Source organism: Lysobacter sp. H23M47 (assembly GCF_015209765.1).
GTDB lineage: Bacteria > Pseudomonadota > Gammaproteobacteria > Xanthomonadales > Xanthomonadaceae > Novilysobacter > Novilysobacter avium.
In genome coordinates, this window is the sequence record NZ_CP063658.1 from 172488 (window position 1) to 227500 (window position 55013).

Sequence of the window (55013 nt, forward strand, 5' to 3'; positions counted from 1 at the left end):
AGGTTGTCGCCTGCATACAGGCGGATGGGCAGCTCGCCGGACTGCGCTTCACCCTGCTTGAGGCCGACCGCCTGCAGCGTCTTGCCGAATGCCTGTTTGACGCCAGCGCCCTGGCTCGCGCATCCGCAGACCGCCAGACAGGCGGCTGTGACCAGAAGCAAGCAAAGCCGTCGCGCGGCGCTGATGGGCGGGCGCGACGGCCGTGTGCGCGAAGAGGGTGATTCAAGGGAATCCGTATCGGAACAGCGGTAACCAGCATCCATTGCGTGCCACTCCATTCGTGAATTCGGGCCTCCATGCCTGGATCACCATGCCGGGAATATCCCCGCCACGGCAACCGTGGCTTGCTCCGACGACACGCGACGGCATGTGCCGACTTGGCATCAAGCCATGCATGGTCAACAATACCCGCCGCCAACGAACCGCTTGACGGCCGGTGGCGTAGGCTACTATATCTAGTCGAAGGCGCAGCAAGTGCCTTCGTACTGTTCATGGAGTGACAGGCCGCCGCACCAAGTGCGCGGTTCACAAGGAGAGTGGAGAGATGCAGCGGTTCCCGTATTCCGTCTTCTGCCGTGTGCTGGGTGTTGCCACGCTGGTGCCGATCCTGGCCGCGTGCAGCACGATGCCGGCCAAGACCGGTGGCTACGCGATGGTGCTGGAGAACGCGGAGGCCGCCGTCAAGGCGGGCCGCGTCGAGTCGGCGCTGGTCAGCTTCGACGAAGCGGCCCAGGCCGACCCCACCAGCAAGCAGCCATGGCTGCGGATCGCCCAGTTGCAATTCGATGCCGGGAACTACGGCCGCGCCATCGTCGCTGCTGAAGAAGTCCTGCAACGCGATCCCGCCGACCAGGTCGCCGACAGCGTCTTGACCGTCTCCGGCCTGCGCATCGCGTCGCAATCGCTGGAGCGGCTGCAGGGCAGTGGTGCTCTGGCTTCGCAAACGGCCCGCATCGAAGCCGAGCGTCTGGCTGCGACCATGCGCGCCACCATGGGCGACACCATCCTCGACAGCGGCCCACCGCCAGCCCCTAAGGCCCGCACGCGCACCCCGACACGACGCGCCAGCACGCCACCGCCGAAGCCGGCGACGCCGGCCGCCGAGAAGCCGAAGAGCGCTTCGGATATCGCCAACCCCTTCGGTGGCATGGGCAACTGAGCCTCCGAATTCGCACGTGATCGTCAGGGAGACGATGAAGATGTCCAAGAAGGAAAGCACCCAGAAGCGCCTGCAGAAGGTGCGTCCGCCGCGCGTCCAGCTCACCTACGACGTGGAGAAGGGCGATGCGATCGAGCAGAAGGAAATTCCTTTCGTCGTCGGCGTGCTGGGTGACTTCAGCGGCCTGCCCGAGGCGCCGTTGCCGAAGCTGAAGGACCGCAAGTTCGTCAACGTGGACCTGGACAACTTCGATGAGGTGATCTCCGGCATGGCGCCGCGCGCCGCCTTCCGGGTGCCGAACAAGCTCTCCGACAACGGCGGCGAGTTCGCCGTCGAGCTGATGTTCAACTCGATCGACGACTTCCGCCCCGAGGCGGTGGTCCAGCAGGTCCAACCGCTGCGCAAGCTGCTGGAAGCGCGCTCCAAGCTCGCCGACCTGCGCAACAAGGTGGCCGGAAACGAGAAGCTCGAAGACCTGCTCAACGATGTTCTGGCCAATACCGAGCAGCTCCGGCAGCTCGGCCAGAACGACCCGGCTGACGAGGAGTAACGCGATGAACACCCAGGCAAGCGCGGCGCCCGCCCAGGCCGCGACCACCACGTCCGAGCCGGGTCTGCTCGACCAGATCGTCGAGCAGAGCAAGGTCGCCCGATCCGACGCCGAGCACCAGCGTGCCCGCGACATCATCTCCGAGCTCGCCCGCGAGGTGCTCAAGGGCACCGTGGTGGTCTCTGAAAACCTCAACCTGACCCTGGACGCGCGCGTCGCCGAACTGGACCGGATGATCTCCGAGCAGCTGACCGCGGTGATGCACGCTCCGCAGTTCCAGCAACTGGAGTCCACCTGGCGCGGCCTGCATTATCTGTGCAGCCAGACCTCGACCGGGACGCAGCTGAAGATCAAGGTCCTCAACGCGCCCAAGAAGGACGTGGTCAAGGACTTCAAGTCGGCGATCGACTTCGACCAGAGCGCGTTGTTCAAGAAGGTGTACGAGGAGGAGTTCGGCACCTTCGGTGGCTCGCCGTTCGGCGCCCTGCTGGGCGACTACAACATCGGCCGCCAGCCCGAGGACATGTACTTCATCGAGCAGATGTCGCATGTCGCCGCCGCAGCCCACGCCCCGTTTGTCGCCGCCGCCAGCGAGGACATGTTCGGGCTGGAAAGCTTCACCGAGATGGGCAAGCCGCGCGACCTGGCCAAGGTGTTCGACACCATCGAGTACGCCAAGTGGAAGTCGTTCCGCGATTCCGAGGACAGCCGCTACGTCGGCCTGACCCTGCCGCGCTTCCTTGGCCGACTGCCGTACAACCCCAAGGACGGCACCACGGTGGAGGGCTTCAACTATGTCGAGGATGTCGACGGCAACGACCACTCCAGGTACCTGTGGTGCAACACCGCCTACGCGTTCGGCGCGCGGCTGACCAAGGCCTTCGAGGACTTCGGCTGGTGCGCGGCGATCCGCGGCGTGGAAGGTGGCGGCCTGGTCGAGGACCTGCCGACCCACACCTTCCGTACCGACGATGGCGAGGTGGCCCTGAAGTGCCCGACCGAGGTGGCGATCACCGACCGGCGCGAGAAGGAGCTCTCCGACCTGGGCTTCATTCCCCTGGTGCACTGCAAGAACACCGATTACGCCGCGTTCTTCGGGGCGCAGTCGGCGCAGAAGCCCAGGAAGTACAACACCGACGCGGCCAATGCGAATGCATCGCTGTCGTCGCAACTGCAGTACATGTTTGCCGTCTCCCGCGTCGCCCATTACCTCAAGGCAATGATGCGCGAGAAGATCGGCAGTTTTGCCTCGGCCGGTAACGTCGAGGATTTCCTCAACCGGTGGGTTGCGCAGTACGTGTTGTTGGATGACAACGCGACGCAGGAAGCGAAAGCGCAATACCCGCTGCGAGAGGCTTCGGTGCAGGTGTCGGAAGTGCCCGGAAAACCCGGTGTGTACCGGGCGGTGTCCTTCCTTCGCCCGCATTTCCAGCTCGACGAGCTGTCGGTGTCCTTGCGCCTGGTCGCTGAGCTTCCCGCCAGCGCCAAGGGGTAACCGCCACTCGCGTGCTGAAAGGCGGTTGACATCGCGGGGCAGAGATCCCGCCAGGCTGGCCGCCGTTTTGGTTCCATCAAGTTGGCAGCAACTACTGCGCCGGGTTCGTCCCGGTGCTGACTCTCACGGAAGAACGGAACAAAAGGAAACCAGATCATGCAGCATGCATTCCTCAGCATTGACACCATCAAGGGCGAGTCCAAGGACTCCGAGCACAAGGACTGGATCGAGATCGAGTCCTTCAAACAGGATGTCCTGCAGCCGCGTTCGGCCACTGCATCCAGCGCTGGCGGCACCACCGCGGCACGCGTGGAAATGTCCCCGATCGAGATCAACAAGCGTATCGACCTCGCATCGACGGCCCTGTTCCAGGCGTGCGCCAACGGCACCACGTTCCCCAAGGCCCGCATCGAGTTCATGCGCGCCGACAAGGACGGCAAGGCGATCAACTACTACACGATCGAACTGCTGAACGTCCTGGTACACCGCGTCACCACCGGCATGGGCCATGACGGCATGCCGTCCGAGCAGGTCCAGCTGAGCTTCGGTGCGATCAAGTGGTCCTACACCCAGCAGAAGCAGGGTGGCGGCGTCGGCGGCAAGGCCGTCGCGCAGTGGAGCAACACCGACAACACGCCCAGCTACCGGGTCTGACGGTCGTAAAGCCCTGATGGGTCGGTGCGATGGCGGCCAGCCGGTCGTCATCGCATTGTATTTCCGGGCTGCACTCCGCGTCCGGCCAGTGGCGCGTAGGCAGACAGGGAACCATGAAAGGATTCGAACCCAGCCTTCTGGAAAAGCTGTTCGACGATCAACCGCGCGTCACCGCTGCCAGCGGCATTTTCAAGTCGATCTCGCTGGACCAGTACAAGGAATCGGTCGCCCGTGACCTGGAAGGCCTGCTCAACAGCCGGGCCGCTTTTTCCGAGGACGACCTGAAGGAATTCCCCCATTGCCGCAACTCGCTGGTGACCTACGGGTTGCGCGACTTCTCCACCATGAGCCTGGCCAACGGCCACGACCGTGCCGCGATATGCCGATCCCTGGAGCAGGCGATCGCCCGCCACGAGCCGCGCCTGCACAACGTCCGCGTCACCCTGGAAGGCAACAGCCGCTCGGTGGGTGGCCTGCACTTCTCGATCCACGGTCTCCTGGACGTGCGCCCTGCCCGCGAACCGATCAGTTTCGACGCGATGCTGCAGCCCAGCACCCTGCAGTACTCGGTCAGCAGGTTGCGCCGTGCGGCGGCCTGACCGGAGACGCAGCTGATGGAAGACCTGCTGCCTTTCTACGAACGTGAGCTGGGCTACCTTCGCCGCCACGGCCGCGAGTTCGCCGAGCGCTACCCCAAGATCGCCGGCCGCCTGCTGCTGTCCGCCGATGGCAGCCAGGACCCGCACGTCGAGCGCCTGATCGAATCCTTCGCGCTGCTGAGTGCGCGCACCAACAAGAAGATCGAGGACGATTACCCGGAGTTCACCGAGGCGCTGCTGGAGGTCATGTACCCCCACTACCTGCGCCCGTTCCCGTCGTGTTCGATCGCCCGCTTCGACATGGGGCCCGCGCTCGCCCAGCTCAGTGCACCGGTCCACATTCCGCGCGACACGCTGCTGCACTCGCGCGCGGTACGCGGTGTCAGCTGCCGCTTTCGCTCCACCTTCGACGTGGTGCTGGCACCGATCCGACTGCGCGAAGCGCGCTACCGCGCGATCGCCGAGGTGCCCATGGCGACCAGCCTGCCGCCAGGCTGTGGGGGACAGATATCGCTGAGCTTCGAGTTGCTCGGCGAGCACCAGCAGCTGTCCGCACTGGGTCTGGACACCCTGCGGCTGTTCACCGAAGGCGAGGCCAGCTTCTGCGCTGCATTGCGTGACACCCTGGCTTTTGGCGTGAGGGCCGCCTATCTGGAAGCGGCCGGCAGCGGGCGCTGGAAAGTGCTGGCGGAATCACCGCTAAGACAGGCCGGATTCGGCGCCGACGAGTCGCTGATCGACTATCCCGAACGGTCGCACCCGGCGTACCGGCTGCTGACCGAATTGTTCGGATTTCCGGAGAAGTTCGGCTTCTTCGACCTGGATTTGAGGCCTCTGCACGGCAGTGCCGGCGCAACGTTCACCATTCATCTGGTTTTGGGCGCGCAGGCGGCGGACGCGACCGTGTCCCGGATCCTGGAATCGCTCTCGGCGACCAACATCCTGCTGGGATGCACGCCGGTGGTGAACCTGTTTGCGCAGCACGGTGAGCCCATCCGGGTGACCCATCGCAGCACCTCGTATCCGGTGGTGGCGGATGCGCGGCGCGCGTTTGCCTATGAAGTGGTGTCGATCGACTCGGTCAAGCGGATCCGCCAGACCGCCCAGGGCGAGAAGGTGACCGAGTTCCGCCCGTTCTATTCGTTGCAGCACGGTCAGTTGCCTGACGAGTCCGGCCATTACTGGTTCGCCCATCGTGACGAGCAGGTGGCACGCAGCAGCCCCGGGTTCGAGACCGAACTGTCGTTCGTCGACCTGGATTTCAATCCGGTCCAGCCGCAGACCGACGTGGTCAGCCTCGAGCTGACCTGCAGCAACCGTGACCTTCCCAGCTTTCTCGCCTATGGCGTGCAGGGCGGCGACCTGACCGTGGAGGGCGGCGGTCCCGCGCGCTCGATCGCGTTGCTGCGCAAGCCCAGCCGACCGATGCGCTTCGAGCGGGGCCGCGGTGCGCAGTGGCGACTGGTCTCGCATCTCTCGCTCAACCATCTGTCGCTGAGCCAGGACGGTCTGCCGGCGCTGAAGGAGATGCTGCGGCTGTACGACATCGCGCGCACCAGCACCTCGGGACGGCAGATCGACGGCATTGTCTCCCTGGAGCACCGCAGCGCCAGTGCATGGCTGCCCGGCAAGCATTTCGCCAGCGTGGTGCGCGGGATCGAGATCCGCCTTGGCATCGACGAGGCCGCCTTTGTCGGGCATGGCATTGCGACCTTCGCCCGTGTGCTGGACCACTTCTTTGGGCTGTATGTGCACGCCAACAGCTTCACCCAACTGACCGTGCTGTCTGCCGACAACGGCGAGGAACTGATGCGATGCGAACCGCGAAGCGGCGAATCGATCCTGGGGTAGCCCAGCAGCTGCTCGCCGGACCGCAGCGCTTCGAGTTCTTTCAGGCCCTGCGGATCCTTGAGCGACTGTTCATCAAGCAGGGCCAGCGGCCCGGCGAGGTGGTGTCGCGCAGCCTGCGTTTTCGCACATCAATGTCACTGGGGTTCCCGGCCAGCCAGATCGAATCGGCCCAGGCCTATGCGAGCGACGGAACCGCCCTGGACCGCGACGCCGCGGTCGAACACGCCATCACCATGGAGGAACTGGGCGAGGTCCATCTGACGCCGGCCTTCATGGGCATGCTGGGCAGCCATGGGGTGCTGCCCCTGCACTACACCGAGGCGCTCGCCGAGCGCGAAACCTACCAGCGCGACCGCACCGCCCGCGCCTTCCTGGATATCTTCGGCAACCGCGCAGTGGCCCTGCATTACGCCGCGTGGAAGAAGTACCGCCTGGGCCTGCAGTTCGAAATGGACGGCGACGAGCGCTTCCTGCCGCTGGTGCTGGCACTCGCCGGCATGGGCACGAACGGCCTGCGTGGGCGCCTGCGCGGCGAAGACAGCGACGTGTTCGATCACGCCGTCGCCCACTACGCCGGTGCGATCCGCCAGCGTCCGTTGTCGGCGGTGATGCTGCAGCGGATCCTCGCGGACTACTTCAAGGTGCCGCTGCGCGTGGAGCAGTTCGTAGGCGCCTGGTACCGCGTGCCCGAGGCGCAGCAGACGCGGCTGGGCGTCGGCAACGCGGCGCTGGGCAGCACGGCGCTCGCCGGCAACCGCGTCTGGCAACGTGACCTGAAGCTGCGCCTGTGGATTGGACCGCTGGACCGCACGCAGTTTGACGGCTTCCTGCCCGGACGCAGCGCGGCCAAGGCACTGGCCAAGTGGCTCACCCTGCTGACCGGCAGCACCCTGGAATACGAGGTCCGACTGAGCCTGAAACCGGCGCATCTGCGCGGCATCGCCCTGCGGGCCGGGACAGGTTGCGAGCTGGGCTTCGACAGTTACCTGTGCTCGCGCCCGCCGCCGGCGCCGCGCTCGGATACCCGTTACGGGATCCACACACTGCAATGACGACGGCGCGACAGCGCCGCCCTGGAGACGACACCGCATGGATCGCAACGCATGAATACCAACCTGAAAACCCTGATCGGCAAGCTCAACGACACCTGCCGCCAATCCGCCGAGCGCGCGGCCAACCTGTGCATGGCGCGCGGCAACTACGAGGTCGACCTGGAGCACCTTTTCCTGGCCTTGCTGGAGCATCCGCAGGGCGATGTCGCCCTGATCGCGCAGCGCAGCGGAATCGGCGTGGACAGCCTGCGCAAGGATCTGGAAGCGGAAGTCGGCCGCTTCAAGGCCGGCAACACGCGCACGCCGGTCTTTTCCCCGCACCTGCCCACGCTGTTCCAGCACGCCTGGCTGCTGGCCTCGTTGGACTCCCACACCACGCGCATCCGCGGTGGTCACCTGCTATTGGCCCTGCTGACCGAGCCGGGCCTGTCGCAGCTGGCGTACCGGGGTTCGGGCCAGTTCGTCCGGATCAAGCGCGATGAGCTCAAGCACAATTTCGCCAAGCTCACCGAAGGCTCGATCGAAGCCGGCGATGTCCGCTTTGCCGATGCGGGGGCGGAGTCCAACGGTGAGGACAATGCAGCGGACCCCGGCCTGTCGCGCACACCCGCCCTGGACCAGTACACGACCAACCTGACCCGGCGCGCGCGTGACGGCCACCTGGACCCGGTGATCGGCCGCGATGCCGAGATCCGGCAGATGATCGACATCCTGCTGCGGCGGCGCCAGAACAATCCCATCCTTACCGGCGAGGCGGGGGTCGGCAAGACCGCGGTGGTGGAGGGGCTGGCGCTGCGGATCGCCGCGGCGGACGTGCCGGACGTGTTGCAGGCCGTCGAACTGCACACCCTGGACATGGGCCTGTTGCAGGCCGGGGCGAGCGTCAAGGGCGAGTTCGAGAACCGGCTCAAGAACGTCATCGACGAGGTCAAGAAGAGCCCGCATCCGATCGTGCTGTTCATCGACGAGGCGCACACCATGATCGGTGCCGGCGGCCAGGCCGGGCAGAGCGACGCGGCCAACCTGCTCAAACCCGCGCTGGCACGCGGCGAGTTGCGCACCATCGCCGCGACCACCTGGTCGGAGTACAAGAAGTACTTCGAGAAGGACGCCGCGCTGGCCCGCCGCTTTCAGGTGGTCAAGATCGAGGAGCCGTCCGAGGTGCTGTGTGCCGCCATGCTGCGCGGCATGGTGCCGCTGATGGAGAAGCACTTCGGCATCCGCGTGATGGACGAGGCGATCACCGAGGCGGTGCGTCTGTCGCACCGCTACATCAGTGGCCGCCAGTTGCCCGACAAGGCGGTCAGCGTGCTGGATACCGCGTGCGCGAAGGTTGCGCTGGGCCAGAGCGCGACGCCGGCGATCATCGAGGACACCGTCAAGTATCTGGATCGGCTTGACGCGGAACTGGCTGCATTGCGCCGCGAAACCGTCGCCGGTGCACGCCACCAGGAGCGCGTGGCCGAGTTGACCGCGGAGCACTCCGCGGCCACCGAGGTACTGGAGCGCAGCCGCGAGCGCCTGCAGGTCGAAACCGCCCTGGCGCAGCAGATCCAGCAATTGCGCCATTCACTGGAAGCCGACGCGCACGGGGGGACAGGCGGCAAGCCGGCACTCGCGTCGGGTCGTGGCGATGATGACCGTGACGCATCAGGGGATGATGACGGTGACACCGCAGTCGCGGTCCGCCCCCAAGCGGTCAAAGCCGGCACTACCAGCAAGGCGGCGCCAAAGAAATCGTCTCCTGCGACCAACTCCAGGCTTGCCGAACTCGACCTGCTGCTGGCCGAGCTACGCGCCCTACAGGGCGAGGCCCCGATGGTGCCGCTGCAGGTGGACGGCGGGGTGGTCGCCGAGATCGTCAGCGCCTGGACCGGAGTGCCGTTGGGGCGGATGGTGAAGGACGAGATCCGTACCGTGCGCACTCTCGGGCCGTTGCTGGGCGAGCGGGTGATCGGCCAGGACCACGCCCTGGACGCGGTCGCCCAGCGCGTGCGGACCGCGTCGGCCAAGCTGGAGGATCCCGACAAGCCGCGCGGCGTCTTCATGTTCGTGGGCCCCTCCGGTGTCGGCAAGACCGAAACCGCGCTGGCATTGGCCGACATCCTCTACGGCGGCGAACGCAAGCTGATCACGATCAACATGAGCGAGTACCAGGAGGCGCACAGCGTGTCCGGCCTGAAAGGCTCGCCCCCCGGCTATGTCGGTTACGGCGAGGGCGGCGTGCTGACCGAAGCCGTGCGCCGCAATCCCTACTCGGTGGTCCTGCTGGACGAGGTCGAAAAGGCGCACCCGGACGTGCTGGAGATGTTTTTCCAGGTCTTCGACAAGGGCCAGATGGAGGATGCGGAGGGTCGCGAGATCGACTTCCGCAACACCCTGATCATCCTTACCAGCAACATCGGCTCCAGCCAGATCATGCAGTCCTGCCTGAACGTTCCGGCCGGCGAGCTGCCATCCTCCGATGACCTGGCCGACGCGCTGCGCCCGGTCCTGATGAAGACCTTCAAGCCAGCGTTCCTGGGGCGGATGAAGGTGGTGCCGTTCTTCCCGATCAGTGACGACGTGCTGGCCCGCATCATCGAGCTCAAGCTGGGCCGTATCCGCGAGCGTATCGCAGCCAACCACAAGGCGGTCTTCGAGTGGAACCAGGCGCTGGTGGAGGCGGTATTGCAGCGCTGCACCGAGGTCGACTCGGGCGCACGCAACGTCGACAACATCCTCAACGGGACCCTTCTGCCGGAAATCGCCGAGTCGGTACTGGCGAAAATGGCCGAAGGCGAGCAGATCGCCCGAATCAAGGTATCCGCCGACAGGAAGGGCAACTTCCGTTACCGGATGCAGTGAGCTTCGGCCGCAGCCGTCAGACCCAGCCACGCGCCGCCAGCGACACCGGCGGCCCGTCGGCGATGACGAAGTGGTCCAGCAGGCGCAGGTCGACCAGCGCCAGCGCCTGTTTCAGGCGCGCCGTCACGGCACGGTCGGCCGCACTGGGTTCGGGATTTCCGCTGGGATGGTTGTGGCCCACAACCATTACATGCCGCCTGTTGACAGGCCGCCATTACGAACTAAAGTGGTGACAGGGGGTCTTTCCGCTTTCTTCCTACAGACAACGCTCTGCCTCTGGCTGACAGCAGCCGGCCGTTTTGGTCGCAACTCTTGTCAGCTGAGTCGTTGAGACCAATAGGGCTGGTTCACCGCGCGGGGGGCAAGAGTGCAAATCGTCGTTGAGTCAGATAGGGATCGCCGTGTGCTTGAGTGGTTTGTGGAGCAAGTGGGCGAGAACCCCCTGGCGGCTGCGTGCATCAACCTGGCTGGGCGACGTTGCGCCTTTCCAAGCAGCGGCGCCAAGGCACTTGGGTTGAGCTCGCCGAGGCCACTAGCGCTGACGTCGCCCGAGTCAGCCGCCGTGCATACGGCCACAATCACCAAATTGCTTGGGGTGCCGCATGGCTACCCTTGAAGTCATTCGATTCCAGCGGCACGAGCCAAACGTCCCTGAAGGGGACTCGCCGGATACGGTGGATTGGCGCGCGTCTCGCGCCGATGGCGAGCTGCCTACCATTGTCTGGGCAAGCGGCGAGACCTGGAGCCAAGCCAACCTCTGGGCGCACCATTTGGCTGAGCAGCGCGATCCCCAAACGGTCATGGCATCCATGAAACATTTGGCCAGCTACGCCCGCTGGCTGGAGGCCGAGGGCGTCGAATGGTGGCATTTCCCTGAGAAGAAGTCGGAGCGTTGCCTGTTCAAGTTTCGAAAGGCACTCATCGCCGCGCGAGATGCGCACGAGATCGCCCCTTCAACTGCCAGTGCCCGCATGGCCGCTGTTTTACGCTTCTATCGCTGGACTCGTGCGGCGGACCTTATTTGTCCTGGTGGCTCGATGTGGGAGGACCGGGAGCTGAAGGTCAAGACCATGAATACCTTTGGTCTTGAGCGCACCATGCGGGTGATCACTAGTGAATTAGTGATTCCAAACCGCAAGGTCAAAGGTGGATTTCACTTGGAAGACGGCGTTCTTCCTGTCACCGAGGAGGGGCGCCGCGACATCCAAGCCTTCGCCGACGTGCATGCCAGCGATGAGTTGAGCTTGATGCTGGCGATTGGTTTTGGGTCGGGACTACGCCTCGGCTCGCTCTGCGACCTCAAGATCGCCACATTGGAGCACGCCACAATTGATCCACTAACGGGCTGGCGTCGCATGGATGTGGGGCCCGCCGCCCGCCCGCCTGTCGCCACCAAACTTGGAGTCAGCGGAAAGGTGCCCATCTGGGAGGAGCTGCGCGCCCGCGCCCTGGAGTATGCAGCGAGCCCACGGCGTCTTAAGCGGCAAGCGAAGGCGGCTGCCGAGCATCGCGGCTTGCTGTTATTGAACCGCTACGGTAACCCCTACACACAAGGAGCCGTGACGACGGAGATGTGCCGCTTACGTGCGAAGGCACTCGACGCCGGTGTGCACGTGTTCCGCGACTTTTACTTCCATCGTTCGAGGGCAACCTTCGCGACCCTGTTGATGCGGGTGGCGTTGAAGGTGCTGCCTGTGGGCGAGGCCGTCGACTTGGTGCGTGAGGCCTGTCTCCACGCCAACGCCGATACCACCATGGACTACGTGAAATTCATTGAGCAGTCGAAGGCGATGAGGGAGAGTGCAGATGCTTTCACCCAGGCGTTCCTTGGTCTATCAAAGCGTGATGTAAGTCGTGCTTGAGCGTACCGTCCCGGATCTTCTCATCCGCTCCATTCCCACTGGGTCGCGAGGCGATGGCCGTGACCTCAGGCGATTCCTGTATCGCGGCGCCGCTGGCAAAAACGGTCGTCAAGACGTAGATGACCGCATTGGAAGGGGAGAGTTGGGGCCACCGCTCACCGAGCGACTGGAGCTTTTGGAGTTGATTCATGCACGGCTTGAGGATGCGCCCGTCTCGGTCCATAGCAAGCTTGCGTGGTACGGGCAGGTGTCCTGCTTCATTCAATGGGTAGACTGTCGGAGTGACGCCCCTCGCCTCACTCAGGCAACCGCCAAAGCTCTCTTTGTCGACTACGCCGACCATTTGCAGCAACGCGTCAAGATCATCAAGGATCTAAAGCAGCGTTCTGCATACGCGATGGTGAGCTTGCTGGCGCATGTGCTGGGTCCGGTTCTCGATCCCGAGGCACCGCTCGCCCATCGAGCGCTCCGTGACCTCACCTCAATTTCCATTCCAAAGAGCTCGAAGCGCTCGCGCGGAATCCAGGCCGACAAGCAGCGCCTAGATGACACGTTTAAGTTTGGTCACTTCCTGAGCGATGTATGCGCGCAGCTCACCATAGAGGCGGTGCGAGGCCCGATGCCATTACAAATCGCCGTGGCTGACGGTAATAAAACGCTGGACTTGTCCTCAAGACGATTCAACTTTGATCTGGTGCCCGACAAAATTATGGATAAGGGTCGCAGGGATAGGGCGATACGAGCACGCGCCCCGTTGCCACCCGATATCGACGCAAAATACGCACGCTCATGGTTGATCAACCTCCGCATCCACGCTGAGATGCTAATTTTCATCGCGCAGTCCGGCATGAATCTGGCGCAGGTGAAAGATCTGCCGCGAGCAGAATATCGCTGGCAGACCCACGACCAGGACTACGTCGTACGAGCCGTCTACAAAGCGCGCCGTCAAGGTGTTGCGAAGTTCATTGTTTTTCGAGCATATCGCGACCACTTCAATCGATACCTCGCCTGGTTGGATGCGTTGGGCTTGAACGAGGAGGATGGCCGACTATTCCCATGCCTCTACTTGGTTCAGGTGCCGCCCGCTTATGCGCTGCCACAATTCGATACCCTACGCGCCTACTGCAAGACGCTCAGCATCCCCTTCGTTGGCCCGCGACTTCTGCGCAAGACCCGCATCAACTGGCTGCTCCGGCGCAGTCGTGACCCCGACATGTCTGCCCAGATGGCAGCGCACACAAAGGAGACGCTGCTTCGCGTGTACGAGGAGGGTGATCTTCAGTCGGCCTCACAGGAAATCGGCGCATATCACGCAAAGACAGACCCCGCTCTCCCCGGGCAAAGGACCTTCCCCGCTTGTGTCAGGGGCGATGGTGCGCCGGGCCCGCTCCCAGAGACACCCAAGGAAGCACCTCAGCCGGATTGTGTGACGCCGGAGGGTTGTCTGTGGTGTGAGCACTTGCGTGATGTGTTGGCGCCGGACTACTGCTGGCGATTGGCTAGTCACCGCTACCTCAAGTCTTTGGAAGTAGCACTTTTCAACCCGCCAGCCAGTCAGCCGCTCCACCCTGGTTATCTCGTCATAGATCGCGTAAGTATGAAATTGAAGGCGATAGCGGCGCAGAGCAGCGCGTGTGCGGATTGGGTAAAGGACGCTGAGGAGAGGGTCCGTGAGGGCGACTATCACCCTCGCTGGGCCGAGTTGATCGAGATCATTGAGGATCTCATATGACGCCCGAGTTGCCTTTGTCTGGCTTGCGAATTGATTCACTGCTGGTGACGCCTGGCACGGCCAATTTCCGCCCACCCTCCTGGCCGCCACCACCGGACTTCCCGGTGGTCATTGATTCCGAAGGTGTAGTCACGTGTGTTTACGGGGATCCTGTTTGGAATCTGGCCCCATGGGCCGGCAAAACTTGCAGCGTGCCCTTTGGTGATGGTGGTGGCCGGGGCGCCGTGGTCACCCCTGAGAACGCGGACCTGCTGCGGAAGATTGCGGGATGGTGGCTATGGGGGCCGGCGGCTGTACAGAACGCCGTAACCTTGAAAGTTCGCGTAGCCCAAGTACGTCAGCTTGCGGCGCTGTGCAGTGAACAGGGCATCCTGATGAGCGAGCTAACGCGTTTCCCGAACGTAATTGATGCGGTGGCAACCCGGATTCGATCATCGGATGGTCTGGAGATGATCGGCCTTCTGCATCGCCTACTCGCGCACCGTGAAACTCTAGGCTTCGCGATTCTGGATGAAGGTGGTATCAGGCGACTGGCGGGGAAGCTTCCAGAGCATGGAAGGGTGCAGACGGCGTATATCCCACCTCGCATTTGGACCTATCAACTGATTCGGTTGCGAGAGTTCTTGGATGACTATCTTTCGCACAAGGACCAAGTTTCAGATTGTTTTGCGTTCTGCTTGAAGACGTATCACGATAATGCCGGAGGCTGGGCGGCGCTCTTTACCGAAGGGCTGAGCCGTTCACGCCGGCCGTTCGGCGAAAAGCCTCACGGTGCCCGTGAGCGTTACCACGGCCCATTTCGGGATACGGCTAAACGCTTCGGCATTGACGGCCTGATCCAGCGCTGGGTCGGCGACGATTCTATAGCCGGATTGACCGAGCTGCTCAACACGGTCCGTGAGGCAGGCACCGCTTACGCGCTGAGCTTCTCGCTGATGCGCGTGGACGAAGGCGGGCAACTCCGGGCCGGGTGCTACACGGTTGAGCATGACGCACTCAATCAGGATGTGCACCTGCTTTCCAGCGTCACGAGCAAGACCCAGCAGGACGCTGATGCTCGCTGGATCTGCTCGCCGAGCGTGAGCATAGCCATCGAGGCTATGACCCACGTGGCTCAGCTGAGACTCGGAGCCGCGCAACACAATCCACGTCGACACCTAAGCGATCACGAACGCACCCATCCAAGGCTATGGAGCCATGGCGAGGAACCTTGGTCCAAAGGTAATGAAAGCAAGGGCGAACGGGGGCGCGTACCGGAGTACGCCAGGATTGTCGCCCGCCGATCCAAGCTCTTTGACACGGAGCAACTGCGCATTACGCAGGCTGACCTTGATGTCGCGCGGGCGATGACGATCGGCCTCGATCCGAAGAAGTACAGCGTGGGCAAAGTGTGGCCATTCGCATGGCACCAGCTGCGTCGGACAGGTGTGTGCAACATGCTGGCGAGCGGTCTGGTTTCGGAGAGTTCGCTGCGCTACCAACTCAAGCATCTGACCGTCGTCATGACGCGCTACTACGGGCAAAACTACTTCCGGCTCAAGAGTGATCTCAACGGCGAGGCGCACGGATTTTTCCTCAAGGAGATGTATGAGGCTGTGGCGCGTGGATTTGCTGAACTCACTGGTGACCAGTACATCTCGCCCCACGGGGGGAAGCGCAAGGAGCAGATCCTGCGGCCGATCGCCGAGCGTGACCATAAAGGCCTGATCCAGGCCGCCAAGTCAGGCAAGGTCGTCTATCGGGAAACGCTACTCGGGGGCTGCACCCAGGTCACGTGCGTTTATGGCGGTGTGACCAACATCGCCGCTTGCATGGGTACTGCGGGCGAAAGCAAGAAGCCCTGCGACCAGCTGATCATCAACAAGGACAGGCGCTCAATCTTGGTCAAACTGATTGCCGGATTTGACAGCCAGCTCGGTCAAGTCTCGTCGGACTCTCCTCTACAGCAGTCGCTCATGGGCAATCTAAATGCAGCGAAGGCGGCCATCAATGTCATTGATCAAACATAAAGTCGTGACCATGAGTCGTGCCGAAACCAAGTTCCGGGAGGCGTTTGAGCGCCTCAAGACGGGTAAGACGGAACTCGTGCCCACAGGCACGAAGATGAGCCAGAACGCAGTGGCAAAGGAAGCGGGTGTCATTCCCTCCGCTCTGCGCCCCTCCAGATTTCCAGACTTATGCCGTGAAATCGCCGAGTGGATCGATGAGCACAAGGATGATCCGGCTCAGAAGTCAGGGCGACAGAAAAACCTAGCGGAGCGCAACGCCAGGCGCGCGGTTCGCGAGCAGATGAGGGCGATGAAGGTTCAGCGCGATCTTGCCCTATCAAAGCTCCTGAGCGCCGAGGCGCACATTCTTGAACTGACCATGGAGGTCAGGCGCTTGCGCGCCCTGGCCCCCGATCCGGTTGTCCCCATCCGTCCTGCGGATCGTGGCAAGGCAGCGGGTACAAAGCCAAAGCTGCGATCGATCGAGGAGTGAGTGAGCTTGGTCGCAGTCGACCCGACGCAGACGTTGGCGCGCTGAAACAAGCGACAACGAAAGAAGCAAGGCTGACTCCAAAGCGTCCGGCTAGCATCGATATCAGCCAAGCCTTCTCGAGTAAGGCGATCTTCTTCGGCCTTGGACAGCACTGAGAGTATTGCTAGCAGTTCCCGTTCGATGTGGTCCAACTGCTTACCCGCATGGGTAGATCCTATCGATCCTGGCGATAACGTACTTGGAGAACGCACGCGCAGTGGCCGACGCGCGCTATAAAGCTCAGGCGCTGCAACTCATCGTAATCGCTCAATGTTTGGAACGGATTTCCAGACCTCATCGCCAAGATCCGTCGCCACTGTAGCCAGCGCAGTGGACAGCGTGTAAGGCGACATGGAGTAGGACGGCGAGAAGCACAGGTTGTCACCCGGGGCATTGAAGGCAAGCCTCAGCCGACGCGGGAGTTCCAGGATGAGCGTCTTGTTTAACAGATCCTCGTCGCCGGGATGCTGTAGAGCCTTCGATGCCATGCTGCGAACCGAGGCCCAACAGGCGTAGCGCCAGTGTCCAATCGCAAAGCTACCGGCATGCGCGGCCAAGATCGGCTCAAGCAACTTCTCGTGACGGGTGTCAAACCCATGCGCCCGAAGGTGATAACGCAGATACGAGGTAACTTCCGGCGGGAACAGCTCCCGCCAGACACGAAGCCATGTCTCAGCGAATCGAGCGTGCCGTCCATGGGTGGCCAAGTAGTCGCTAAGACGCTCTTCCAAGCCGGCGTATGGCTCGGCAGCCCACGAGTATGACCAGTGAAGGCCGTCACCCCCGTAGGTGACGTTGCTTGTAGCGGTGGTGTCTGTGTGGACGACGCCAAGCGCACTCAGAACCAAAAGGACTGAAGCCGTCGCATCGCGAGTAGGTGCAAGCCTTCTCCCCTGGTTGTGCGATTGCGCCAGCGCCAGCAGGTACAAGGCTCCGCGTCCGCCGAGGGCCTCGATAGATCCAAGCTCGGGGGCGTCGACGTGGATGATCGGGTATTTCGCAGCGTTCATGTTCCCAGGTGACATAGTCCACGACATAGCTCGGCGTGCTGGGGAGTAGCCCCGCCTCGGTTGTTTCAAAACTAAGAATACCTTAGTATTCAGGGGCCGAAAACTTGGCCATGCTTAGCCGACCTCATGGGGGCGGCAGTGGCTAAGCGAAAGGAAGTAACGTCGATCTTCGCGATCCGGCTGGCACAGGCCAGGGAGCGAACTGGCCTGTCACAGGAACAGCTGGGCGTTCTTGCCGGATTGGATCCTTCTGTGGCGAGTCCCCGAATCAATCAGTACGAGCGAGGCAAGCACGAGCCGCAGCAAAAGACGGCCAAGCAGCTTGCCGATGCGCTGGGAGTTCCCGCAGCGTTCCTTTACACGGATGACGAACTATTGGCAGAGCTCCTGTTGCGCTGGAACGGTCTTACGCAGCGACAGAAGCGAGAGATCGTTAAGCAGGCGGCTTCAAAGTCGATGTCTCAGGACGACAAATAGGTAGGAGTTCCCTTACCAATCGCTGAGAAACAATCCCCCCGCGCGGCTGGCGTTTCCTGATGCTCAAGGAGAGGGTCAGTGAGAGACAATCACTTTGCGGTTCAGGCCACATGCCTCAGCCGGATGAGGCGGGAGCTTGCTGTTCCCGTAGCGCCGATAAGCCTTCAACGCCCCCTGGAACAGGGGGCGTTGTCGTTAGTATGCCTCCCACTGCGTCCCAAGGTGACCTGTCAGGACTTACGCAGTCTTGCATGCTGCGATCCCTGCATTCCATCCTTGAAGCCAGCCCTACGAGAGTGAGGAATGCCCGATGACCATGCCCGACGAACGTAGCCGTAGCTTGGTGTGGGCGGGTGGGTTCCTGATCGAACTTGCTCGGGACGAGCGGCTACCCATGGACATCAGGAAGCAGGCCGTCGTCATCGCGCGGCACTTCCCCACCGTTGAACAGGTTGGACACTTGGCCAGCACCGTCGAATCATCGACGTCGCCTTTTGGACTTGGGCTTGCGCACCCCAAGGACCATCCAGAGTGGGCTGCTGAATGCAAGCACGGCCCGCTGACGTCTCATACGAACCTGGCATGGCCCAGCTCTGCTGAGGACGGGCGTCGCTTGATGCCAAGCACGGAACGTTTCCAGCCCAGTCTTGAAGAGCTGTCAGCCGCAAGACGACTGCAGCTTGCGGCTGAGTGGCCGACGGCCGATGAGGCAGGTCTGGCGATGGGGCTCGACCTGAGTGAAGCTTCACGGGTGGTGAAGCAGCACCGTTGCGAAGGAAGGTTGCTGGGCGCCTATATGGTGGAGCCTGAGCATCACTGGCGGTACCCGATCTGGCAGTTCGACCACAGACATCAGCCAATCGCGCGCCTCGCAGACATCTTGGCGCTCCTGCGCCAGCACGGCAACTATCTTGACAGGCAAGGGGGATCGTCGGGTTGGCGTGAGGTCGAGTGGTTCCATTCGCCTCACGCGCTGCTGGATGGCCGGCGCCCGTGCGAAGTGTTGCGTGAAGATCCCAATGCCGTATTTGAAGCCGCTCGCGTGGAGTACATTGAGGAGTGCAGTGACGGCGGCTTCTGATTGCTCGGCTCCTTCCTCCTTACGTCCGGTTCCGGCCAGAAGCGGACGTTCTGGCTGACCCGAACTGCCGCTTCGAATCCACTCTTTCAGAGGGTCGGCAGGGATTCGTGTAAAAAACGGCCAAAGGTGAGCTAACTGCCTGTCATAGCTGACTTTCTTGGCCGCTCCAGCCACGCTTCAGAACGGAGCATTTCTTCTTCGAGGACCGGACAACGGGCCGTAACTCGTTATTTCACCTCGTCCCGGTAACTCCGCCAAGCCATGCGGAGTACCCGAGCGGAGGACCGCAGAAACATCAGCAACAGTCCACCGGCGATGACCAGATCGGGCCAGCCGGCATCGAACAGCCACACGCCGGCGGCTGCCAGCAGCACCGCAACACCCTCGTACAGGTCATTGCGCGAGCACTCCCAGGCCGATGACATGTTCACGTCGCCAAAGCGGTACGGGGTAAGCAGCCACAGGCACAAGGCGTTGAACGCAAGATTGATCACGGCGGCGATGCCGATGGCCTCGAAGATCGGCACCTCCGGGTGGGCCAGGCGCCAGCCGATCTGGATGGCGACCGCAACCGCGGCACCGAGGATCAGCAATCCCTTGAACAACGCCACCCTGGCCTTGGCGCGCAGGCTCGCGCCGATCACTGCCAGGCTCAGCAGATAGGTCAACGCATCACCGAGGTTGTCGAGGCTGCCCGACAGCAACGAGGACGAGCCGCTGTAGATCGCTGCGGTGATCATCATCACGAAGCTGGCGATGTTGATTGCCAGCACGATCATCAACACGCGCCGCTGCCCCGCCTCCAGGGCGCGGATATCCACCGTGCTTCCGCAGCCGCACGAATCACTCATGATCATGTCTCCGAGTCGAGCGGGCGTCCGAGGATTTGCGGCCCGCTTCCAGGTCGGCGATCCTAAACCCCGGAGTCGCTACAGAGTCAAGCCCATGAAGATCGGAGAGGTCGCGGAGCGCAGCGGGTGCCATCCCGAAACCGTGCGCTACTACGAGCGCATCGGGTTGTTGCCTGCCCCGCCGCGCACGGCGGGCGGGTATCGCGACTACCGTCCCGCCGACGCGGATCGGCTGCGCTTCATCAGCCGCGGACGCGAACTGGGCTTCTCGCTGGAGGAGATCCGCAGCCTGCTGGGCCTGGCCGAAGACGACGGGTTGTCCTGCCAGGATGTCGACCGTCTTGCCCGCGGGCACCTGCTGGACATCCGGAACCGGCTAAACGACCTTCAGCGGATGGCCTCGGAGCTCGAACGGGTGATTGGCAGTTGCAGCGGCGGCGAGCGCGGCCAGTGCGCCATCCTCGACACGCTGCGCCACCCGCCATCCTAGGTCGGCACTCAAGCGTCCTCTTCGCCACGGGCATCCTGCAGGATCTCGATGCCCCCTTTCAGGGCGATCGCCGCCACTGCGAGCCCCACGACGAGGTCGGGCCAGGCCCGCCCGGTCCACAGCACCAGTCCGCCACCCACGAGCACGCCTGCGTTGGCGATGAAATCGTTGGTGCTGAAGGTCGTCGCGGCACGCACGTTCACATTGGCCTGCCGGATTTTCTTGAGCAGCCACACGCATGTCGCGTTTACCAGGCCGGCCCCCAGCGCCATCACCATCATCGTCGTACCAATGGGCTCGGCGTCACCCAGGAACCGACGGCCCACGTCGACCAGGATTCCAGCGGCGAACAGGATCAGTAGCCAGCCGGACACCTTGGCCGCCGACCTTTTCCAGGCTTGTGAGCGACTGAGTGCGAGCAGGGTGATGATGTAGACGGCGCTGTCGGACGCATTGTCCAGTCCATTTGCGATCAGAGCGCTTGAGCCGGCGGCGACGCCCGTGACCCCAAACCCCGCGGCAAGCGCGAGGTTCAGGGCGAGGACGATCAACAGGATCCGGCGCTGGTGCGCGTCGTGTATCTCGATCTTCTCTTCACTCAACTCAGTGGGCCTCCAGTTGCGGCTTCGCTGCGTCGCCGCGATGCAGAAGACGGTAAAGGGTGGGCAGGACAAGCAGGGTGAGCAGCGTTGAAGACACGATCCCGCCGATCACGACGGTGGCGAGCGGACGCTGCACCTCCGCGCCCGCGCCGACATTGAGCGCCATGGGAACGAAGCCAAGCGACGCCACCAGCGCGGTCATCAGGACCGGCCGCAGCCGCCCGAGCGCGCCGTTGAAGACCGCGTCGTCCAGCGACTGGCCTTGTTCGCGCAGGTTGCGAATGAAGGCGATCATGACCAGGCCGTTGAGCACGGCCACGCCGGACAGCGCGATGAAGCCGACACCTGCGGTGATCGACAACGGGATACCGCGCAGAGCCAGTGCGGCCACGCCGCCCGACAGCGCCAGCGGCACGCCGCTGAACACGATCACCGCGTCCCTGGCCGAGCCAAAGGCCATGAACAACAGGCCGAAGATGAGGACCAAGGTCACTGGTACCACTACTGCGAGCCGCCGACTGGCCGAGATCAACTGCTCGAACGTGCCGCCGTAGTCGATCCAGTAGCCCTCGGGTACGTTCACCTGCTGCCCGACGCGCTGCTGCAGCTCTTCGACGAAGGTGCCCAGATCGCGATCGCGCACGTTGGCGGTCACCACCACCCGGCGCTTTCCGTTCTCGCGGTTGATCTGGTTGGGCCCCAGCAGGCTTTCGACCCTCGCGACCTCCCGCAACGGTATGGTTCGCGCAGTTGCCCAACTGGGGTCCAGGCTCGATCTGTCCGCGTTTGCATCGTCGGACAAAGGGATCGGCAGGTCCTGAAGGGCCGCCGGATCGACGCGCATCTGTTCCGGCAACCGGACCACGATGTCGAACCGGCGGTCGCCCTCGAACAGCTGGCTGGCAACCTGGCCACCGACCGCGGTGGCAACGGTCTGCTGCACAACCCCGGGATTCAAGCCGAAGCGCGCAAGCGCCGCACGATCCGGCACGATCGTCAGCAGTGGCAAGCCGGTCGCCTGTTCGGTCTTGACGTCGGCTGCGCCCTCGACCTGCCTGGCAACGGCCTCGACCTGTTCGGCCACCTCGACCAGCGTGTCCAGGTCATCGCCGAACACCTTGACCGCCACGTCCGCACGCACGCCGGAGATCAGCTCGTTGGTCCGCATCTCGATCGGCTGCGTGAACTCGTAGTTGTTGCCTGGGAGCGTCGCCACCGCCGCCTCGATCTCGTCGAGCAGTACGTCCTTGGGCTTGCGTGGGTCGGGCCACTGCCCGCGTGGCTTCATCATCAGGAAGGTGTCGGCGACGTTTGGTGGCATCGGGTCGGTAGCCACCTCGGCCGTGCCGATCTTGCTGAACACCCGCTCCACTTCGGGAAGCTGCATCAGCCGCTCCTCCACGGCGAGCTGCATCTTCACCGACTGCTCCAGGCCAGTGCCCGGGATGCGGATCGCATGCATGGCGACGTCACCCTCGTCCAGGCTGGGAATGAACTCGCTGCCCAGGCGCGTGGCGACAAGCAGGGACACGGCAACCAAGACAAACGCCCCGGCAAACACCCAGTTCTGCCGACGGAGCGACCACGAGAGCAACGGCTTATAGCCGCGTCGCACCCACTGGACCAGCCGGTTCTCCTTCTCCTGGACCCGGTTGCCCATGAAGATCGCGATGGATGCGGGAACGAAGGTGAGTGACAAGACCATTGCACCGGTGAGGGCCAGCACCACCGTGATCGCCATGGGATGGAACATCTTTCCCTCGATCCCGGTCAGCGCGAAGATCGGCAGGTACACCGCGGCGATGATGAACATGCCGAACAGGCTGGGCCGGATGACCTCGACCGTGGCGGTAGCGGTCAGGTCGTTGCGCTCCTCGCGCGTCAGCGACCGGCCAAGCCGATGCTGCATCTCGCCAAACCGGCGCAGGACGTTCTCGATAATGATGACCGCGCCATCGACGATCAGGCCGAAGTCGAGTGCACCCAGGCTCATCAGGTTGCCGGACACGCCGCCGCGCACCATTCCGGTGATCGTGAACAGCATGGCCAGGGGGATGACGGCGGCGGTGATGAGTGCGGCGCGGACATTCCCCAGCAGCAGGAACAGGACCACGATGACCAGCAGGGCGCCCTCGATCAGGTTCTTCGAGATGGTCTGCATGGTGCGTTCGACCAGCCCGGTGCGGTCGTAGACCGCCGTCGCGGTCACGCCTTCCGGCAGGCTCGCGTTCGCGTCCTGCAGCTTCGCCGCCGCGGCCTGCGCGACGCTGCGGCTGTTGGAGCCCACCAGCATCGACACGGTGCCCAGCACGACCTCTTCGCCGTTCTGGGTGGCCGCGCCGGTACGAAGCTCCGGGCCTTCACCCACCTGCGCCACGTCGGCCACCCGGATCGGCAGGCCCTCGCGCCGGTCCAGCACGATGTTCCGGATCTCGTCGACGCCGCCGACCTGGCCGGGCACGCGCACCAGGTACTGCTGGCCGTTGCGCTCGATGTAACCGGCGCCCATGTTCTGGTTGTTGGCGGCCACCGCGTCGACGATGTCCTGCAGCGTGAAGCCGAGTGCGACCAGCTTGGACGGGTCCGGCGTGATATGGATCTGCCGCTCGAAGCCGCCCATCGTGTTGACTTCGGTCACCCCCGGGGTGTTGCGCATCTGCGGCCGGATGACCCAGTCCTGCAGGGTGCGCAGGTCGGTCGGGCTCCACTGGCTGCCATCCGGCTTGGTCGCGTCGGGCGCCGCATCCACGGTGTACATGAAGATCTCGCCCAACCCGGTCGAAATCGGGCCCATTTCGGGCTCCAGGCCCTCCGGAATCTGCGAGCGGATCTGCTGCAGGCGCTCGGCCACCTGCTGCCGGGCGAAATACAGGTCGGTGCCGTCCTCGAACACGACGGTGATCTGCGACAACCCGTACCGGGACAATGAGCGCGTGTAGTCGAGACGGGGCAAGCCGGCGAGTGCGGTCTCGATCGGATACGTGACCCGCTGTTCGGACTCCAGCGGCGAGTAGCCGGGCGCCTCGGTGTTGATCTGCACCTGGACGTTGGTGATGTCCGGCGTTGCATCGATCGGGAGCCGGGTGAAGCTCCAGATGCCCACACCGATCAGCCCGAGGGTCAGCACCAGCATCATCCAGCGATGTCGGATCGAGAACCGGACGATCCGCTCCAGCAGACCGGCCTGGCGGACTGTGGTGTCAGTGGTCATGCGACGCGCCCTCCTTGCCGATGTCCGCCTTGATCAGGTAGCTCTCCGCGACGACGACCTCCTCGCCGCCGCTCAGGCCCGAGAGGACCTGCGCCCGCGTGGCATCGCGGGCGCCGAGTTCCACGTGTCGGGCCAGGTACGTCTCGCCTTCACGTACGAACACGGCGTCCTGGCCATCCATCGACTGCAGCGCGGTCAACGGCACCATCAGGTCAACCGGCTGCTGCGCGACGGTGATCCGCGCCTTGACTGCCGTTCCCGGCCGCCACTGGTTGTCGGCGTTGTCGATCGTTGCGCGGGCGACTGTGCTCTGGCTGGCCGTGGCCATGCCCGGGAGCACACGTTCGAGCGTGGTGTGGACCGTCTCGCCATCGCTCATGCGGGTGACCGCGACCGGCACGCCAGGCTGGATGTGCTGGGCGTCGGCGCCAAAAATGTGGAGGTCGACCCAGAGCTGCGAGAGATCGGCGATCTGGAACAGGGGCGCACCCTCGCTGGCCAGGCCGCCGACCGAGGCACTGCGCTCGACGACCACGCCGGAGATCGGCGCGGCAACGCTGTAGGTGCTCAGGCTCAGGTTGCTCTCGATCGTCGCCAGCGTCTGCCCGGCGCGGACCGGGTCGCCGACGTTGGCGCGCAACGAACGGATCGGGCCAGGGAAACGGGCGGTGACCTGCGCAACACGACCCTCAACCGGGGTCAGCAGGCCTTGCACCTCATGCTCGTCGGCGATCACGCCGGGGCCGACGGGCCGCGTCTGGATACCGGACTTTTCGGCAATTTCGGCAGGGATGACCGTGCTGGCGATTTCACCCGCTTCATGACCGTGTTCGTCGGCCTCGGTGCCGTGGTCGGCGGCCTCGTCAGCATGGGCGTCGTTTGCCGGCTGGCTAGGCTGGTCCGGCTCACCACTGCAAGCCGCCAGGCTCAAGGCCAGCGCCAATGCCGGGATCAGGTGGACAGGCTTCATGGGGTTGCTCCTTGGTTGTCTTGCGGGCCCGGGCCGGCGACGAATGCCTGGCCGGTCAGCCGCTGGATCTCGATCAGGGCGCGCTGGGCTTCCAGCGCAGCTGCCAGCTGTTGCTGCCGTGCGGCGGCGCGCTCCGCCTGCAGGCTCGACCACTCCAGATAACTGGCGGCGCCTGCGCGGTACGCGGTGGCGGCCGCTGCTTCGGCCTTGGCCAGACGTGGAAGCACGTCCTCACCCAGCCGCTGTGCTTCCAGGCGGGCCACCCCGAAGCGGCCATGGGCCTCAGCGAGGGTGGAGTAGAGCGACAGCCCCACGGCCTCCCGTTCGATTTCCAGCGCTGTCAACTCGGCGCGTGCGGCACGGATGCCCGGTTGTGCCCGGCGGGTGGTGCCCAGCGGGATCGAGACACTGCCGACCAAGCCGAAGTCATCGCCGTCCGCCATCCGTCGCACGCCCACCTGCCAGTCGAAGTCCGGGGTCGCTTCGCTGCGTGCCAGCTGCAGGCGTGCCTCGCCAATGCGCTGCTGATCGACGAACTGCGCGAGCTCGGGAGTGCGTTGCAACCAGTCGGCGAGTACCGCGAAGTCCGCGATCTGGGGCACGGCGAGCAGATCGCCCCCGAGGATCTCGAATGCGGGATTTCGCTCGCCCCACAGGGCCGCGAGATGCTGGCGGGCGGCCGCCTGACGTTGCCGGGCGCGAGCGCGATCCAGTTCCGACCGCGCGAGGGCGGCCTGGGCGGTGAGTACGACCGATTCCGGCGAAGCGCCGGCCTCGTGACGCCGGCGCGCCGCAGCAACGGTGCGTTCGCGCTGGTCGACGTCCAACTGCGCAAGCTCGCCTTCGCGTTGCGCACCGACGACCGCCAGGTAGCGGCGGGCCACTTCGGCCAGGAGATCCAACCGCCGCGCCTCGCGTCCGATGGCCAGCGCATCGATCCGGCTTTGCGCGAGCGTGCGGCGGGCATCGAGCTTGCCGCCGCGCTCCAGCACGGAGGCGAGGCTCAGCGTGATCTCGGCGCCATCCAGGCCGCTGGCCGGGCCGGTACCGAGCACGTTCTCGACCTCGGCTCCAGCGACCAGCGCCGGGCGCAACGAGGAGCGATCCAGTTCGGCTTTCAGTGCCTCATGGCGGGCGCCAAACAGGCGCAGATCGGGGTGTGTATCGGCAACGCGGAGGAAAGCGTCGTCCAGGGTGAGGGGGTCGGCGGCGTGCGTGGGGAATGCCACGGCACACACGGCGACGAACGCGGCTAGGGCCGCTGATCGCAAACGCATGGGAGTTGCTCCGATGAATCGAATTGACGGGAGTCGGCATCAGGCCGACGGCGCGGTCATCCGAAGATCGGAGGCTTGAATGGGCTCGGCAGACGCAAGGCGGCCGGGGGCGATGCTTTTTCGATCCCCATTCGACCGGTGACCGGTTGAGTGGAAAATGGATCCAGAACCGGCAACACGGCCGCGGCTGAACCACAGCAATGGGCGAAATCCAGCAACAGGTGCAACGTCTCCGATCCGTCCTGATCGTGCGCGTCCGCCGCGGCGAACTCCGGGTCCAGATCGTTGGCATGCGGGCCGTGGCTGTGCGCGCCAGACGGATCGTGCGCGAGCTCATGCATCTCGCCGGCGGCTGTCATCACCGGTTGGAACGCCAGCCCCAACGCAAGCACACCCAGCACGACGACGCGCAGGAGCGGCAACAAGAAGCGGGGATGCAGGCGGGTCATGGCCGCGCAGTGTACCTGCGGATGATGGGGTTATACAATTCCGCTGAATGCGTCGAGAGGGCTACAGGGAAAAGGCGCGTTCCAGTTGTCGGCCATGGCACCGCTTGTACTTGTTTCCGCTGCCGCACTGGCACGGCTGGTGATCGCGCAGCCCCGACGACAGTGCGTGTCCAGGAACTGGTGCGCCTGCTGCAGCGGTTCGATTTCATGCGCGGGGACACTGACCTCGCCGGGAGCCGCCGGGATGCCCCGGCTCAGTCTCTTCCTGGGGGCTCTTGCCGTTGCATGGGCTGCTAGCCCTTCGATGGCAGACAACAATACCCGGACTGCGCTCTACGAGGTCATGCGGTCGGGCTTGGCTGCCTGAGTGATCCGTGGGACGAAGTGGTGCGCGATGTTCCAACGAGACGTCCGCTTTGGGTCGGAAGCAGCCCTTCCCCGCCTCCGATAACGTTCATTTATCAAGTTTGACATCGTTCGCATTCTTTGCGACTGGTCCCATTTGGTGGTGGACGCACGACGTCCCCCCGTTGTTCAAGGCAGACGTCCGGGCCTGGATAGGCGACGCGCCCGTGGCAAGATGTCCCAAGCAGGCGGGGGCCGCGGGACAGGGGTAGGGGATGGAGTTTCTGGTAATCATTGGGCTGTTGTGGCTCATCGGGGCCATATTCGGCAACAAGACGCCCAAGGCGCCGCCGAAGCTGCCCGTCGATCCAGCGCGAGAAGCTGAGCGCCGGGCCAACGCGAAGCGCGATGACGACAAGTTCAAGGAGGCGTACGGTCAGTGGCAGGGCCACCTGTCCGGGATCATCAGCGGTGGGCGATGGATCCCGAAGGGAACAGTCCACCGGTTCCTGGCCAAGCACCCAGCACCCAAGCACCCTAGTAAGACTTGGAGGCAGGCGGTTGGCGACGCCTCGGCCGAAGAAACATTGCGGCTGCAGATCGACAAGTTGAACACCCAACACCTGGCGCGCCAGAAGATCGTGCGCAAGGACTTCTTTGCAACCGTGGAGAAGAACCCGCTGACCGACGAGCAAATCCACGCCTGTGTGTGTATGGACGATGCGGTCATGGTCGTGGCCGCCGCAGGCTCCGGCAAAACGTCCACGATGGTGGCCAAGACCGGCTATGCCTTGTATGAGGGTCTGGCCACGCCCGAGCAGATCCTGTTGCTGGCCTTCAACCGTGCCACCGCCGAAGAAGTAGGGCAGCGCATTGCCGAGCAGTTGAAAGGTGTCCCCCAGGTCGAGAAGGTCAGGTCCAACACCTTCCACGCCTTCGGCATTGATGTGATCGGCAAGGCCACCGGCAAGAAGCCGTCACTGGCCCCGTGGGTAGACCCCAGCAACCCCGGCGCCGACGTGCGGGAGGTGGGCGACATCATTCGGATGATGTCCGAGCAGGACAAGACATTCAAGCGCGACTGGGACCTGTTCCGGACGGTGTACGCCCGCGACGTGGGCAAGTGGGGCCAGCCCGATGAGCCCGAAGCCTATGGCAACGGCGTGCGAGGCTTTCGCACGGCCCGAGGCGAGGTGGTCAAGAGCAAAGAAGAGCGCACGATCGCCGACTGGCTGTTCTACAACGGCGTGAACTATGAGTACGAGCGGCCCTACGAGCACGAGACCGCCGATCACCAGCACCGGCAATACTTCCCGGACTTCTATTACCCAGACGCTAAGCTCTACCACGAACACTTCGCGCTGAACGAGAAGGCGCAGGCACCGAAGCACTTCAAGGACTATCTAACGGACGTGAAGTGGAAGCGCGCACTGCACATCGAAAAGGGAACGGCATTGTTCGAGACTACATCGCATGGTCTGCTGACCGGCGATGCGATCCCGGCCCTTGAACAAGCGCTGATTGAGCGGGGTGTGCAACCCGCCTTCGACCCGAGTAAGGAAGTCACAGGTCTGCCCCCTGTCCACGAGCAAGACCTGGCCCGATCGTTTCGGGTGTTCCAGCAGCACGTCAAGAACAATGGCCTGACCCACCAGGATCTGGTGGCCGCACTCAAAGCCCAGTCCAAGGACGGGTTTGGCGCACGCCTCCGCATGTACCTGACGATCTACGAGCGGATTGCGGTCGAATGGGAGAAGCGCCTGCAGCGAGGTAACTTCATCGACTTCGAGGACATGCTGATTCTGGCCGCGGGCCACGTGGAGTCTGGGGCCTACAAGAGCCCCTACACCCTCATTTTGGCCGACGAGTTTCAGGACAGTTCCCGTGCCCGTATCAGGCTGCTGAAAGCCTTGTCAAACCAATCCGATCCCCCCGCGCACCTGTGCGTGGTGGGCGACGATTGGCAGGGCATCAACCGTTTCGCAGGCTCGGACATCACGGTGATGACGGAGTTCGAGATGACGTTCGATCATGCTACACGTCTGTCGCTCAGCACCACATTCCGGTGTCCGCAGGATCTGTGCGACGTGTCCAGCCAGTTCGTCCAGGCCAACCCCGCTCAGATCAAAAAGAAGGTCAAGACGACTAACCCCCTGACCAAGACCCCCATGCTGGCTTATGGGTTCGCGGAACAGGACAGCATTGCTGGCTATGTCGAGAAGCAACTGGCCCACATGCACCAGTTGGCTGTCAATGGAAAGGTGTCGCCGGCCAAGGGGACGCACATCACCGTCATGCTCCTGGGGCGCTACCGAGATGACAAGCCCACGGCGTTGGAGTCGTGGCAACGTAGGTTCGGCGACAAGTTGAAGATCGAGTTCCGCACCGCGCATGGCTCCAAGGGGCTGGAGGCCGAGTATGTGTTCGTCCTCAACGTCGTGGAAGGCACGCGCGGCTTCCCCAGCCAGATACAGGATGACCCCGCGCTGCAGCTGGCCATGCCGGCGCCAGACCCGTTCCCGTTTGCCGAGGAACGCCGTCTGTTCTACGTGGCCATGACCCGCGCTCGTAAACAGGTTCGGCTCTACACGACACTGGGGCAACCATCGAGGTTCCTGGTGGAGCTGGCCAAGAAGGAGCGCATCACGATCGAGCCCATCGACGGCGAGGCTCTGGAGCCCTGTCCGGAATGCGGTCGCGGAGTCTTGCAGTTGCGGTCGGGGCCTTACGGCGATTTCCACGGATGCACTCGCTTTCCCGCGTGTACCTTCAAGCGGAGGGTGGACCAAGGTACAGCCACGCCAGCCCAGCCCAGAACACGAGCCCAGCGGCTACCGGCCAATACCAACGCGGGCGACCAATGCCCCGTGTGCAGACGAGGCGTCATCCAGGCGAGGAACGGGCGGAATGGTCCGTTCTTGGGCTGTTCCCGCTTCCGGGAAGGCTGTAGGGCGACGGGAAATATAGGTCGGGGATAGGAAGCAGGAATGGCCACTTCCGACATGGAGACGCGCTTCCATACTTTTGCCCTGACGGTCGAAGGTGCCGAGGCAGTCGACGATCTACTGCTGGACACCCGAGAAGGCCAACGCGCGGACTACCTGTGGCGGTCTCGATCCGTCATCGTTGAACTGAAAGTCCTGCGAGGGGACCCCCAAGTCAAGGTCGATAGCACATTCGAAGAGCTGAGCAAGCGTGACGACTACCCGGTGATCTTCGGTCAGGTAGCTGCACACAAGGTGCTAGCGCACCTGCCCGATGGGGCTGAGCAGCTGCGCCGTCTCCAGCAGAAAGTCATGCGGTCTGTGGAGGCAGCGTTCCGGGACGCCAAGGGGCAGATCGCCAACACCAAGCGGATTCTGGGGTTGGACGATTCGCTGGGCATCTTGGTCCTGCTGAACCCCGACATCGAAGCGCTGGATCCTATCGACGTGGGAAGGGAGATCAGTCGCCTCATACAGCAGCGGCAAGGTGACGTCTGGGCGGTGGATGCTGTTTGGCTACTGTCCGAGGCCCATGCCGTTGGAGGTGCCGACCCATGCATCATCATTGAAGGTGACAAGGTCGAACGTTTCTCGTGGGCTGATGCGTTCTTGTCCGCCCTCAACACTCAATGGGGGGCCTTCAACAACAGCCCTGTACTCACCTCAGACGCCAGGCCCCTGACGGATCTGCCGATGAGGCGGAAGTCCGAGCAACGCACTGGACCATTGACCAACGAGCAGCGCTGGCGGGCCGACTACCGCGCCAATCCGTATCTGAGCCAGTTGGATGATGATACTGTCCGGTCGTTCGGAGAGACCGCCATTGGGGATCTTATGCCTTACTTTCTGGAAGGCGGTCCGAGAAAACCGATGGCCGAACTAGAACCGCTTTTCGAGCGGTGGACTCACTTCCTGGAAGAGGCCTCCGATCGTGGATTGGATGCTCGAGCGATGGAGCTTCCACACGAACGGCCCGGATGATCTCTGTTTCCAACGGCCCTTGAAGCTGATTTCAGCTGCGTAGACCGATGAGGTTGATCATTTGAACCAACCAGCGATGATCAGTGCGCCGACATCGACGGAGCAAGATCGAAAGGCTGAGTTCGGCCAATAGCGGACCTAGATGCCTAGGTGGTTTCCGCCACCAGCACTGAATAGTGATCAGGGTCCACGCGCTCCAATGCCCGCATCACGCGCTCTACCATTCCTCGTGACATTGCGGGGAAGTCGGAAAACTCCAGCAGGCGGAGCGTTGATGCGCTGTGCGACCCCTCGTCCACGTACCTTGCGACCGCGCCTCGCTCCACCTCGTCGTCGAATAACACATCAAGCTTGGTCAAGTAGCCCTTCGGTGTGGGCCGCCGGAAGCCGAGATACATCTCCAAGAACCGCCTGAGCAAGTTCGGACAGCTCAGATAGGCATCAACCTCTTGGCTACTGCTCGTCTGGAACTGGCGCAAACAGTAGAAGACATGGTGGTAGTCGGAACGGAACTTCGCCAAGTGCCCTGGAAGCTCTATCAGCTGACTGGCGCCGTCACCCTCGCGGTGAACAAGGTACGCGGCGTGCTCTTTCTTGAGTTTTCCACGCTCATGCCAGTCCTGCTTGATCGTGTTGAAGAACTCCGAATTGTGCGTCGAAATGAAGAGTTGCCGACACGCCTTTAGGCTCGTGATGAGCAGGTAAGCCACGTCATAGATGTGGTTGGCGTCCAAGCTGCAGATCGGGTCATCCACGAAAACTACAAGATCCTCAAGCCGCTGACCGTTCTGCCCCAAGCTGACCAAGAAGTACGCCAGTGAGATCGCCGTCCGCTCACCGTCGCTCATGTTGGCGGCCGGCTGACCTTCGCGGATGAACTGGATCCGATTGTCCTTAGCCTGCTCGACCGAAATGCGCGGCCCAAGCAATCGCTTCAGCAGTCCGTTGATCTGGCTTGCGGCGACAGAACTACGCTGTAACTCGGCATTAGCGGCCGCCGTTTGCGCTGTGATCTTCTGTCCGACTGCCTTGATTCGCCCGAGCTCCTCTTCAACCTGGCTCAAGAACGCGATCGCTTCCGCCGCACCAGGGTCGAGCAAAAACCGGGCTGCGAAGTGCTCTTTAACTTTCTCGGCTGCGCCCTGACGCCTGGCCGCAAGTTCGTCACATGTGCGGTTGTGGTCGTCCTTTGCCTGGTGAAGCTCGGCAAGGATGGCAGTCAACTCGGGAACTCGATCTTCAACCGCCTCCACAGCGAATGCCGTTTCCATGTTGGCAAGCTTCTTCCTCAGCAAGCCAACCCAACTCGCACGGAGCTCGATTTCCTGAGCTTCCCAGGTCGCGAGCCGATTTAGTGCCGCCTGGATCTTGGGCCGAACATCAGGAACCCACTCCTTCTCATGTGGGAAGGTATGTACCTGCCTAGGCTGTTCCAGCCGTCCGATTGCCGCCGTGATGGCGGCGTGCTGCCGGCGATACTCGTCGGAGAAGTGGTTAGCGTAGGCTTCCAGCGCTTGCGCTGCATCGTTTCCACAGAAGGCACAGGTCGTACTGTGCTCATGAAATCGCAGGCCGGTGCGTACCCAATCGCTCAGCGCGGGGTCGTCAGCCAAGCGCTTGATCGTGTTTTGCCTGGGTGTCTCCTTCAACAACCCAGCGATGTCATCTACCCCAGGCGGGAGCGGATGGACCACCACTGGCAGGTTACTAATGAAAGCGAACTCACTCTGGTCCCGTGCTTGGTTGACCATTGCTTGCAGAGTGGCTGCGTCGAGAAGATGGTCAGCTGGCGCGGTCAGCCGGCGCTGGATGCCTTTCAGATTGGGCGCCCTAAAGTCGCGGACACCCAGCATCGTTCCGCAATCCCTGGCCAAGTCGGTGGCCGCTTTCTCCCTGGAAGCGCTGGCCTCAGCCTGCTTCGTCTGAACCGAGCGATACATCTCCGCCACGCGATCCCGCCGCCGGGACAACGACGCAATGCGGTTACTCAGCCGGATGTTGTCTTCGCCCACGATGAACAAGGCAGGCGCTTGTGTGTAGTCGGTCTGTTGCAGGTTTGCATCGATGAAGTCCCGGTTGAAGATGCTCACAGGGATCCGCCCTCGATCCTGCTCTTTCCGACTATCCAGCACTTCCTTCCCCACGCTGACACGCACATGTGCATCGGCCGGCAGCCGGCTTACGGTCGGCCCGTTCAATAGCCCAAAGACGCGGGAAAGGGTTGTCTTGCCGGAAGCGTTCCAGCCATAGATCAGGTTGTAACGCGCGAAGTCAGGTGCTGCGCTCGTTCGCCCGTCGTAGCCGTTCCACACGGCCGCTTGGGAAATAAATTCAATTCGTCGAAACATACTCCCCCCAAAGCATGGCTCATCACGAGCGCCTAACCTTTTCGACAATCTACCGTAGTGTCCCCTACTTCCATTGCCGTCACACTAACCCCCAGCCGACCGCTTGGGGTCGTGAGCCGCTGGGTAACATCGCACCCACGCTTTTCATCGATTGGGCACCACTCCCAACGCCCGTGGATCTGCTGCGTCGACGATATGGACTTCCCGGCTGAAGTGCTGCACCCGACACATGGCGCGGTAGATCAAGGCGAACTCAGGGGAGTCCAGAGCAATCAACGGTTCCGCGTGCCACACCTGCGCCACTACCGGTGGACCGTTTGCGATGCCAACAAGACACCGAAGCCGAAAGAACAGTAAGTGCACGCCTGCGTCGTCGCGCACGTTACGTCTGGCCCGCTGTAGCTCTTCGGCGGCCATTTGGAGCCATAACCGAATGTGTCCGTAGAGAGCGTTGATGGCAGCATCACGAGACTCCGCCGGGAGGATTCCATTCCCCGGATTAACAAGCAGGCTCAGGTCCGCGGCGATTGCTCCATATCCTGCTTGTCCGTCCCGGCGATGATTGGATAGCTGCCTATAGCCATCAATCATCCGGCGCCGAAACGCACCTGCTGATGAAGGCCGCTTGCATTCTATGAGTACCGGATGCCCCTCTGCGCATAGAACAACGTCACTGGGGCGTTCCATATCAACGTCTGGATCCACCCCTTGCATCAGCGAGGCCGTCGCCAATTCGAACGCCAAGTCGCGTCCTGCGTCGGGAAGTCCATTCGGAACGAGCGGGCCAGCTGCCAGCTCGCCAAGTCGATGACGCACCCGCGTCAGTACGTCGGCCCGCAGCGTCGCAGCCGCTTCAATGTCCGCGCTTTCGAGTGCAGCGCCCCAGAGTGAAGGACCATCGACACATTCACCAGCGGCCGCACGATCCAAAAGCTCGAGGTACTCTCGCAGGCGACCGCGATGCAGGTTAATCCCTGTTGACGCCTCTACGTAGTCGAGCGCTTGCCTCAAAGATCCCGCGATGGTCTGGACTGATCGCATGGGAACGTTCATTTTGGTTGCCTCTCCCGAGTTCTCGACCGGTGCTTTGTTAGACGTCTACAGTGGCAAGCAGCCAATATAGTTGAGCCACGGTGACCTTCTGAGCGCCCGCTTCGGGTCGATAGCCGACCCAGCCACGCTTGGCTACTTGGTCCGGTGAGCTCGTTGCGGGGCACCACTCACTCGTGCGGCAGATCCCATCATGCGCCCAGCTCCGACCGGTCGATGTTCTGTCCAGCTTTCAGCAACTCATAGACCAGTCCGATAAGAGGCGTCATCGCCTGCTGATCATGTTTCATGATGTGCGTCGCCAAGTCGCCATGCGACTGGAGCGCGCGGACGACAGCCGAATGCACGGAGCCATTAATGTTTCCGTTCATGGCCACATCGCGCGGGTTGTTCCTAACCTGAGCCATCGTGTTCGGATCCTCACGAACGATGTCGGTCACGTGGTTAACGAACGCCACCTTGTCTGTCAAAGGCGTGGCCTCACCAAAGATGGAGTTCAGTCGCGCGATCACCTGGCGCAGGTAGACCGGCAGCGGTGCTTGGCCACCACCGCCTGGCCCAACGGGCTTCAAAAGGGTGGAGTCTTCGTTCGGCGACTCATCACCACCAGGCATGTCCTCGGTCTTGATGTCGAAGCCGGTCAGCACAAGGGCCGACACGTCGACATCTTCGGGCGGCACGCCATGGAGACGCTTGGCCAGCAAACGGGCGAAGCTGGCGAAGGCCTCCAGGCCAGGATCGCTCAAGTCGATGGTCTGGGCGATGTAGGTGTACAGCGATCCGAACCGGGTCAGGCCGGACTTGAAGTCCAGCAGTTGCTGCAAGGCTTCGGCATGATCCGCCCGGGTGGCCTCGGCGTGCTTCATGCCGGCCTCGTTACCCTGCGCTTTGGCCACTTCGAAGGCGGCCTCGCTCACCTGGATAGCGACGCGCTGCTTTTTGATCTGGTCGTTGAAACGCTCGGTAGGCACGCTCGTGGCGGCGTACAGCTCCTTGTGCTGGGCCTGCTCGCCGGCTGCATAGGCGGCAGCCGACTTGAAACGCACAGCAGCGTAGGCGTCTACCTCGCCTTGTGTGTAGATACCTGCCTTGTCCAGATCAGCCTGCAAATCGTAGATGACGTGGGGGTTCTGGACTTCGACAATTTTGGCGCCGGCATCGTACTTGGCGAACGCATCCAGGATGACCTGCGGCTCGTTGACGAAGTCGACCACGAAGGTGGTGTCCTTGCCTGGTGCAATACGGTTGAGGCGCGATAGCGTCTGGACGATCTCCACGGGGTTAGCGATCTTCTTGTCTAGGTACATCGCGCACAGCTTGGGCTGATCGAAGCCGGTCTGGAACTTGTTGGCCACGATCATGACCCGGAACTCGGGGCGGTCGAACACCTTGCGCAGATCAGAACCGTACTGGCGCGGATTCATGTTGCTTTCGGTGAACTGCTCATCGTCTTGCGCGGCAAACGGGTCGTCCTTCAACTGCTCGTCGGAGCTGTGGACGACTTCCTTGCCCGTCAGCGAGCCTGAGAACGCCACCAGGGCCTGGAAAGCCTTGTGCTGGGGGTGAGCCTCGATGTAGGCGTCGAACGCGCGCTTGTAGCGCACAGCGGAAGCGCGCGAAGAGGTTACGATCATGGCCTTGGCCGTACCGCCCAGGAGCGGAGCTACATTCGACGCGAAGTGCTCGACGATGAACTCGACCTTCTGGGTGACGTTGGTCGCATGCAGGTTGAGCCACTTGGCCAGTGCGCGCTTGGCAGCCTTCTGTGAGACGCGCTTGCCATCCTTGACGGGCTCGGCCAGGTTGAACGCTGTCTTGTAGGGCAGGTATCCCTTCATGACATCGAGGATGAAGCCCTCATCGATGGCCTGGCGCATGGGGTACTTGTGGAAGGACTCGGGGAGGTTGTCCTTGCCGGGTGACTTGGTTGGATCGGCAGGGCGCCCGAACAGGGTCAGGGTGGCGTGCTTGGGCGTGGCGGTGAAGGCGAAATAGGAGACGTTCTTCGGGCGCACGCGCGAGGACTGGATCTTCTCCAAGAGCTCTTCGACGGTCAGCCCTTCCATTTCCTTGGCGTCGCGCAACGCGAGCGTGGCCTGCAGCTTGGAGGCAGCCGAACCGGTCTGGCTGGTGTGGGCCTCGTCGATGATGACGGCGAAACTGCGGTCTTTCAGCTTGCCATTGGTCAGCACCTGCTCCATGGCATAGGGGAAGGTCTGGAGCGTCACCACGATGATGGGCGTGCCACGCTCCATGGCCTCAGCCAGTTCTGCAGACTTGCTGCGCCCCGTGTCCTTGTCACCGATGGCGGCGATCAGGTCTTTCTGGTGGTCGATCTGCTGGACGGCGTCCTGGAGCTGCTTGTCCAGCACCGTGCGGTCGGTGACCACGATGACCGAGTGGAAATAGGGATCGCCCTTGTCGGTGCGCAGGCGGATCAAGTCGTGCGCAGTCCAAGCGATGGTGCTGGTCTTGCCTGAGCCTGCCGAATGCTCGCACAGGTAGGTCATCCCCGGCCCATTGGTTTTGGCATCGGAAATCATCTTCATGACCGCGTCCCACTGGTGGAAGCGTGGGAAGATCTGCGTTTCCTTGCGGGAGTGGTTGCCGGCCAGGTCCACCACGTCCTTCTTCTCGGTGTACACGAAGCTGTGGAAGATCCGCAGCCAGTTATCGCGCTGGCAGACCTGCTCCCAGAAGAACGCCACCGGGTATTCGCCGTCTTTCCGGATGGGGTTGCCTGTCCAGACGCCATTGCTGCCGTCCCGACCCTGGTTGAAAGGCAGGAAGTAACTGTTCATTCCGGCCAGCTTCGTACACATCTGGATGTCGCTATCGGACATGGCGAAGTGAACGACGGCGCCGCGCTGAAAGGTCAGCAGTGGTTCGACGCGCCTGGTGACTGGATCAAGCGGCAATCGGTCGTTCTTGTACTGCTCGACGGCGGCTTCCGCAGACTGGGTGAAGTCGGTCTTGATTTCGACGGTGGCCACGGCCAGACCGTTGATGAAGCACACTAGGTCGATGGCCAGCTGGCTGCCCGGACGGTACTTGAGCTGGGGCACGACGCGGAGAATGTTGGCGTTGTAGTGCTCCCAGGCTGACGGGTTGCGCTCGTCTTCGGGTAGGCCTTCACTGAGCTCAATCTCGCCTGCGCCAGCCACCTTGATGCCCTTGCGCAGCACGTTGACCGTGCCATCTCGTTCCAGGGTCTGAGCCAGCCGATCCATGAGGGTGGCGGCTGCCTTGTCACCGTTGCCGGCGACCAGCTTCTCCCACTTCTTGGGCTGGGTTGCCTTCACCCACTCGACCAGGTCTTCCGAGTACAGCGCGTGGTTCTGATCGTAGCCGGAGGTGTCGCCCACCTTCCATCCGCGGGCGGCCAGTTGCTTGACGACGTACTCCTCGAAGTACTTCTCGCGGTGGGCGGTGTCGGTGAAGACGGGATGCATGGCTATCCTTAGGCGGCGGGACGCAGATCGAGCTTGCCGGTGACGGCAGCGGTAATCAGGGCGGTGCGGTGTTCGCGCAGCAGTTCGATGGAACACTCAGTTTTGGCGATCAGGGTATCGATGCGCGTGGTGGCGCGGTCGAGGTGGTCAGCTATTCCAGTCTGTTCGTTAGCGGATGGAAAGACGGCGAGCTCGTCGAGATACTGGTGATGGTCCAGGTTTTGAATGCCGGAAGTTTGCTTGATCGATTTCACATTCACGCGTGCTGTGTATGCAGCGTGATGTTGGTAGTTCCAGAAGCGCTGGTCCATGCCTGGTGCGAGTTCGATCTTCGCGACGAAGTTGGAGCAAATGGCCGATGCGTCTCGATCGTAGAGTACGACTTGGCCAACAGGTTGATTTTCGCCGCCGCCAGACTTTTCGAGGAGCAGGTTGCCACGCTTCAGTAGTCGGCCGCTGCGTTCTTTCTCGGTGACTGCTCGAAGGGTTGGGATGTCTGGATTGACTTTGAGGGTGGGCCGGTTGAAGTCAGCGACCCTTACGCACTCGATGTCATCGACGCCATTTGGATCAGCGCCCCACAACCCATTCTGGCAAGAAAAAGTTGATTGCTTGAAGCGAAAAACATTCCAATGCGCTGGCACCTTTCCCAGCCACTCCACGCCGCTGTCCTTCATCGGCACATTCGGATCAAGCCCCTTGGTCACGGCATGCGTGATCAGGGCCTGGCGCTTCTCGCGCAGTAGCTCGATGAAGCGGGTCTTCTTGGCAAGCAGGGTGTCAATGCGGGAAGTGGCACGGTCGAGGTGGTCTGAAAGCTCAACTGCAGTGGGTAGAGGCGGGAGGTCGATTGTGCAGTAGCGAACCTTGTTCCATTGGAGACGTAGCCCCATGCGAACTCCGGTCTTAAAGACGCCGAGCTGGCTGATTACGTATTGACTCTTAAGCGCATACTTCAAGTACCGAACATACTGGGTGTCAACAATGGGGCGAAGGAGTGTGTAATCCGGGCTAATCCCGCCGGTCAGGCCGCACCACTCAATTCCATGGGCATGGCTGCTCAATGAGATAACGAAATCATTGGGCTGGGCTGGCGCAACCCGATAGCCCTCTCGGAAGGCTTGTTGAGGCTTAGAGTCAAGAGAGCTTTGTGGTACGACGCCATGTACGGTGCTTGGCGTGAGGAGTTCAAGCCCGTCTATCGGAACAAGCTCCTTAATCTCGCGAAAAACGCGATCAAGCCGGACAGAAGAAATGGTCACTCCGCCACCTCGTCCAGCAGCGCGGCAATCTCCGCTTCCACCGCTTTCAACTCAGCGTCGATCTCGTGCAGGTCACGCGGCGGCACGTACTTGTAGAAGTAGCGGTTGAAGTTGATCTCGTAGCCGACCTTGCCGATCTGACCGTCGCGGTCATCGGTGTAGCTGGTGTCCACCCAGGCATCGGGCACGTGAGGCAAGACTTCTGCGTCCATGTAGTCGTCGATGGGTTGAGCAAGCGGAACGATCTCGAAGTCCTCAAGCTCCTTGTCGGGCACAGGGTTGCCTTCGGCATCAAAAACTTCTGGAGCGTCAGGAGTGCGGATGCCCAGAGTGCTCTCCAGCGAAGTGGCCAGCGGCTTTGCGATCCTGGGTAGGCCAGCCTTCTTGGCCAGCGCGGGCAGGCCTGCGAACCACTCGTAGGGATGGGTCTGGTCCAAGTGCTTGTGCAGCAGCTTCACCCAGCCGGCTTGGATGTCTTCGTCCAGCTTGGCGAAAGGTTTGCTGGCTTGGAGGGCTTCGATGGCTTCTTCGGTAATCTTGGCAACTAGACGCAACGGGCGCTGGACCTTAATACGGCGGTAGCCGAAGTCGCGGTAGTCCACGATCCGCACGTTCTCGCTGGGCTCGAAATCGGCATAGAGGTGGGCAATGTCCTGGGCCTGCTCATCGCTGACATAGCGGCGCTTATTGCCCTCGGACTTGCGCATGGGGCTGTGCATGCCCGTGGCGTCGATCAGCTGGACCTTGCCCTTGCGTTCGCTGGGCTTGTTGTTGTCCAGCAGCCAGATGTAGGTGCCGATGCCCGTGCGGAAGAAGATATCAGTGGGCAGGGCTACGATGGCGTCGATCAGGTCGTTTTCCAGCAGCCAGCGGCGGATCTCGGTTTCACCCTGGCCGGCGTTGCCGGTGAACAGAGGCGAGCCCGACAGGATGATGGCCGCGCGACCGCCGCCGTTTTCCGGACGTTCGAGCTTGTCGACCAGGTGCTGGACGAAGAGCATGGAGCCATCGGATACACGAGGCGTTCCCGCGCCAAAGCGGCCCTCGAAGCCCTTCTCCTTGGCCTCGCGCTGGACGAAGGCTTGGTCCTTTTCCCATTTCTTGCCGAAGGGGGGATTGGACAGGCAGTAGTGGAAGCGATGGCCCGCGAACGCGTCTTGGGACAGCGTAGACTTGGGGCCGGCGATGTTGGCTGACAGGTCGCGCGCGGGCTCAGTTTCCAGACGACGCAGCAGCATGTTGGCCAGGGCCACCGCGTGGGTTTCTGGTTCCAGCTCCTGCCCGAACGGGATCAAGACAGGCGGAGCTTTTCCTTGGGCGGCGAAGCCATCAACGTGGTTCATGGCGTCAGTGAGAAAGCCGCCGGTGCCACAAGTAGGGTCGTAGAGGGTGCGGATCAGGCCAGGGTTGTCGCGGAACAGCGCATCGTCGGGATCAAGCAGGAGCGTGGTGGCCAGGTGGACCACGTCGCGCGGCGTCATGAAGTCCTCGGCCGCCTCGTTGACCTCGGAGCCGAACCGGCGGATCAGGTGCTCGTAGATGTTGGACATCACCCGGTCAGGCACGACATCCGGGTGCAGGTCCGTGTTGGCGAAGTTTTGGCAGATCTTGAACAGGATGTCGGCACGAGCCATGCGGGAGATCGTGTCGGTGAAGTTGAACTGGTCAAAGATGATGCGCGCGTTATCCGAGAAGCCGCCGATGTAGGCTTCCAGGTTGGACTTGGTCTTGGTCGCGCCCAGGGTGGCCAGCGAGTACTGCGAAGTGTTGTAGAAAGGCAGGTCCGCGGTCTGGCGCAGGATCAGTGCCGTATCCAGCCCCTTGTCTTTGAACTTGGCGTGGGCCTCGCGGACCTTCTCTCGGGTGGGTTCCAGCACGCACTCCAGCCGACGCAGCAGGGTAAATGGCAGGATAATCTTGCCGAAATCAGTGTGCTTGAAGTCGCCCCAGAGGTCTTCGGCGTTTTTCCAGATGAAGGAGGCTAGGGTGGTGTCGCTGGCCTTGGGGGCCTGGGCGGTGGTGGCTTTACCGTTCTTGGTCATGGGTTGTGTAAGTCAATCTTTGAAAATGGCGCGCGCATTACGCGCTCGGCAACGGGCAGCGCAGCGGGTCGCAGAAATTGGATGGAACCCCGAGACATCCAAGCACGGCCCCGTCTCGCAGGGCGAGAATCGGGGTCGGGTGAGCGAATGCCATCACTGAGCTTACCCCTCGGTCTAACCGCGTGCGACCCTGTTGGAGGATTGGCTTACTGCCTACCAGATAGGGTGCATTGCGCCAATTGGATGCGCAGCTATGGTCCTCTATTGGCTGTGGATGGTCGACCACTTTTGGGTCGCCCTGCCTAGCATTTGAGAGTGCGATTTTCCGACAGCAAGATCTGATTGATCAATGCAAGCCTGGCCACTTGGGACCGCAGTACATCACTCCGCACGCGAAAGGCAGGACTTTCTCCAGCGCCGCCGCAGCTCCCCGATCTTGGCATCGCGTTGGGCGCGGCTGGAGTGTGAGTGAACCATCTCGGATGGCCGCGGCGACGTCAGGTAGTGATTGTGGATCAAGACGAGCGTGACGCCCGCCCCCTTACTCGGCCGCTGCAAAGTCTGATCAACCACTGGGAGCCGAACCCTTTCAACGGTGGTGACAAAACCGACCGATTTGTCACCGGAATGGGCGTCATCTCGGTGACATCTGCAAATCGTCGGAAAGTGAAGCGGGGCAAGGCTTAAAGTCATGTCACTACCGTGCCATGTAGCGGGTAGGAAAACGATCACCGCAGCGGCGTTATGCGCCAGCGCGCGCCGGACGACCTCGCGCGGGTGTACTTCCGCCCCGTCGATGGTGCCGCGGAAGAGTTCTTCAAATGCCAGCGCGCGATGGCGCGTGTCCAGGAACAGCACGGCGAATACTTCGTGCTCCAGTCCGCGCAGGCGCTGGGCGAAGTAGCGTCCGGCGGCCTGGGGATCGGTCAAGGCCGCACCGCGTTCCAGCTCGGCCGACAAGTGCCGGTGGCCCAGTTCCAGTGCTGCGGCGAGCAGGCAGGCCCGCGCCGGACCCAGGCCGGGCAGCTTGGCCAATTGCGACGGTGGACGCTCCAGCAGCGCGCGCAGCGGCCCGTGGCCCTGCAGCAGTTCGCGCGCCGTGGTGACCGCGTCGCGGCCGCGCAGGCCGGAGCCCAGGAAGATTGCGAGGAGTTCGGCATCCGACAGCGCACCCACACCGCGCGCCAGCAATTTCTCCCGCGGGCGTTCGTCGGCCGGCCAATCACGTATGTGCATCGTCTCGATCCCTGTGCTGGTGGCGCGTGCGCGCCTTGCGACGTCCTGTCGCAACCGGTGAAGCATCGCCCTGGCGGTAGCGGGCGGAAAGAAAAACGAAGCGGGGACGGACCGGACTGCCCAGCCAGACGTCGCGATGGGCCGGGGAAGCCGCATCACCACGCTCCGTCCCCGCTTCAGCCACGGATTCAGAATGGCTGGGCGCAAGGCTTGGCGGCATCGGCCGACGGCGTGGCATCGGGTAAGCTGGCCATTGCCCAAACCGTAGGGGTTTTCCTCACGTGCCAGTGCTCCACGACCAGAAAATCCTGTTGTGCGTGTGCGGCGGGATCGCTGCCTACAAGGCCGCCGAACTGGTCCGTCGAATGAGCCAGGCCGGCGCCCAGGTGCAGGTGGCGATGACGGCCAGCGCCGGGCATTTCGTCTCGCCGACGACTTTCCAGGCGCTCTCGGGAAGGCCGGTCCGCACAACCCTGTGGGACGACGCCGCCGAGGCCGCAATGGGGCACATCGAGCTGGCCCGCTGGCCCGACCGCATCCTGGTCGCACCGGCGAGTGCGAACACCATCGCCAAGCTCGCCCACGGTCTTGCCGATGACCTGGTCAGCACGCTGTGCCTGGCCACCGACGCGCCGCTGGCGGTGGCGCCGGCCATGAACCAGCAGATGTGGGCGCATCCGGCGACCCGCGCCAACATCGATGTGCTGCGCGGTCGCGGGGTCATGATCCTGGGCCCCGGCGTGGGCGACCAGGCCTGCGGCGAGACCGGTGCCGGGCGACTGCTGGAGCCCGACGAGATTGTCGCAGCACTCGCCCAGCGTGCGGCATGAGCAGCGCTCCGTTGGCCGGTCGGCACGTGGTTGTCAGCGCGGGGCCCACCTACGAGGACATCGACCCGGTGCGTTTTCTGGGCAATCGCAGCAGCGGCAAGATGGGCTTTGCGATCGCCGCGGCCGCGGCGGCGCGCGGGGCGCGGGTAAGCCTGATCGCCGGTCCGGTAGCGCTGGCGACTCCCGGCCCCGGCAGCGGCTCGCTGGCTCGGATCGACGTACGCTCGGCGGCGCAGATGCACGCGGCCGTGATCGGCGCGTTGCCGGCGGATGTCTACATCGGCGCCGCCGCCGTGGCCGATTACACACCGGCGCGGGTGGCCGCGGAGAAGATCAAGAAAGGAGCCGGCGGGGACGGCTTGACGTTGCAGCTGGTGCGCACCCGCGACATCCTCGGCGAACTGGCGATCCATCCCCGCCGTCCGGGACTGGTGGTCGGCTTCGCCGCCGAGACCGGGGACGTGGAGCGCCACGCGCGCGGCAAACTGGCCGCCAAGCAGCTCGACCTGATCGCGGCCAACCGCGTGGGCGTGGCGGGGTCCGGATTCGAGAGCGACGACAACGCGCTGGTCATCTATGGCTCGGATCTGGCGCTGCCGCTGGGGCCGGCATCCAAACACGAACTTGCCAGTCAGTTGCTTGATTTGATCTGCCAGCGACTGCCGGCCGCCGCGCGCGCGACCGACAGCGCCCGCTGAAAATTATCCTGAGCGACGCACCCGGCACGCTTTCAACGAGGGACTTATGCCACACACGCTTGAACTCAAAGTGCTCGACCCGCGCCTGGGCACGCAATGGCCGCTTCCCGCCTACGCCACCCAGGCCAGTGCCGGCATGGACCTGCGGGCCGCGATTGACGAGCCGATGCAGCTGGCGTCCGGCGCCTCGGCGCTGGTTCCGTCCGGCGTGGCCATCCACATCGGCGATCCCGGATTGTGCGCGGTGATCCTTCCGCGGTCGGGGCTGGGGCACAAGCACGGCATCGTGCTGGGCAACGGCACCGGGCTGATCGATGCCGACTACCAGGGCCCGCTGATGATCAGCGTCTGGAACCGCAGCGCCGAGCCTTTTACGATGCAACCGGGGGATCGCATCGCCCAGTTGGTTCTGCTGCCGATCGCAAGGGCGCAGCTGCGGGTGGTGGATGCATTTGAAACCAGTGAACGCGGCGCCGGCGGCTTTGGCCATACCGGCGTGCGCTGAGCGCGCTGTCTGCAATCAACAGGGGAATACAACGCCATGCCCGATACCAAGACCAAGCGCGCTTTCGTGGCGCTGGAGCCGCTCAAGCCGCTGCTGCCCGCGCTTGTGGTGGCCTGCGCGCTGCTGGCGCTGTGGTTTGCGTGGAGCGGCTGGCAGCAGCAGCGCGACGGCGGCCGGCGGGCGACGGTGGAGCAGTCACGCGACCAGGCCGTCCAGGCCATCGCCACTGCGCTGGCGTCGGAGCACAAGCGTTTTGCCGACAAACTCGCGGATCCCGCTTTTAATTCGGCAGTCGCCAGTGGCGAGAACGCGCGCGCAGCCGAGCTGCTGGCGGCGGGCTGGCCGGGCGCCAGCAAGCCGGCGGTGCTGGCGCCGCAACTGGACGAGGACTATGCCGCGCTGCCCGACGGCAGCTACGGCCGGCTCGCGGCCCTGGAAGCGGCGCTGGTGGAAGGCAAGCCGGTGTCGTGGGTCGTGCGCGACGGGGACGCCTCGCGCCTGGCGCTGGCCGCGCCGGTGGGCGATGAGGAGCGGGCTCGCGCGGTAGCACTGGTGTTGCTGCCCTTGCAGCGGATCACGGGCCCGGTGGACGCCGTCGCCCTCCCCGGCGATGGGTACCTTGCCTTGCGCCAGGGTCGCCAAAGCCTGGTCGAGCGGGGCGACGCCAGCCTGGCCGGCGGCGCCGAGGCTCTTGCCGCCGCCGTGCCCGGCAGCAACCTGCGGGTCGCGGCGGGAATCCCTTACCCGGCGTTTGCGCCGTTCGGCCTGGGCGCGCTCGCCTGCTTCATCGCCGCAGGTGTATTCGCGTTACTGGCGCTGCTGGCGTGGCGCGGGCCCCGCCTGTTGGCGCGCCGGCGCAGCGGCGCGCTGGATGAAAGCGATGAAGGTTCCAGCCAGACGCTGGGAGAATCGATGAGCGACGATTCATTGGCGGCTCCGGCAACCGAGTCCGTACCGCTCGCCGCTGCGGCGGCGGCCGTCGCCCCGGTGATCCTGGACCGCGAAATCTTCCGCGCCTATGACATCCGCGGCATCGTCGGCAAGAGTCTCGATGTCGGCGTCGCCGAACGCATCGGCCACGCGATCGGCTCGGTGATGCACGAGGCCGGGCAGCGGGAGATCGTGGTCGGCCGCGATGGCCGCCTGTCCGGGCCGGACATGCTCGAAGGCCTCATCACGGGCCTGCGCAAGGCCGGTCGCGACGTCATCGATATCGGCCTGGCGCCGACGCCGCTGGTGTACTTCGGCGCGTACCACCTGAAGGCCGGTTCCTGCGTATCGGTCACCGGCAGCCACAATCCGCCGGACTACAACGGCTTCAAGATCGTGATCGACGGCGAGACGCTCTCAGGCGATGCGATCACCGGGCTGTACGCGCGGATCGCCGAAGGGCGGCTGCACGTCGCCGACAGCGAAGGCGCGCTGGAGCAGCGCGATATCAACGATGACTACGTCCAGCGGGTAGCGACAGATATCCAGATCGACCGGCCGCTGAAAGTGGTCGTGGACGCCGGCAACGGCGTGGCCGGCGAGCTGGGCCCGGCGGTGCTGCAGGCGATTGGCGCGGAGGTCGTGCCGCTGTACTGCGAGATCGACGGCAATTTCCCCAACCACCATCCCGACCCCAGCGAGCCGCACAATCTCGCCGACCTGATCCAGATGGTCGACCGCCTGGACGCGGACCTGGGCATCGCCTTTGACGGCGACGGCGACCGCCTTGGCGTGGTCACCCGCGACGGCCACAACATCTTCCCCGACCGCCTGTTGATGCTGTTTGCCGCCGACGTGCTGGAGCGCAACCCCGGCGCGCAGATCATCTTCGACGTGAAGTGCACCGGCCGCCTGCCGGGCTACGTCCTGCGCCACGGCGGCAGCCCGCTGATGTGGAAAACCGGGCACTCGCTGGTCAAGGCCAAGATGCGCGAGACCGGTGCGGAGCTGGCCGGTGAGATGAGCGGCCACTTCTTCTTCAAGGAGCGCTGGTACGGCTTCGACGACGGCATCTACTCCGCGGCGCGCCTGCTGGAAATCCTCGCCGCGCAGCCGGGGCGCCCCAGCGATGTGCTCGACGCGCTCCCCGACGGTGTGTCCACGCCGGAGATAAAGGTTGACGCACCGGGCGGAGACCCGCACGCGTTCGTGGAGCGCTTCGTGGGCGAGGCGGACTTCGACGGCGCGCGCCTGTCGACCATCGATGGCCTGCGCGTGGATTGGCCGGACGGCTGGGGCCTGGTGCGCGCGTCCAACACCACGCCGGTGCTGGTGATGCGCTTTGATGCCGACAGCAACGAGGCCATGGCGCGCATCACCGGCACGTTCCGCGAGCAGCTGCTGGCGCTGGATCCGGACCTGCAGTTGCCGTTCTGAGGACCCCGGGCCGGCCCGAAGGTCGGCCGCGGTCCACCGGGGCGAGCTCTACCGGGGCGAGGGGGCCCGCGTTTACAGGCCGCAGGCTTCAGCTGCGCCCGGATGCGCCGCTGGCCGCCTTCAGCTCGCGGTAGCGCTCCAACGCCGAGGCCAGTTCCTGGTCGATCGTGTCGCGGGCCTGGACCTGGCGTTCCAGCAGCTCCTGATGGCGGCGCAGCGACTCGTGCTGGACGCTGATGCGCTCTGCGAGCGTCTTGGCTACTGGCTTGGCTTCCAGTTCCGCCTCGCTCGCCCGCTGCAGCAGGCTGAGAAGGCTGCGCCGCGCACCCTTGATGCCCAGTTGCGAGGTCTCGATGCTGGAGTCGATCAGCTCGATCCGGTTGGCGAAGTTGCGCTCCAGGTCGGCTTCGCTGGCGAAGGACACCACCATCGCACGCTCACGCCGCGCCCGCTCGGCCTCCGACCATTGCGCGCGCTCGTGCCGCTTGGCCTCGATCTCCGCCAGCGCACGTTCCTCGTCGGTCTTGGCGCGTTCGATGCGGGCCGTTGCGACGCCCGTCGGGCTGAACTCGGTGCGCGCGTTGTCCACCGCGTTCGCGGGGAGGGCATCACTGCACACCCGCTCGCCGTGATCGTCCCAGCAATAGATCTTCTTCCCGCCCTGGACATTCTTCTGCGCCGACGCCGGGGACACGACCATCGCCAGCGCCACCGACAGCAGCGCGCAGGAGAGCAGGGAAGTACGGGACAGAGCTTGCATGGCTTTTACCTTGGACGATCAGCAGACACAGACGCAAGACTCGGGCCAAGCGCACGACGGCCGCTCAGCGACATCGCGATCAGCGGCTTCCATACGCCTCGCGGTACGCGAGGAGTCGCTCGTGCTGCCCGGCCAGCACGGTCGATTCCGCGGCCATTGCCAGCAGATCGTCCAGGCTGGCGACCGCCACCACCGGAAGCGCGTGCTCGGTTGCGACAGTTTGTGCCGCCGAGCGTCGGCTGACGGAAGGGTCGACGGCTTCCTGACGATCCAGCGCGATGACGATCCCGCTCACGATCCCACCGGCGTCGCCGATGATCTGCAGGGCCTCCCGGATCGCCGTGCCGGCAGTGATCACGTCGTCGACGATCAGCACGCGGCGGCCTTCCAGCGACGCGCCGATCAGGCTGCCGCCTTCGCCATGGGCTTTGGCTTCCTTGCGATTGAAGGTCACCGGCAGGTCGTAGCCGCGGCGGGAATACTCGCAGGCCAGCGCGGTGGCGAGCGGTATGCCCTTGTAGGCCGGCCCGAACAGGCCGTCAAATTCTCCCAGCGATCCGTCCGCGCGCGCGGAATCGATCGCATCGGCGTAGCAGGTCGCCAGTCCGGCCAGGGCCGTGCCGGAATCGAAGCGGCCGGCGTTGAAGAAATACGGACTGGTACGACCGGATTTCAGGGTGAATTCGCCAAAGCGCAGCGCATCGGCGCGCAGCGCCAGGTCCAGGAATCGTCCGCGGTGGTCCTGCATGTGGCATCCAGTGGATCAACAGCCGTCGATGATAACCAGCCACGCTGCCAGCGTTGGGCGTCCTCCCGGCCGACTGCGGGGCTGCGCTATCCTTCCGCGTCGGGTCCAGCGCCCGCATTGCCCCCACTTCCGGTACTCCATGCGCATCATCAGCTTCAATGCCAACGGCATCCGTTCGGCCGCCCGCAAAGGATTCTTCGACTGGTTCCGCGAACAGGATGCCGACGTGCTTTGCATGCAGGAGACCAAGGCCCAGGAGCATCAGCTGAGCGGTCCTGACGGACTGGTGGACCCGGCCTTCCTGCCGGCCGGCTATCACGCGTATTTCCGCGACGCGACCACGAAGAAAGGTTACAGCGGTGTGGCGATCTACAGCCGGAGCGAGCCCGACGAGGTGCGCACCGCGCTGGGCTGGGACGCATTCGACGAGGAGGGCCGCTACATGGAGGCGCGCTTCGGCAATCTCAGCGTGGTCTCGTTCTACATCCCGTCGGGCTCCTCGGGGGAGTTGCGCCAGGCCTACAAGTTCGAGGTCATGGACTGGCTCAAGCCCATCCTGGACGAATGGCTCGCCAGCGGCCGCGACTACGTGCTGTGCGGCGACTGGAACATCGTGCGCACCGCGATGGACATCCGCAACTGGACCTCCAACCAGAAGAACTCCGGCTGCACGCCGCCCGAGCGCGAATGGCTCAATGCGCTGTGCGGCGAGCCGGCAGCCGCCGCCGAGGCGTGGAAGGACGCGTACCGGCACCTGCATCCCGACGGCCAGGACTACACCTGGTGGAGCAATCGCGGCGCGGCCTTCGCCAAGAACGTAGGCTGGCGGATCGACTACCAGCTGGTGACTCCGCGTCTCGCGTCGCGGCTGCGCCGCTGCGCGATCGCGCGTGAGCCGCGCTTCTCCGACCATGCCCCGTTTACCGTGGACTTCGACATGGGCGAGCGCGGGTGAGTTCGCCGGCCAAGGCGCGCAAGCCGTCGGCGTGGAAGGCGTTTGCCGAGCCATCGGCGTGGACGATGTTCTTCTTCGGCTTCGCCTCCGGGCTGCCGTTCCTGCTGGTGGCCGGGACGCTGGCGTACTGGTTGCGCGAGGACGGCCTGGAGCTCAAGGACATCACCATGATCGCCAGCGCGGGCATGGCGTACTCCTTCAAGTTCCTCTGGGCGCCGCTGGTGGATCGCTGGCGCCTGCCGCTGTTCGGCCGGCTCGGCCAGCGCCGCGGCTGGCTGCTGCTGGCCCAGCTGGTGGTCATGGGCGGGTTGTTCGCGATGGCGGGGGTGGGCACCGCCACGCTGCCGCTGTTCATCGGCCTGACCCTGACCGTGGCAGTGGCCGGAGCGACGCTGGACATCGCGGTGGACGCCTATCGGATCGAGATCGCCCCGGTCGAGTCGCAAGGCGCGCTGGTGGCCACCTATTCGCTGGGCTACCGCATGGCCCTGATCGTGACCGGCGCGCTGGCGCTGGTGCTGGCCGACCACGCGGTGTGGCCCAACGTCTACCGGGTGATGGCCTGCGTGATGCTGATCCCGATCATCGCCAACCTTATGGCTCGCGAACCCGACGTCATCCGTATCCGTGCGCAGAACTGGGCGGCGGCGATGCGCGAGGGCGTGGTCGAGCCGTTTGCCGACTTCTTCCGCCGCTTTGGCGGCCGCGTGGGCCTGGGCGTGCTGGCCTTCATCCTGCTGTTCAAGATCTCCGACCAGGCGCTGGTCGGCGGGATCATCGGGCCGTTTTACCTCGACCAGGGCTTCACCAAGACGCAGATCGCCGCGGTATCGAAGATCTACGGCATCTGGGTCGGCATCGGCGGCGCGTTCGTCGGCGGCCTGGCCGTGGCGCGCTGGGGCGTCAACTGGACGTTGCTGACGGCGATCGTGCTGGGCGCGGTCAGCAACCTCCTGTACCTGCTGCTGATCGGCGCCAACGGCGATGTCGGCATGCTGACCCTGGTGATCTCCGGAGAGAACCTGGCGCAGGGCTTCCTTGGCACCGCCGCGGTCGCCTACCTGTCGGCACTGGTCAACCAGCGCTACACCGCCACCCAGTACGCCCTGTTCTCCTCGATGATCACCCTGCCGGGCAAGGTGCTGGGGTTCTATTCGGGGCGTATCGTGGAGGCGGTAGGATACGCGCCATACTTCGTGCTGACCGCAGTGTTGGTCGTACCTGCGGTGATGCTGTTTTTGTGGCTGCGACCGAAGGTGCGGCTGGGTGAGGACGGGGGCGCATCGCAGGTGGAGAAAGGACGATGAGCGAGACGCTACTTCTGGATATCGATCCGGTGCTGCTGGAGCGCGTGCGACGGTTCGCGGCGAGCATGGGCTGGACCCAGTCCGTGGCGATCACCCATCTGATCGAACACGGCCTTTTTGCCTGCGAGGCTGACGTGGCAGTGGCACTCGATGACACCGACGCCCATATCCTCCAGGCCGCCATCGAGGCCCTGGAAAAGGTCGAAGACGATCCGGGTTTCTCGCTGATCGGCCGTATCGGCAACCCCGCGGACTGAGCCCGTGGGCGCGGGAATCCCTGTCCGGGACTTCTACGCCGGGTAGATCACGCCAAGCGTGCGCGGGCCGCGCGCCCCGGTCACCGCCGGCAGGTTGCCCGCCCGTCCGGCCAGGGTCTGGCGTGCCAGCCACGCAAATCCCATCGCCTCGACATGGTCCGGATCCAGTCCGTGGACGGCCGTGGATTCCACGCTCACCCCAGGCAGTCTCGCCGCAAGGCGCCGCAGCAGGACCGGGTTGTGCACGCCGCCACCGCAAGCCAGCACCCGCATCGTGTCCGGCTGCAGCGCCAGCAGCGCGTCGGCAACCGTGGCGGCAGTCAACTCCAGCAGCGTCGCCTGTACATCCTCCGGACGCTCATCGCCGCGCAAGTGATGTTGCAGCCACTGCAGCTGGAATTGCTCGCGCCCGGTGCTCTTTGGCGGTGGGTGAGAGAACCACGGCTCACCCAGCAGGCGTACCAACAGCGACTCGTCGACCGCGCCCCGACCGGCAAAGCTGCCGTCGCGGTCAAACGGCTGGCCGAGGTGGCGCTGGCACCAGGCGTCCATCAGGGCGTTTGCGGGACCGGTGTCGAAGCCACGCACGCCCGCGCCGGAGACCCCGTCGCAGGACGCCGGCAGCAGCGTCAGGTTGGCGATCCCACCCAGGTTGAGGACCGCGCGGTGCTCCGAATCGCTGCACAGCATTGCCGCATGCAGCGTGGGCAGCAGTGGTGCACCCTGGCCTCCGGCGGCGACGTCGCGGCGGCGGAAATCGGCGACCGTCGCAACGCCCGTGCGCTCGGCGATGACGTTGCCGTCGCCCAGCTGCATCGTGAAGCGGTTGCGGCCATCGAAGGCGGCCCCATCGGGCCGATGACGGATGGTCTGCCCGTGCGAGCCGATCGCGCGGATCTGCGCCGCATCGACCCCGGCGCTGCGGATCAGCTGCAGCGCCGCCTCGGCAAAGCATTCGGCGATGTGCACATCCAGCGTGCCCAGCTCGTCGATCGACTCGATCGGCGCGCCCTGGCCCAACTCGAGCAGGCGCGCGCTCGTGGCCAGGTCCCACGCGCAGGTATGGCCCTGCACCAGGGTGCAGCCGCTGCCCTCGTCGAAGCGGACCAGCGCCGCATCAATGCCGTCCGCGCTGGTGCCCGACATCAGACCGACGAACAGCTCCTCGCCGCGGGTGGCATCGGCCCGCAAAGCAGCGGGCCCGGTCGAACTGCTGTCCGCCGGGCCCGTGGTGTCGGTGATGCTCATTGCGATCAGGCTTGCTGGTCGACGCCCGTAGTGGTGTCCACCTTCGCCGGCGCCTTGCTGGCCACCATTGCGTTGTTGCGCAGCAGGCCTTCCACTTCCTGGATACGTGCCAGCGCCGGTGCGGTTTCCGCGCGGAAGGCGACCAGCGCCGCGCCCTTCAGCGGCTCGGCCGGCGGCATGGTCACGTTGAGCGGATTGCGGTGCACGCCGTTGACCCGGAATTCGTAGTGCAGGTGCGGTCCGGTCGCCAACCCGGTGCTGCCGACATAGCCGATTACCGAGCCCTGCGGCACGCGCTGACCGACCTTGAATTTGCCAAAGCGCGACATGTGCGCGTACAGCGTGGTGTAGCCGCGGCCGTGGTCCAGGACGACGGTGCGACCATAGCCGCCCTTCCAGCCCACAAACTGCACCCGCGCATCGCCGGCGGCCATGATCGGTGTGCCGGAGCCTGCGCCGTAGTCGACGCCCTGATGCGCGCGGGTCTTGCCCAGGATGGGGTGCTTGCGCGCGGTGGTGAAGCCGGAGGTCACGCGCGCATACGGAATCGGCATGCGGATGAAGGATTTCTTCAGCGGCCGACCTTCGGCGGTGTAGTACCCGACCTTGCCGTCATGCTCGAAGCGGAAACCGGAGAACGTCTTGCCACCGGTGGTAAAGGTGGCGGCGCGGATATCGCCGCTGCCAACCAGTTCGCCCTCGCGCCAGACCTGGTCGTAGACCACGCTGAAGCGGTCGCCCTTCTTGGCGCTGGTGAAGTCGATGTCGTAGTTGAAGATCTCATCGGTCATCGTCGCGATCGCGTTGGCCGGCAGGCCGGCTTTGCGTGCTGCGACATACAGCGAGCTCTGGATCTCGCCACTGCTGACAATGCTGCGCAATTCTGTCGGCCGTTCGATCACCTGCTCGGTAATCGTGTCGCCCTTGAGACTGAGTTCCACGCGATGGGCCGGATCCCGGTCGTAGCGGAAGCGCCGAAGCGAGCCGTCGGCCATGTCAAACGCGAGCTCTGCGCCGGTGCCCAGTCGGGTGAGGGCGGGCTTTGCCCCTGGCTGCTCGAGGATGCGGTGCATCGTGGCCGCCGGAATGCCCATCTGCTGGAACACCGCGCCCAGGGTCTGCCCGCTCTGCACCCGCACAACCTGCCAGTCATGCTCCGGACGCGGCTGCGCCGGCTGCATTGCAATCGGCGGCAGCGGCAGCGCCATCGACTGGCGCGCCAGAGGCGTGCTCCCGGCCTGCAGATCACCAAAGCCAGGGACAATCGCGGCGACCAATGCGCCGATGGTGACGAACAGGCTTGCCTGAACCCACTGCCGGCGCGACCATCGACCACTGAACCCATCGGACAACCGACGCGCTACCACCGGTCGTTGCAGCGCTGTTTTGCGCAGCCTTTTCAGGCGGTTACGCCGGATCGTACCGGGGTCGGTCGGTGTCATCTGATGGGTCTCCCACGCGCAGGATGTGAAGGCAGCGTCGCGGCGTTACGATAAGCACATGAGATGTGTGCGTCAAACCCTTGAGTGCAATGGGAATTCCGGCGTTACCCTTGGCGTGGACCTCCCATGCCGGCACTCGCACCGCAACCCGCCCGTTCAGCTGCCATCGATCTTTCCAAGAGCCCCTTCCCGTGCCTGCCGATAACGCCACCACCGACATCGAATCCGCCCTCGCCCTGATCGGCCGCGGCGCCGATGAGATCCTCAAAACCGACGAACTCGTCACCCGCCTGCAGAGCGGGCGTCCGCTGCGCATCAAGGCTGGATTCGACCCCACCGCGCCCGACCTGCATCTGGGTCACACGGTGCTGTTGAACAAGCTGCGCCAGTTTCAGGACCTCGGTCACCAGGTGATTTTCCTGATCGGCGACTTCACCGGCATGATCGGTGATCCCAGCGGCAAGAACGTCACCCGCAAGCCGCTGACCCGCGAGGATGTGCTGGCCAACGCCGAGACGTACGCCGACCAGGTGTTCAAGGTCCTCGACCGCGAGCGCACCGAGGTGCGCTTCAACTCCGAGTGGTTCGGCCAGATGAGCGCCGCGGACATGATCCGACTGGCAGGCCAGCACACGGTGGCGCGGATGCTGGAGCGCGACGATTTCGCCAAGCGATACGCTGCGCAGCAGTCCATCGCGATCCACGAGTTCCTGTATCCATTGGTGCAGGGCTACGACTCGGTGGCCCTGAAGGCCGATGTCGAGCTGGGCGGCACCGACCAGAAGTTCAACCTGCTGATGGGCCGCGGCCTGCAGGAGCAGCACGGCCAGCCGCCGCAGATCGTCCTGACCATGCCGCTGCTGGAAGGCCTGGACGGCGTGCAGAAGATGAGCAAGTCGCTGGGCAATTACATCGGCATCAACGAGCCGGCCATCGACATCGTCACCAAGACGATGAAGATCGACGACGTGCTGATGTGGCGCTGGATCGAGCTGCTTAGCTTCGATATCTCGCTGGTTGAAATGGAGGCCTTGAAGCACGAGATCGCCGAGGGCGCCCTCAATCCGCGCGACCTCAAACTGCGCCTCGCCCGCGAACTCGCTGCGCGCTTCCACGACGAGGCGGCTGCCGACCTCGCCGTTGCCGGCTGGAACGCCGCCGTGCGTGGACAGGGCGACACCGCCCAGCTCCCGCTGCACGACCTCGCCGTCCCCGTGGACGGCTTGCGCATCGCCGCCTTGCTGACCGCCGCGGGCCTGACGCCGAGCAACTCCGAAGCCAACCGCAAGCTCAAGGAGAAGGCAGTGCGCATTGACGGTGAGGTGGTGACCGACGCCCAGCAGGTCTTTGCGCCCGGATTTGAAGGCGTCCTCGCCGTCGGCAAGCGCACCTTTTCCCGTGTCCGCCTGGTGGAAGGCTGACCGGCACGGTCACTGCGACGACTTTTCCTCCCACCC

Annotated in this window: 40 protein-coding genes and 3 pseudogenes (1 of these 43 only partly in view); 24 read left to right on the forward strand and 19 right to left on the reverse strand. The window is 63.9% G+C overall.

Annotated features, from left to right (window positions below):
• Window positions 1-161 carry the beginning of a type VI secretion system lipoprotein TssJ gene (gene tssJ / locus INQ43_RS00770; protein WP_228062565.1) on the reverse strand. Its footprint begins 418 nt before the window's first position, so 161 of the gene's 579 nt are visible here — the first part of the coding sequence; the start codon lies at window positions 159-161; its stop codon lies off the left edge, out of view.
• A gap of 383 nt (window positions 162-544) precedes the next feature.
• Here tssJ and INQ43_RS00775 point away from each other — a divergent pair, with 383 nt between their 5' ends.
• The 8 genes from INQ43_RS00775 (at window position 545) to tssH (ending at window position 10207) form a co-directional block, all read left to right on the forward strand.
• Window positions 545-1159, forward strand: a complete 615-nt coding sequence (locus INQ43_RS00775; protein ID WP_194036805.1) for a tetratricopeptide repeat protein — start codon at window positions 545-547, stop codon at window positions 1157-1159.
• 40 nt (window positions 1160-1199) lie between these two features.
• Window positions 1200-1709 carry a type VI secretion system contractile sheath small subunit gene (tssB, locus tag INQ43_RS00780; protein WP_194037498.1) on the forward strand — a complete coding sequence of 170 codons (510 nt, stop codon included), beginning with the start codon at window positions 1200-1202 and terminating at the stop codon, window positions 1707-1709.
• 4 nt (window positions 1710-1713) lie between these two features.
• Window positions 1714-3204: a type VI secretion system contractile sheath large subunit gene (gene tssC, locus INQ43_RS00785; RefSeq protein ID WP_193985391.1), complete on the forward strand. Its 1491-nt coding sequence runs from the start codon at window positions 1714-1716 to the stop codon at window positions 3202-3204.
• 156 nt (window positions 3205-3360) lie between these two features.
• The gene (locus INQ43_RS00790) at window positions 3361-3858 is read left to right on the forward strand and encodes a type VI secretion system tube protein Hcp (protein WP_194036806.1); all 498 of its coding nucleotides are present in this window, start codon (window positions 3361-3363) and stop codon (window positions 3856-3858) included.
• 113 nt (window positions 3859-3971) lie between these two features.
• On the forward strand, window positions 3972-4457 hold the full coding sequence (gene tssE / locus INQ43_RS00795; protein ID WP_194034739.1) for a type VI secretion system baseplate subunit TssE: 486 nt from the start codon (window positions 3972-3974) through the stop codon (window positions 4455-4457).
• Between the two features lie 15 nt (window positions 4458-4472).
• Complete coding sequence (tssF, locus tag INQ43_RS00800; RefSeq protein WP_194036807.1) at window positions 4473-6308, forward strand: type VI secretion system baseplate subunit TssF; 1836 nt, start codon at window positions 4473-4475, stop codon at window positions 6306-6308.
• Window positions 6272-7360: a type VI secretion system baseplate subunit TssG gene (tssG, locus tag INQ43_RS00805; protein WP_194034741.1), complete on the forward strand. Its 1089-nt coding sequence runs from the start codon at window positions 6272-6274 to the stop codon at window positions 7358-7360. The genes tssF and tssG overlap by 37 nt, the downstream gene beginning before the upstream one ends.
• A gap of 51 nt (window positions 7361-7411) precedes the next feature.
• A complete protein-coding gene (tssH, locus tag INQ43_RS00810) occupies window positions 7412-10207 on the forward strand; it encodes a type VI secretion system ATPase TssH (RefSeq protein ID WP_194036808.1) in 2796 nt (931 codons plus the stop codon).
• Window positions 10208-10223: 16 nt separating this feature from the next.
• Here tssH and INQ43_RS00815 read toward each other — a convergent pair.
• Window positions 10224-10394: pseudogene (locus INQ43_RS00815) on the reverse strand (JAB domain-containing protein); the annotation flags it as partial.
• Window positions 10395-10809: 415 nt separating this feature from the next.
• Between INQ43_RS00815 and INQ43_RS00820 the strand changes: the two are divergent.
• From INQ43_RS00820 to INQ43_RS00835, 4 genes are read left to right on the forward strand one after another with little or no spacing between them, the layout of a single operon-like run.
• Window positions 10810-12069, forward strand: coding sequence for a site-specific integrase (locus INQ43_RS00820; RefSeq protein WP_194036809.1), 1260 nt, complete (start codon window positions 10810-10812; stop codon window positions 12067-12069).
• Window positions 12062-13801 (forward strand): hypothetical protein, encoded by a 1740-nt coding sequence (locus INQ43_RS00825; RefSeq protein WP_194036810.1) that lies wholly within the window; start codon window positions 12062-12064, stop codon window positions 13799-13801. Before INQ43_RS00820 ends, INQ43_RS00825 begins: the two co-directional genes overlap by 8 nt.
• Complete coding sequence (locus INQ43_RS00830) at window positions 13798-15810, forward strand: hypothetical protein (protein ID WP_194036811.1); 2013 nt, start codon at window positions 13798-13800, stop codon at window positions 15808-15810. The genes INQ43_RS00825 and INQ43_RS00830 overlap by 4 nt, the downstream gene beginning before the upstream one ends.
• Window positions 15791-16282, forward strand: coding sequence for a hypothetical protein (locus tag INQ43_RS00835; protein ID WP_194036812.1), 492 nt, complete (start codon window positions 15791-15793; stop codon window positions 16280-16282). The genes INQ43_RS00830 and INQ43_RS00835 overlap by 20 nt, the downstream gene beginning before the upstream one ends.
• Window positions 16283-16575: 293 nt before the next feature.
• Here the strand turns inward: INQ43_RS00835 and INQ43_RS00840 are convergent, their stop codons facing one another.
• Window positions 16576-17331 (reverse strand): hypothetical protein, encoded by a 756-nt coding sequence (locus INQ43_RS00840; RefSeq protein ID WP_194036813.1) that lies wholly within the window; start codon window positions 17329-17331, stop codon window positions 16576-16578.
• A gap of 138 nt (window positions 17332-17469) precedes the next feature.
• Here INQ43_RS00840 and INQ43_RS00845 point away from each other — a divergent pair, with 138 nt between their 5' ends.
• Together INQ43_RS00845 and INQ43_RS00850 are read left to right on the forward strand one after the other, a co-directional pair.
• Window positions 17470-17808 (forward strand): helix-turn-helix transcriptional regulator, encoded by a 339-nt coding sequence (locus tag INQ43_RS00845; RefSeq protein ID WP_228062566.1) that lies wholly within the window; start codon window positions 17470-17472, stop codon window positions 17806-17808.
• Window positions 17809-18118: 310 nt separating this feature from the next.
• On the forward strand, window positions 18119-18889 hold the full coding sequence (locus tag INQ43_RS00850; RefSeq protein WP_194036815.1) for a BPSL0761 family protein: 771 nt from the start codon (window positions 18119-18121) through the stop codon (window positions 18887-18889).
• 227 nt (window positions 18890-19116) lie between these two features.
• On the opposite strand, the gene INQ43_RS00855 is transcribed toward INQ43_RS00850, so the two are convergent.
• Window positions 19117-19740, reverse strand: a complete 624-nt coding sequence (locus INQ43_RS00855) for a cation transporter (protein WP_095209458.1) — start codon at window positions 19738-19740, stop codon at window positions 19117-19119.
• 94 nt (window positions 19741-19834) lie between these two features.
• On the opposite strand from INQ43_RS00855, the gene INQ43_RS00860 reads away from it, so the two are divergent.
• Window positions 19835-20230 carry a helix-turn-helix domain-containing protein gene (locus tag INQ43_RS00860; RefSeq protein WP_095208871.1) on the forward strand — a complete coding sequence of 132 codons (396 nt, stop codon included), beginning with the start codon at window positions 19835-19837 and terminating at the stop codon, window positions 20228-20230.
• 8 nt (window positions 20231-20238) lie between these two features.
• On the opposite strand, the gene INQ43_RS00865 is transcribed toward INQ43_RS00860, so the two are convergent.
• Genes INQ43_RS00865 through INQ43_RS00885 form a run of 5 tightly spaced genes read right to left on the reverse strand, consistent with a single transcriptional unit; the run spans window position 20239 to window position 26739 of the window.
• Window positions 20239-20832 (reverse strand): cation transporter, encoded by a 594-nt coding sequence (locus INQ43_RS00865; protein WP_095208872.1) that lies wholly within the window; start codon window positions 20830-20832, stop codon window positions 20239-20241.
• Window position 20833: 1 nt separating this feature from the next.
• On the reverse strand, window positions 20834-24010 hold the full coding sequence (locus tag INQ43_RS00870) for a CusA/CzcA family heavy metal efflux RND transporter (RefSeq protein WP_194037499.1): 3177 nt from the start codon (window positions 24008-24010) through the stop codon (window positions 20834-20836).
• A gap of 22 nt (window positions 24011-24032) precedes the next feature.
• Window positions 24033-25013, reverse strand: coding sequence for an efflux RND transporter periplasmic adaptor subunit (locus INQ43_RS00875; protein WP_194036816.1), 981 nt, complete (start codon window positions 25011-25013; stop codon window positions 24033-24035).
• Window positions 25010-26290 (reverse strand): TolC family protein, encoded by a 1281-nt coding sequence (locus INQ43_RS00880; protein WP_194036817.1) that lies wholly within the window; start codon window positions 26288-26290, stop codon window positions 25010-25012. Before INQ43_RS00880 ends, INQ43_RS00875 begins: the two co-directional genes overlap by 4 nt.
• Before the next feature lie 56 nt (window positions 26291-26346).
• Window positions 26347-26739: a hypothetical protein gene (locus INQ43_RS00885; protein WP_194036818.1), complete on the reverse strand. Its 393-nt coding sequence runs from the start codon at window positions 26737-26739 to the stop codon at window positions 26347-26349.
• Between the two features lie 620 nt (window positions 26740-27359).
• Between INQ43_RS00885 and INQ43_RS00895 the strand changes: the two genes are divergently transcribed.
• A complete protein-coding gene (locus tag INQ43_RS00895; protein WP_228062567.1) occupies window positions 27360-30062 on the forward strand; it encodes a UvrD-helicase domain-containing protein in 2703 nt (900 codons plus the stop codon).
• Window positions 30063-30071: 9 nt separating this feature from the next.
• Window positions 30072-31049: a hypothetical protein gene (locus tag INQ43_RS00900; protein ID WP_194036819.1), complete on the forward strand. Its 978-nt coding sequence runs from the start codon at window positions 30072-30074 to the stop codon at window positions 31047-31049.
• Window positions 31050-31195: 146 nt separating this feature from the next.
• Here INQ43_RS00900 and INQ43_RS00905 read toward each other — a convergent pair whose 3' ends face one another.
• From INQ43_RS00905 to radC, 6 genes and pseudogenes are all read right to left on the reverse strand, one after another.
• A complete protein-coding gene (locus tag INQ43_RS00905) occupies window positions 31196-33397 on the reverse strand; it encodes an AAA family ATPase (protein WP_228062568.1) in 2202 nt (733 codons plus the stop codon).
• Between the two features lie 144 nt (window positions 33398-33541).
• On the reverse strand, window positions 33542-34450 hold the full coding sequence (locus INQ43_RS00910; RefSeq protein WP_194036820.1) for a hypothetical protein: 909 nt from the start codon (window positions 34448-34450) through the stop codon (window positions 33542-33544).
• Between the two features lie 188 nt (window positions 34451-34638).
• Entirely contained in the window at window positions 34639-37812 is a 3174-nt protein-coding gene (locus tag INQ43_RS00915) for a DEAD/DEAH box helicase family protein (RefSeq protein ID WP_255518469.1), read from the reverse strand.
• A 95-nt stretch (window positions 37813-37907) separates the two neighbouring features.
• Window positions 37908-39161 carry a restriction endonuclease subunit S gene (locus INQ43_RS00920; protein WP_194036821.1) on the reverse strand — a complete coding sequence of 418 codons (1254 nt, stop codon included), beginning with the start codon at window positions 39159-39161 and terminating at the stop codon, window positions 37908-37910.
• Window positions 39158-41203 (reverse strand): class I SAM-dependent DNA methyltransferase, encoded by a 2046-nt coding sequence (locus INQ43_RS00925; RefSeq protein WP_194036822.1) that lies wholly within the window; start codon window positions 41201-41203, stop codon window positions 39158-39160. Before INQ43_RS00925 ends, INQ43_RS00920 begins: the two co-directional genes overlap by 4 nt.
• Before the next feature lie 723 nt (window positions 41204-41926).
• A pseudogene (gene radC, locus INQ43_RS00930) lies at window positions 41927-42439 on the reverse strand (DNA repair protein RadC); the annotation flags it as partial.
• A gap of 305 nt (window positions 42440-42744) precedes the next feature.
• On the opposite strand from radC, the pseudogene coaBC reads away from it, so the two are divergent.
• The 3 genes and pseudogenes from coaBC to INQ43_RS00945 all read left to right on the forward strand — a co-directional run bounded on the left by coaBC (window position 42745) and on the right by INQ43_RS00945 (window position 46839).
• Window positions 42745-43967: pseudogene (gene coaBC, locus INQ43_RS00935) on the forward strand (bifunctional phosphopantothenoylcysteine decarboxylase/phosphopantothenate--cysteine ligase CoaBC).
• Window positions 43968-44013: 46 nt separating this feature from the next.
• Window positions 44014-44472, forward strand: coding sequence for a dUTP diphosphatase (gene dut, locus INQ43_RS00940; RefSeq protein WP_194036823.1), 459 nt, complete (start codon window positions 44014-44016; stop codon window positions 44470-44472).
• A gap of 36 nt (window positions 44473-44508) precedes the next feature.
• A complete protein-coding gene (locus INQ43_RS00945) occupies window positions 44509-46839 on the forward strand; it encodes a phosphomannomutase/phosphoglucomutase (protein WP_194036824.1) in 2331 nt (776 codons plus the stop codon).
• An 88-nt stretch (window positions 46840-46927) separates the two neighbouring features.
• Here INQ43_RS00945 and INQ43_RS00950 read toward each other — a convergent pair whose 3' ends face one another.
• Window positions 46928-47599, reverse strand: coding sequence for a hypothetical protein (locus tag INQ43_RS00950; protein ID WP_194034746.1), 672 nt, complete (start codon window positions 47597-47599; stop codon window positions 46928-46930).
• 79 nt (window positions 47600-47678) lie between these two features.
• Entirely contained in the window at window positions 47679-48347 is a 669-nt protein-coding gene (gene pyrE, locus INQ43_RS00955; RefSeq protein WP_194036825.1) for an orotate phosphoribosyltransferase, read from the reverse strand.
• 139 nt (window positions 48348-48486) lie between these two features.
• Between pyrE and INQ43_RS00960 the strand changes: the two genes are divergently transcribed.
• The 3 genes from INQ43_RS00960 to INQ43_RS00970 are packed head-to-tail and all read left to right on the forward strand — an operon-like array spanning window position 48487 to window position 50866.
• Window positions 48487-49302: an exodeoxyribonuclease III gene (locus tag INQ43_RS00960; RefSeq protein ID WP_194036826.1), complete on the forward strand. Its 816-nt coding sequence runs from the start codon at window positions 48487-48489 to the stop codon at window positions 49300-49302.
• On the forward strand, window positions 49299-50609 hold the full coding sequence (locus INQ43_RS00965; RefSeq protein WP_343221392.1) for an MFS transporter: 1311 nt from the start codon (window positions 49299-49301) through the stop codon (window positions 50607-50609). The genes INQ43_RS00960 and INQ43_RS00965 overlap by 4 nt, the downstream gene beginning before the upstream one ends.
• Window positions 50606-50866, forward strand: coding sequence for a hypothetical protein (locus INQ43_RS00970; protein WP_194034749.1), 261 nt, complete (start codon window positions 50606-50608; stop codon window positions 50864-50866). The genes INQ43_RS00965 and INQ43_RS00970 overlap by 4 nt, the downstream gene beginning before the upstream one ends.
• 33 nt (window positions 50867-50899) lie before the next feature.
• Here INQ43_RS00970 and INQ43_RS00975 read toward each other — a convergent pair whose 3' ends face one another.
• Together INQ43_RS00975 and INQ43_RS00980 are read right to left on the reverse strand one after the other, a co-directional pair.
• Window positions 50900-52012 (reverse strand): anhydro-N-acetylmuramic acid kinase, encoded by a 1113-nt coding sequence (locus tag INQ43_RS00975; protein WP_255518505.1) that lies wholly within the window; start codon window positions 52010-52012, stop codon window positions 50900-50902.
• A 107-nt stretch (window positions 52013-52119) separates the two neighbouring features.
• On the reverse strand, window positions 52120-53556 hold the full coding sequence (locus INQ43_RS00980) for a peptidoglycan DD-metalloendopeptidase family protein (protein ID WP_194036828.1): 1437 nt from the start codon (window positions 53554-53556) through the stop codon (window positions 52120-52122).
• 191 nt (window positions 53557-53747) lie between these two features.
• Here INQ43_RS00980 and tyrS point away from each other — a divergent pair, with 191 nt between their 5' ends.
• Window positions 53748-54977: a tyrosine--tRNA ligase gene (gene tyrS, locus INQ43_RS00985; RefSeq protein ID WP_228062569.1), complete on the forward strand. Its 1230-nt coding sequence runs from the start codon at window positions 53748-53750 to the stop codon at window positions 54975-54977.
• Window positions 54978-55013: the final 36 nt, after the last annotated feature.

Excerpts from the sequence above, each read along its gene's own strand:
- INQ43_RS00910 (WP_194036820.1), bottom strand. The coding sequence starts at position 34,450 with ATGAACGTTCCCATGCGATCAGTCCAGACCATCGCGGGATCTTTGAGG.
- INQ43_RS00905 (WP_228062568.1), bottom strand. The coding sequence starts at position 33,397 with ATGTTTCGACGAATTGAATTTATTTCCCAAGCGGCCGTGTGGAACGGC.
- INQ43_RS00790 (WP_194036806.1), top strand. The coding sequence starts at position 3,361 with ATGCAGCATGCATTCCTCAGCATTGACACCATCAAGGGCGAGTCCAAG.
- tssH (WP_194036808.1), top strand. The coding sequence starts at position 7,412 with ATGAATACCAACCTGAAAACCCTGATCGGCAAGCTCAACGACACCTGC.
- INQ43_RS00925 (WP_194036822.1), bottom strand. The coding sequence starts at position 41,203 with ATGACCAAGAACGGTAAAGCCACCACCGCCCAGGCCCCCAAGGCCAGC.
- pyrE (WP_194036825.1), bottom strand. The coding sequence starts at position 48,347 with ATGCAGGACCACCGCGGACGATTCCTGGACCTGGCGCTGCGCGCCGAT.
- INQ43_RS00775 (WP_194036805.1), top strand. The coding sequence starts at position 545 with ATGCAGCGGTTCCCGTATTCCGTCTTCTGCCGTGTGCTGGGTGTTGCC.
- INQ43_RS00860 (WP_095208871.1), top strand. The coding sequence starts at position 19,835 with ATGAAGATCGGAGAGGTCGCGGAGCGCAGCGGGTGCCATCCCGAAACC.
- INQ43_RS00970 (WP_194034749.1), top strand. The coding sequence starts at position 50,606 with ATGAGCGAGACGCTACTTCTGGATATCGATCCGGTGCTGCTGGAGCGC.
- tssG (WP_194034741.1), top strand. The coding sequence starts at position 6,272 with ATGCGAACCGCGAAGCGGCGAATCGATCCTGGGGTAGCCCAGCAGCTG.
- INQ43_RS00840 (WP_194036813.1), bottom strand. The coding sequence starts at position 17,331 with ATGAACGCTGCGAAATACCCGATCATCCACGTCGACGCCCCCGAGCTT.
- INQ43_RS00850 (WP_194036815.1), top strand. The coding sequence starts at position 18,119 with ATGACCATGCCCGACGAACGTAGCCGTAGCTTGGTGTGGGCGGGTGGG.
- INQ43_RS00980 (WP_194036828.1), bottom strand. The coding sequence starts at position 53,556 with ATGACACCGACCGACCCCGGTACGATCCGGCGTAACCGCCTGAAAAGG.
- INQ43_RS00895 (WP_228062567.1), top strand. The coding sequence starts at position 27,360 with ATGGAGTTTCTGGTAATCATTGGGCTGTTGTGGCTCATCGGGGCCATA.
- INQ43_RS00945 (WP_194036824.1), top strand. The coding sequence starts at position 44,509 with ATGCCCGATACCAAGACCAAGCGCGCTTTCGTGGCGCTGGAGCCGCTC.
- INQ43_RS00880 (WP_194036817.1), bottom strand. The coding sequence starts at position 26,290 with ATGCGTTTGCGATCAGCGGCCCTAGCCGCGTTCGTCGCCGTGTGTGCC.
- tssF (WP_194036807.1), top strand. The coding sequence starts at position 4,473 with ATGGAAGACCTGCTGCCTTTCTACGAACGTGAGCTGGGCTACCTTCGC.
- INQ43_RS00885 (WP_194036818.1), bottom strand. The coding sequence starts at position 26,739 with ATGACCCGCCTGCATCCCCGCTTCTTGTTGCCGCTCCTGCGCGTCGTC.
- INQ43_RS00820 (WP_194036809.1), top strand. The coding sequence starts at position 10,810 with ATGGCTACCCTTGAAGTCATTCGATTCCAGCGGCACGAGCCAAACGTC.
- INQ43_RS00830 (WP_194036811.1), top strand. The coding sequence starts at position 13,798 with ATGACGCCCGAGTTGCCTTTGTCTGGCTTGCGAATTGATTCACTGCTG.
- INQ43_RS00960 (WP_194036826.1), top strand. The coding sequence starts at position 48,487 with ATGCGCATCATCAGCTTCAATGCCAACGGCATCCGTTCGGCCGCCCGC.
- INQ43_RS00950 (WP_194034746.1), bottom strand. The coding sequence starts at position 47,599 with ATGCAAGCTCTGTCCCGTACTTCCCTGCTCTCCTGCGCGCTGCTGTCG.
- INQ43_RS00835 (WP_194036812.1), top strand. The coding sequence starts at position 15,791 with ATGTCATTGATCAAACATAAAGTCGTGACCATGAGTCGTGCCGAAACC.
- INQ43_RS00855 (WP_095209458.1), bottom strand. The coding sequence starts at position 19,740 with ATGAGTGATTCGTGCGGCTGCGGAAGCACGGTGGATATCCGCGCCCTG.
- INQ43_RS00900 (WP_194036819.1), top strand. The coding sequence starts at position 30,072 with ATGGCCACTTCCGACATGGAGACGCGCTTCCATACTTTTGCCCTGACG.
- tssE (WP_194034739.1), top strand. The coding sequence starts at position 3,972 with ATGAAAGGATTCGAACCCAGCCTTCTGGAAAAGCTGTTCGACGATCAA.
- tssC (WP_193985391.1), top strand. The coding sequence starts at position 1,714 with ATGAACACCCAGGCAAGCGCGGCGCCCGCCCAGGCCGCGACCACCACG.
- dut (WP_194036823.1), top strand. The coding sequence starts at position 44,014 with ATGCCACACACGCTTGAACTCAAAGTGCTCGACCCGCGCCTGGGCACG.
- INQ43_RS00875 (WP_194036816.1), bottom strand. The coding sequence starts at position 25,013 with ATGAAGCCTGTCCACCTGATCCCGGCATTGGCGCTGGCCTTGAGCCTG.
- INQ43_RS00975 (WP_255518505.1), bottom strand. The coding sequence starts at position 52,012 with ATGTCGGGCACCAGCGCGGACGGCATTGATGCGGCGCTGGTCCGCTTC.
- tssB (WP_194037498.1), top strand. The coding sequence starts at position 1,200 with ATGTCCAAGAAGGAAAGCACCCAGAAGCGCCTGCAGAAGGTGCGTCCG.